The following is a 57671-nucleotide window of genomic DNA, read 5'->3' as shown; positions in this document are numbered from 1 at the left end:
ACCCGAAACGCGCCTCGCCAGGGCTCATACCAACGAGGTCGGGGCGCAGTGTCGGTATGAGGTCATGGCAAAGAAACGCGAGGCCACCGGCGCGCCCGGAGACGGCGACTCGGTCGTCCCCGGTCAGAATGTGATGGCTGATCAGGACAAAGCCGCGTTCAGTCTCGGCCGGTTGGCCTGGAACATCCTGACGCGGGGCCGACCGGACTCGCGCCCGCTGGTACAGACGATAGGCCCGGATCAGCAGCTTCGTCGCCTGATAGGCAATGCCTTTGCGGCCATGGGTCACCGTCTTGGCGAGATGGCGGTCGGCGTCGCGCTTGCCCCATGGCTGCTGCCTCACCGCTTCGAGGGCCTGCGACATCGCCGTGCGCCTCCCAGGCCATCGTTTGAGGCGCCAGGGTGAAATCTCGCCCGTCGCGACATGGTCCTGCTCGAAAGGAGCGAGGGGGCGAAACCGGCCTTCCCACGGTCGGAACGCCACCACCTCCACGCTAGGGTCGGGATCGGCCAGGGCTGCGCTGACGAGAAAGCTTTCCACCCGTGGGATGCCGACAAGTCCCTGGCCGGACGGCCAGAACGTCAGGCCGGTGGCGTCGATGGCCAGCCTGGGAGGCCTTCTTTCCCCTCCATCTTCAATCACGGTTTTACTGTCAGGACTCTCGACTGTCATGTTCTGCTTCTGTCGAAGGCGGTTGCACTCGATGCCTTATGCTTCATTTGCCGCGAAGACGGTAGCCGTGCTGCCCGGTATTGCCCATCGGCTCGGCCCTGTGCCACACCTTTGGCCGGGACGTGGCAAGAGGGTGGCCCATGCGCGGTGAAGTGCTTCACTATGACGGTGACCAGGGGTTCGGCTTCATCACCGGAGCCGACGGGAACCGCTACACCTTCACCCGCGAGAGTTTACGCCGGGAAACCGCCATGCCCAACGGTACCGCCGTCGAGTTCCAGCCAGGCGGCGGCCAGGCGCGCGACGTCTTTTCGATCGCCGCCCCGACCGCCGCTCCGGCCGCCGCTGAGCCCGGCATCAAAGCCGCACCAGTCCAGGCCAGCGTTCCGCCTGCAGCAGCCCCAAGTCCTGCGCAGCATTTCGGCCGGTCTTCCGAGACAGCCGAGCCCAGCGATCTCTGGGGCTATTTCTGGCGTGGCGTGACGCAGAACTATTTCAATTTCGCCGGTCGCGCCCGCCGCAAGGAATATTGGGGTTATTTCCTGTTCTGGGTGGTCTCGCTGCTTGTCATCGGCGGCATCGGTCTTTTCGCCGACAATGAAATGGGCAATTTCGACAGCAGCGTATCGGCGGCGGTAACCGTCGGCCTTTGCGGCACCTTCGTCCTGGCGACACTGCTGCCCAGCCTCGGCATGACCGTTCGCCGCATCCATGACATCGGCCTCTCGGGCTGGCTTTATCTGGTGGTGCTGATCCCGACCATCGGCAGCCTGATCATCCTGGTCTTCGCGCTGATCCCGACGCAGGCCCGCGAAAACCAGTGGGGACCGGTGCCGGCGGGCGTCAGGGTCTAGGGATGATCGCCTTCAGCGCCTCGCCCGAAAGCCTGAGAAAGACCTTCTGGCCGTGGCGTTCTGCGCCAAGCCGGTCGTAGAAGCGCTGCGCGCCTTCGTTCCAGTCCTCGCTGGTCAGGTCGATGCGGCCGATGCCTTCGCGCAGGCAATGATCGGCGAGAAAGCCGATCAGCGCCCGGCCGACACCAGCGTTGCGGGCTTTGTCGCGCACGAACAGGTCCTTGAGGAACAGCAGCCGCTCGAGATCGATACCGGGATGCGCGATCGCCACCGACGCCAGGCCGCTGACCTCGCCCTCGACGAAGGCGAGCGCGAAATGCGGATAGGCCGGGCTTTCCTCGCCAAGCCATTTTCGTGCCGCAGACAGGGCCCGGTCGGCATCGAGAGGCGGTTGCCGATAATGTTCCGCCATCTCGCAAAACATGGTCGCGAGCGTCGTCGCGTCCTCGATCGTCGCCCAGCGGACGCCGACCGTCACGGTATCAGCCCAGGAATTTGGCGATGATCGCGTCGCCCATCTCAACCGTACCGACCTCGGTCATGCCATCGGACATGATGTCTTTCGTCCGCAGGCCCGCGTCGAGCACGGCGGCGATTGCGCCTTCGACGCGGTCGGCTTCATCGACCATGCCGAAGGAATAGCGCAGGCACATGGCGAAGGAGGCGATCATGGCGATCGGGTTGGCAATGCCCTTGCCGGCAATGTCGGGCGCCGAACCGTGCACCGGCTCGTAGAGCGCCTTGCGCTTCTTGGTCTTCACGTCAGGCGCGCCGAGCGAGGCCGACGGCAGCATGCCGATCGAGCCGGTCAGCATAGCGGCGATATCGGACAGCATATCGCCGAACAGATTGTCGGTGACGATGACGTCGAACTGCATTGGCCAGCGCACCAGCTGCATGCCGCCGGCGTCGGCCAGCATGTGGTCGAGCTTGACGTCGGAATAGCGCGCCTTGTGGGTCTGGGTGACGACCTCGTTCCACAACACACCCGACTTCATCACATTGCGCTTTTCCATCGAGGTGACGTGGTTCTTGCGGGTGCGCGCGAGTTCGAAGGCGACGCCCGAAATGCGCTCGATCTCGAACGTGTCGTAGACCTGCGTGTCGATGCCGCGCTTCTGTCCGTTGCCGAGATCGATGATCTGCTTGGGCTCGCCGAAATAGACGCCACCGGTCAGCTCGCGCACGATCAATATGTCGAGACCTTCGACCACCTCCTGCTTGAGCGAGGAGGACGCCGCCAGCGCCGGATAGCAGATGGCCGGGCGCAGATTGGCGAATAGCTCCATGTCCTTGCGCAGGCGCAGCAGGCCGGCTTCCGGGCGCACCTCATAGGGCACCGCATCCCATTTCGGACCGCCGACGGCGCCGAACAGCACCGCGTCGGCCGCCATCGCCTTTTCCATGTCGGCATCGGAGATCGCCGCGCCATGCGCGTCATAGGCGCAGCCGCCGACCAGCCCCTCATCGGTGGCAAAACCGCTGCCGAGCCTGTCGTTCATGACCGCGATCAGTTTCTTGACCTCGGCCATGGCCTCAGGACCGATGCCGTCACCGGGGAGCAGGAAAAGATGCTTCGTTGCCATGGAGAAACCGTCCTGGAAAGATTTGAACCGCGGCCTTGCTAAACGCCAAGCGAGTTGCATGCAAGCAGGAACGCAGCGATCACGGATAACCCGATTCGTTGGTGATCCGTAGCGCCCCCCTCTGCCCTGCCGGGCATCTCCCCCTCAAGGGGGGAGATTGGCAGCATTATCGTTTCGCCTCTTCTTTCTGACGTGGAGATTGGCGAACGCCGAGGCGACATCCAATCTCCCCCCTTGAGGGGGAGATGGCCGGCAGGCCAGAGGGGGGCGCTGTCCCGCCGGCATACGTCATCACTGATGCGAGAGAATGTTGATCAGCCGGCCGAACGGATCGCGCACGTAGAAGCGCCGCACGCCCCAGGGCTCGTCGGCCGGTCCGTATTCGATGGCAAAGCCCGCCGCCTTCATGGCATCGAGCGCTGCATCGACATCGTCGACCTCGATCGAGAGATCCGGCACCGGCGTGCCGGAACCGCCTTGCGCCATGAAGCTGACCTGCACCTGCATCGTTTCATCGGAGCCGTAGGTTGCGATCCAGCCGAGGTCCATCAGCACGTCGAGACCGAGCACATCCTGGTAGAAACGCTTCGCCGCCGCGACATCCGCTGTCTCGATATTGGCAACGATGCGCTGGACTTTCATCGTCGGTCGCCCTTCAGGCCGTGCGCCGCAGCGCCGTCACCTCGATCTCGATCTTCATTTCCGGTTTGTTGAGTTGGCAGACGATCATCGTCGCTGCCGGCCTGATGTCACCGAACGTCTCGCCGAGGATCGGGAAGACTACATCCACGAACGCCTGGTCGGTGATGTAGTAATGCGCCCGCACCACGTCAGCCATCTCGAAGCCGCCGTCCTTCAGCGCCTTGCCGATCGTCGCCAGGCAATTGCGCGTCTGCGCCTCCACCGTCTCCGGCATCGTCATCGTCGCATAGTCGTAGCCGGTGGTGCCGGACACAAAACACCAGTCGCCCTGCACCACGGCGCGCGAATAGCCGGCGGTCTTTTCGAACGGCGAACCGGTGGAGATGAGTTTGCGCATATGAGGGGCCTTGCTTGGGTTGTCGGCCAGCATTAGCAGGCGGAACGGCGCGGGTCGTGGGCCAAGCCAGGCAAACTGTTATCCCGGAAGCGAAGCGCGAACCTCCGAGATTGGTTGAAGCATCCCTTCCGTCGTCATCCTATGGCGGAGCAAGGAGCGTAGCGACGCGGCGCAGACCATAGGATGACGAAAGCGAGGGGGTGCTGCGCAACGCTAAAGCTTTAATTTGCCGCCCCCAGCGCCTTGTCCAACGCCGCCTTCACATCCGCCGGCCATGTCGCCACACCAGGCCACGCCTGCGGCTGGCCATTGTCGCCGCGGCGGGCGAAGTAGAGTTTGTGCTGGGCCGGGTCGACCGCCATGAAGCCGTCATTGCCGCCGCAGTCATGCGGCACGCAGCCGCTGGCGTAGAAGGCGCCCGAAGCGGTCTTTTCGGTGCCGCCGCCGACCAGCAGACTGGTCGCCATGTCGGCCATGTCCTTGCCGAGCAGCTTTTCCGCTTCCTTGTAGACGGCCTCATTGTGGAAGGCGTCGATGATGTTCTGGTACTTTTCCGGATCGATGTCTTTCCAGTCCGTTCCGGGTTCCGGCATGTAGGTAAGATTGCCCGAAATCGTCAGCCCGTCGGTCGGCGACCATTGCAAAGCCGGCTTCTGATCTCCCGGCAACAGGTAGGGCACGAAATAGATGGCGTTGTCGGACACCGCCGAGGGCGGCGCGCCGCACTGGTCCTGCTCGACCGTGGTGCTCTGGATCGTGCCGCCTTCCGGTTTCCAGACGATCACCGTCGCCGGCCCGCATTGGTTGCCGCCGTCGCCGACATCGAACAGCGCCACCTTGACGCCGCCGACCTCGACTGTTTTGTCGAAGAAGACATCGTAATTGCTGGCCAACTGCTTGCCGTCATAGGCAAGCACCTTCTCGCCATACTGTTCCTTCTGGGTGATGGTCAGCGTGCCGCCTTCGAATGGGACGGGAGCTTGCTTGTCGTCATCGGAAGCATCGGCGGCGTTCGTCCCCTGATCGGCGGACGGCTGCTCCGTCGCCGGGGCCGGCTGTGTGGCGGGCGTCTGGGTCTGCGCAGACGCGCTGGCGATTTGCCCCAGCAACAAGGCCAGCCCGCAAAGGCCGGCAAGAAGCGAACGTGTCATGACTGTCCCTCCACTCAGTCGCCGCGAACCGGCCCGAAAGGCCAGATCCATCCGTCCGGAGCGCGCCGCTCAGGCCCAGGGGCGCTGTTCGGCGTTGCGCTTCTCGAACGAAGCGATGGCGCCGGCTTTCTCCATGGTCAGGCCGATATCGTCGAGCCCGTTGAGCAGGCAGTGCCGCTTGAAGTCGTCGAGGTCGAATTTGACCACGCCGCCATCCGGCCCACGGATTTCCTTGGCTTCGAGGTCTACCGACACCGTGGCATTGGAGCCGCGCGAGGCGTCGTCCATCAGCTTCTCGAGATCCTCGGGGCTGACGGTGATCGGCAGGATGCCGTTCTTGAAGCAGTTGTTGTAGAAAATGTCGGCGAACGAGGTCGAGATGACGCAGCGAATACCGAAGTCGAGCAGCGCCCACGGCGCATGCTCTCGGCTGGAGCCGCAGCCGAAATTGTCGCCGGCGACCAGGATCTGCGCCTTGCGGTAGGCCGGCTTGTTGAGCACGAAATCCGGGTTTTCCGAACCGTCGTCCTTGTAGCGCATTTCGGCGAACAGGCCGGTGCCGAGCCCGGTGCGCTTGATCGTCTTGAGGTAATCCTTGGGGATGATCATGTCGGTGTCGACATTGACGATCGGCATCGGAGCGGCGACGCCGGTGAGCTTGGTGAATTTTTCCATGGCTTTTGCCCGTGTTTTCGTTGCGGGGAATTTGCTGAGGCCCGGTTTACACAAAGCCGGCGGCAAATAAAAGGCAACTGTTCGTGCACGGTGGCACAAGCCGGCCCGATGGTGCAATCTGGCGGCCATGGCAGAAAACGCACACGTCCTCTACGAAAGAGAACCCGCGCTCGACATCGCCGAATTCCGTCGCGTGCTGGTCGAATCCGGCCTCGGCGAAACACGGCCGATCGATGATGAAGCGCGGCTGCGGGCGATGCTGTCGGGCGCCAATCTGGTGCTGACCGCGCGCCTTGATATTCAGGGCAAGCCGCTGATCGGCGTCATCAGGGCGATCACCGACTTCTCCTGGGTCTGCTACATCTCCGAACTCGCCGTTTCCCGATCGGCACAGGGGCTCGGCATCGGCAAGGGCCTGATGGACGAGGCGCGCCGGCAGCTTGGACCATCGGTCGCCATCAGCCTGATCTCCATGCCCGATGCCGTAGGCTTCTACGAACGTATCGGCATGAAGCGCATGGCCGACGCCTTCTGGTTCGACCGCAAGGGCTGAGGCTCGCTGGAAATACTGTTCCGCAACCGTAGCGATCCTTCGCGCCAGCGTCAAAAAGGACCTTCCCTTTGCCCGCTCAAATCACATTCAATTCCCGGAACGCCCTTCCCTCCGCCACCCGCTCATACCCGAACGCCGAGCAATCCACCGTGCGATAACCGCCATGCACGATCAGCTCGGCCAGCGCTTTGCCCACTGCTGGCGCCTGCTGCAGGCCGTGGCCGGAAAAGCCGTTGGCGAATAGGAAATTGCCGACGTCGGGATGCGGACCGATCACCGCGTTCTGGTCGAGCGTGTTGTAGTCGTAGTGGCCGGCCCAGGCACGGGTCGGCTTGATCGCCTCGAAGGCGGGAATACGGGTCGCCAGCACCGGCCAGATCACCTCTTCGAACAGTGGCCAGTTTACCTCGAAGTCGCCGGGATCGGGTGCGCAGTCGCCTTCCTCCGGTTCGGCGCCGCCGGTGAGGTAGACCGAGCCTTCCGGACGGACATAGATGCCGGAGGGATCGACCAGCAGCGGCATGTCGGCATATTTCTCGCGTGCCTCGAAGACGAAGACATTGCGCTTGCGCGGCTCGACCGGCAGCTCAAGCCCGGCCATGGCAGCCACCTTGCCGGCGTTCGGGCCGGCGGCGTTGACGACGATGCCAGCCTCCAGCATCTCGCCATTGCCGAGGCTCACTCCCGTGACGCGGTTGCCATCGCGCGCGATGCCGGTGACATCTGCGGTGATGAAATCGACTTTCTTCTGCCGCAGCGCCTTGCGGAACAGCGTCAGCATCGCATGCGCGTCGAACCAGCCTTCGCCGGTGCGGCCATAGGCGCCGGCTGAAATGCCCTCGGGCGACAGCCACGGGAACCGGCGCACCAGCTGATCCGCGTCCTCCAGCACAATGTCGGCGCCCTCGGCCATCTGCGCCTGGTGATTGCTCCTCAGGATCGGCAAGCCGTCCTCGCCGGCAAGGATGAGGTAGCCGCCCTCGCGAAAGCCGATATCGGCGTCATCCCCGAACTCTTCCTTCAGCCGCCGGAACAGCTTCAGCGTGAACTGCGACAGGCGGATGTTTTCCGGGATCGAGAATTGCTGGCGGATCGAGGCCATGGACAGCGTCGTTGACGCATGCGCGAATTGCGGATCACGCTCGACCAGCGCGATCGTGCCGGAAAACCCTTGCTCACGCAGGTAATAGGCGACCGAGGAGCCGACGATGGCTCCGCCGATGATGACGATGTCGTAGCGCATGTTCTCTCCGATCCGGCCGATAGTGTCCTTCACGCCACCGGCAGAATGACCTCGAAGCGCGTGCCGCGCTCGCTGTCAACCAGCGCGATCATACCATCATGCGCTTTCAGGAGGGCCAGCACGATGCCGAGGCCCATGCCGGTGCCGCCCTGTTCGCGCCGCGTGGTGAAGAACGGCTCGAAAATGCGCGCCCGGTTGCTCGGCGAAATGCCGGCACCGTCGTCGCTGACCAGGATGCTCGCCTTGCCGCCGGCGCTCGTAGCGGAGACAGAAACCTGCATCGCGCCATGCCTGGCCGAATTGTCGATGAGATTGGCCAGCACGATAGCCGCGTTCTCGGCCGATATGCGCAAGTCGATGTCGCCGCCGGCCCCGATGCTAACCGCGAGCCTGTTGTCGACGGGCAGCAGCGACAGTGCCGCACCGAGCGATGTGCTTTCGCCGCTCGGCGCCAGGTTTTCGGCGCGTGCCAGGTCGAGCAGGCGCCGCACCAGCAGATTGAGCCGCCCCGCATCGGTGACGATATTGTTGGAGAAACGCCGCCGCTCCGCATCGTCCATCGCGCCACCGGAATCGCGCAGCAATTCGGCCGCGCCTTGGATCGCCGTCAGCGGCGATTTGAGCTCATGCGAGACATGGGTGGCGAAAGTCTGGATTGAGTCCGACCGCGCCTGAAGCTTCTCGGCCATGTCGAGGAAGGCGGCGGACAGCTCCGCCATCTCTCGCGTGCCGTGGTGGTCGAGCGGCCGGATCGCCGTGCGGTCGCCGGCGGCGATGCGCTCGGTGCGGTCGATCAGCGCATAGATCGGCCGGCTGACGGTGCGCAGGAAGATGAGACCGATGAGCAGCGTGCCGCCGAGAATGGCGATCGCCGCCAACGTCACCTTGCCACGTTCGCCATAGAGATGTTTGATGATGTTGTTGGGCGTCCGCGACACATAGACGACGCCGGCGACCTGGCCGTCGACAGCGACCGGCAGGGCGACGAAGACACGCACCTTGGTGCCGCGGCTGACCGAATAGAGCGGTGGCGTCGGCTGGTCGGGAATGCGCAGCCTGAGCGCGCTGGCATAGTGGCCGGCAAGTGCTGTGCGCACCTCTTCGACCGCACTGAGCGACTGGCCGACCTCGCCGCGCCCGGCAATGACGACGCCCCGGGGGTCGAGCAGCCGGAAGCCGGCCAACGTGGTTTTCTGGGTGGCGTCGAGGATGCCGGACAGGCGCGCGCCGATCACCGCGAAGGCGGGATCGACGATCGCCGGCATCGCCGCCGGCCGGGTCGGCAGGACATAATCCGAGGCAAGATCGAGCTGCGGTTCGATTGGCCTGTAGAGCGGGTCCGGATTGACGCTGCGGCTTGAATCCCCACTTGGCTCCGGCATCGGCGCACCGAGCTTTTCCGGTGGGATGCCGGCGTCACGTACATCCCGCGCATAGATGGCGGCGATGGCCGCGCCTTGCGCGATCAGCTCCGCCTCGGTCTGGCGGATCAGCTGGTTCTCGTAGAGGCGGAAGAAGAACAGGCCGACCAGTGGCAAGGCCATCACCATGATCAGGATGGCGACGACGACCGTGGCAAGCCGTGGCCGCCATTTGCGGTCGATCCATTTGCTGGAGGCCGTCAGCCGCATCGGCCAAGCCGGAAGCCGACGCCATGCACCGTCTCGATGACATTTGGGCAACCCACGGCTGCCAGTTTGGCGCGGATGTTGCGGATGTGGCTGTCGACGGTGCGGCCGGCGACGTGGATGTTTGCGGCATAGGCGCTGGCCGTGACCGCGTCGCGGTCGAGCACATGCGCCGGCCGCGCCAGGAACCCCTTCAGGATCGAGAACTCTATTCCTGTCAACGATAACGGCTTGCCGTCGAAGCTGGCGGTATGGCTGGCCGGCGCCAGAGCCAGTTTGCCATGCGAAAACTGCCTGTCGTCGGCCGGTTCGGGCGCCGCCGGGCGGGCGCGCCGCAGGATGACGTTGACGCGGGCAACCAGCTCGCGCGGGCTGAATGGTTTCGTCACATAGTCGTCGCCGCCCATTTCGAGCCCGAGGATGCGGTCGATCTCCTCGTCGCGCGCAGAGAGGAACAGCACCGGCACATCGGATATGTGCCGCAGCCGCCGGCAGACCTCCAGCCCGTCCATTTCCGGCATGCCGATATCGAGCACGACGAGGTCCGGTGCCCGGCGGCCGATTGCCTGCAAGGCGGCGGCACCGTCGGCCACCCCTGTCGTTTTCATGCCGGCCTTCTCCAAGGCAAAGCAGATCACCTCGCGGATGTGCGGGTCATCGTCGGCGACGAGGATGTGATGCGGCATGGATCAGCGGCCCGGCATGGAAGGTTCGATAGCGGAGGGAATCACGAACGGCTCCTTGGTGTCGAGATATCGAAGCAGCCGCCAGTCGCGAAAGCTCCAGGCCCGCCAGTTCTGCTGGATAGTTCGATACCAGATTTCGTCGCTGCCGCGCACGCCGGCCAGTTCGCGGACAGTGCCGGCGGCCGCCGTCTTGCCCTGGTGCTCGAGGAAGCGATCAAGCGCGGGAAACGCGCCCGGACCGAGCGAGTGAAGATACCAGGCGTCTAGGGGAATGCCCTGGCCGGTCATTTCGAGGGAATGGTCGACATTGTAGTTGGCGATCGTTGCTGCGAAATTGATGAAACAGCCGGCATAAAGCGTCAGGGATAACGTCAGAAGATTGGCGGACAGCAGCCATTCGTTGGATTTTCTAAGCGCGATGCGGGCAATGATCAGGGCAAGGCCTGCTGCCACCAGCCCCATCCAGACAAAGGCGGCGACGCGCCAGTAGGTCAATGCATAGATGCCGATATAGAGGTCGAGCCGCAGGATCGACGAGATGACCAGCATGATGTTCTGCGCCACCCAGACATAGACCAGCCGGCGGATCAGCGGATCGGCCGAGGTTTCGCTGCCGGGTCGCAGCGCTGCCAGCACGAAGCCGGCGGCAAGCAGTGCCGTGACGATCAAGGGATAGGCGCCACGATGCGCGTAGGAGGCGTAGCTCAGCCCATCGGGAAGCGCTGCCCCGCCCCACAGATAGGCGGCGTCGAGCGCCGTCTGCAGCGCAAACAGGATGTTGAAGACGATCAGGGCGCGCAGGATGGCGGCCTTGCCGAACAGGATGTCTTCGATGGTGGTGGCGGTTTTGCCGGCTTGAGCGCTGACCGCCGGCAACGCGCGCGGGATGCGGCGAACCAGGCGCGGTCGCAGAAAAGCCCAGACAGCGGCGAGCACGAACAGCCAGAAGGCAATCCGCGCCAGCTGGATAAGATCGAGCAGCCTCACGAGATCGATCAGCGACAGCCAATAGTCGATGACCGGATTGGCGGCACCGAACAGCGCCAGGAAGACCGCGCCCAGCGTCAGCGGCATCACCCAGACGGCGATCGCCGCCAGCCGGATGCGACGCCCACCGAACCGCCGCGCCGTCCTGCGCCAGCGGATGAAATCAATGACGAAGCGGAACGGCGCCGCCAGCCCGAACAGCACGATCTGCCCGGCAATGCGGGCGATGCTGTGCCGCAGCCGGCCGCTCAACGAAAGCGCGAAGACGGTCAGCGCCGCCAGCGCGATCGAGACCGACAGGGTGCTGACGTTTTCAGCCAGCGGCAGCAGCGGGACAAGCAAGGCGATGGGCTTGAGCCAGACCCGGCCGTCGTTGAAGGCGGCCGGGTGCACAGCGACGACCGCCGCGGCAATCAGCAGGGCGAACAGGAAAACCGTGATCCCGGCGGGCTGGCCATAGAACAGAAAATCCGCGAGCGCTGCCAGCAGGATGGCGACACCGAAACGGCTGCAATAGCTCGGCGCGGCGGAGAACAACGCTGTCATGACCTGGCTTTCCTGATGGCTTCCAGCCGAACCGTTGGCGGGCTTCTGCGGACAAAGGGAATGAGGGTTGCGACGGGACACGCGCGCGGCGGATCGGCCAGCCACCAGCCCTCGCTACGCAGTCGGTGAGGCAGGGACCAACGGGGCTTTGCTCGCTTGTGCATGCCGCTTGTCTCGCAAGCGGGCGGGGAAACGGCAGGGCGGATCCGAGGAGGTTTTCCGCAGGCCCGTGCAGTTTTCGTGCAGGGGTAAACGCTGCCAATCTCCCCCCTCGAGGGGGGAGATTGGCAGCTTCATGCCCGAGCTTGCCTCACCCGCCCACAAGCGGCATAGATCAGCCATGGAAACCTACCGTCCGCGCCGCTCCGTGCTCTACATCCCGGCCTCCAGCGACAAGGCCTTGGCCAAGATCGCGCAGCTTGCCTGCGATGCCATCATCATCGACCTGGAAGACGCCGTCGCTCCGGCCGACAAGATCGCCGCCCGCGAAAAACTGGCCGGCATTTTCGCCGGCCATTCCGAGAGACGCTGCGAGATGATCGTGCGCATCAATGCGATATCAGGCGAATGGGGCGCCGACGACCTGCTGGCTGCCGCAAGCTGCGAACCCGACGGCATCCTTCTGCCCAAGGTCGACACGCCGCGCGACCTGCTCGAGGCCGGCGACGTGCTTGACGACAATTTTACCCCCGACAGCGTGAAACTATGGGCGATGATCGAGACGCCCAAGGCGCTGCTCAACATCGGCGCCATCGCCGAACTTGGCCGCGATCCGGCCTCGCGGCTCAATTGTTTCGTTGCCGGAACGAATGATCTGGTCAAGGAGACCGGCATTCTGGCGACGCCTGATAGGCGCTACCTCGTGCCATGGCTGATGCAGATGGTGCTGGCCGCACGCGCCGGCGGCATCGACATGCTCGACGGCGTCTCCAACGATTTTCGCGACCTCGACGCCTTCGCCCATGAATGCGCGGAAGCCGCGGCCATGGGGTTCGACGGCAAGAGCCTCATCCACCCGGCCCAGATCGAAGCCGCGAACCGCGCCTTCGTGCCGTCCACGGAAGCGGTGGCCGAGGCACGCTCGGTGAAGGAAGCCTTCGCGCTCGCCGAGAATGCCGGCAAGGGTGTGATCGCGCTGAACGGCAGGATGGTCGAACGGCTGCACCTGGCGCAGGCCGAAAAACTGCTGGCGAAGGCAGCCGCCATCGGGTCATAAATGCTCGATGGATGCGAGTGGGCTACAGCTACTCACGACAGGAATTGAACAATGAAACTCTACCGCTTTCTGTCCGCTCCGGACGATGCCAGCTTCTGCCACAAGGTGACAGCGGCGCTGAACAAGGGCTGGCATCTGTTCGGCTCGCCGACCTATGCCTACGACAAGAAGGCCAAAGCGATGCGTTGCGGCCAGGCCGTGGTCAAGGATATCGACGGTCAGGAATACGGGCCCGATACCAAGCTGAGTGACTGGTAGATTTGAAAAGCTCCGACGCAGCGTGTGTTGAGATTCAGGTCAGGCCGAGTCGAAAATGGTGGTTTCCGAGAACCGGAGCGGAGCGTACTTTTGGGTACGTGAGCACAGTTCTACCGCGACGCGGTAGAGCGGGGAAGCGCAGGAAGCCATCATTTGCAGGCCGGCATCACCTGAATATCAGCGCACCCTACTCCGCCGCCTCTTCGATCTTCTCCATATCTTCGTCCGACAGGCCGAAATGGTGGCCGATCTCGTGGATCAGCACGTGGGTGACGATGTCGCCCAGCGTCTCTTCGTTCTCGGACCAGTAATCGAGGATGGCGCGGCGGTAGAGCGTGATGCGGTTCGGGCCTTCGCCGGTCTGCGGGTTCCAGCGCTCGGCGATGCCGCGTCCCTCGAACAGGCCGAGCAGGTCGAATGGCGTTTCCAGCGACAGATCGTCCATGATTTCGTCGGTCGGGAACTCGGCGATCTGGATGACGATCTCGCCGGTCAGTTTGCGAAAATCCTCCGGCAGATGGGCGTACGCCTCCAGCGCCAGGAACTCCATTTCGTCCATCGAGGGCGAGAGTTCGTCGTGCCAGGTGCGGGTCTTGTAGATGCGGGCCATGCTTTGTCCTTTGATCCCGGCATATAGGCTTTCGCACCGGAATCGGCAAATGAACGGGCCGATGCGCCTGCGCCATCCCTGCAGAGAGGAATAAATTCCCCATGACTCTGCTTGACTCTTGGGATGCGCTCTGGAATCTATAGGAACATAACAGGAACAATTGTGAGTGGAAGCTGACCGTCATGGCGATGACCGCCGTGGCGCGGGAGACTGTTTTTGCCCTGCGCCGCCAGATCGCGAAAATCGAGGGAACGCTGCCCGAGCGCTTGGCTGCGCCGGCAGCCGCACCCTTTGATGCTGACGTCAACACTGATCTCACAATCGTCCGGCGTGGCATTGCCGCGGCGTTGCCGGATGCGTTCCTGCCTATCGGCGTCGGGCGCCTCGACGCCGCCCTGAGCGGCGGGCTGCCGAAGGCCGCCCTGAGCGAAATCCATGGGCTTGAAACCCGCGATGCCGGGGCCGTCGCCGGCTTCGCTTTGTCGCTCACCAGCCTGATCCTCAAGCAAACGCCGGGGCTGCCGGTGCTGTGGATCGGCACATCGGAGATTTTTCGCGAGGCCGGCTTTCCCTATGCCAGGGGGCTTCACGCCTCGTTCGGCATCGAGCCGGAGCAATTGCTGTTTTCCGAGGCGCCAAGGCTCGTCGATGCACTGTGGGTCGCCGAGGAGGCGGCCCGGATGACGGCGCTCGCCGCCGTCATCCTGGAAATCCGCGGCAATCCGCAGCGGCTTGACCTGACCGCGACACGCCGGCTGCATGCAAGGGCGCAAGCGGCCGGCCGGCCGGTGTTCCTGCTGCGGCAGGCGGCTGGGCCCGAACCGACGGCGGCACCCGTCCGCCTCATCGTCGCCTCGGCGCCGGCGGTGCCGCGCGACACCATCGCCGGGCCGCTGGCCGGCTCGATCGGCCGCCCGGCCTTCACCCTCACCATCGGCAAGAGCCGCACGGCCCTGCCTGGACAATTCACACTGGAGTGGAACCCCGATGAACGCGCATTCGACGAAAGAGCGGGCGAGGCAAGAGACCGGGCAAAGAATCCTGTCCCTGTGGTTTCCCTATCTGGCGGCGGAAAGGATCCTGCGCCAGCGTCTGGGGCGGTCCTGGCGTTCCCGGTCGTCGGATCACCCATCTCACCCGCCGCTCGTGATCAGCCATCGCGACCGCAACGCACAGCGCATCTCGGCCCTCGACGAGCGGGCTGAGGCGCTGCACCTGAAGCGCGACATGGGCATCGCCGATGCGCGCGCCATGCATCCGTCGATCGACGTCGTCGAGGCCGATCCGGAAGCCGATCGCCGCCTGCTCGAAGGCCTCGCCGACTGGTGCGACCGCTACACCCCGCTGGTGGCGCTGGACGGGGCAGACGGCCTGTTTCTCGACGTCACCGGCTGCACCCATCTGTTCGGCGGCGAGCGCGCCATGCTGGACGACATCCTGTCGCGCTTCTTCCATCAGGGTTTCGATGTCCGCGCCGGGCTTGCCGCGACGCCGGGTGCGGCCTGGGCGGCGGCACGCTTTTGCGGCGACCGCATCGTTGTGTCAGGCGAGGAGGAGGCGCTGCTGGCGCCCCTGCCGCTGGCCGCGCTGCGCATAGAACCTTCGACCCGCACCAGCCTGGAAAGTGTGGGCCTGCGCACGGCGGGCGCCGTCATGGCGGCACCGCGCGCGCCGCTCGCCCGCCGCTTCGGCGCCCTGCTGCTCCTGCGCCTCGACCAGGCGCTTGGCCGGCTCGACGAGGCGGTGTCGCCGCGCCTGCCCGTCGCGCCGCTTTCGGTCGAACGCCACCTCGCCGAACCCGTCACCCTGACCGAGGACATCGAACGGCTGGTGGGCATGCTGGCGGCGACCTTGAAGACCGACCTCGAGCGCCGCGGCGAGGGCGCCCGGACGCTGGCGCTGCTGCTCTTTCGCGTCGACGGCGCCGTCAGCCGCATCGCGCTCGGTACCTCGCGGCCGATGCGCGAACCCATGCTGATCCAGAAACTGTTCCATGAAAGGCTGGCCGCGCTCGAACAGGATATCGATGCCGGCTATGGTTTCGATCTGGTGCGGCTCTCGGTGTTGGCATCAGCCACCTTCGACATGCAGCAGGCCGATCTTGCCGGCGAGGTGACCGACGACGGCGCCGATATCGCGCTGTTCGCCGACCGCATCCGCGCCCGGCTCGGCGATGGCGCGGTTCTCCGGCCGGTCGCGGTCGAAAGCCATCTGCCGGAGCGTGCCGTCGCCACCATCCCCTTCACCGACGCGCCGTGCCGGACCACGCCGCCGAAGAAGCCGGACAGGCTGCAGGCACCAAAAACCATATTTCCGCCGGAACGACCGATCCGGCTGTTCCGCTCGCCCGAACCCATCGATGTGCCGGCCACCGAAATGCCGGAAGGACCGCCGCTGAACTTCCGCTGGCGGCGCGCGCTCTACCGGGTCAAGCGCGCCGAAGGGCCGGAACGCATCGCCGCCGAATGGTGGCGGGAAGCGCCAAGCGACGAGGCGGCATCGACGCGCGACTATTTCCGCATCGAGGATGCCGACGGCCGCCGCTACTGGCTCTACCGGCAAGGCCTCTACGGCGGCGCCTCGCAAGTCCCGCCGCGCTGGTTCCTGCATGGAGTCTTCGCATGAACGCGCTGACCGTCATTCCCTATGCCGAGTTCGGCATCCAGTCGAATTTCTCCTTCCTGCGCGGCGCCTCCAAGCCGGAGGAGATGGTGGTCGCGGCCAAGCTCCTGGGCTTCTCGGCGATCGGACTTGCCGACCGCAACACGGTGGCCGGCGTGGTGCGCGCCTGGCAGCAGGCCAAGGTCGAAAAACTCTCCTATCACCCCGGCTGCCGGCTGGTTTTTGACGACGGCACGCCGGACATCCTCGCCTATCCCCAGGACCGCAAGGGCTGGGGGCACCTCTGCCGCATGCTGACGCAAGCCAATCTGCGCGACGAGAACGAAAAAGGCGCCACCCTTCTCCAGCGCGGCGACCTGCTCGAATGGGGTGACCTGATGTCGCTGGCGGTCCTGCCCGGTCTGTCGACGGGGGCGCAAGACAGTCTTGCCTTGCTTGGTGAGCTCAAGGGCCGTTTCGGCAGGAACCTGCGGCTTGGCGTTTCGCCCGACTACGCCGGCAATGACCGTTTCCGCATCGAGCAGGCGGCAGCACTTGCCGAGAGCGCCGGCATTCCGCTGATGGCGACCAACGACGTTCTTTATCACACCGCCGAACGACGCCCGTTGCAGGACGTGCTGACCGCGATCCGCCTCAACACGCCCGTTGCCGAGGTCGGGCTGCAACTCTCCGCCAATGCCGAGCGCCATCTGAAGCCGCCGATGGAGATGGGCCGCCTGTTCCGCCGGCATCCGCAGGCGCTGGCCGAGACGCTGCGGTTTGCGAAAGAGCTGACTTTTTCGCTTGGCGACCTCCAGTACAATTACCCCGACGAGCCGACGGAATCGGGTCTTGGTCCACAGGCTGAGCTGGCGCGACTGGCGCGGGAGGGAGCGGCGAACCGCTATCCGGCTGGTGTGCCGGATTCCGTGACCAAGCGCATCGAGGAAGAGCTCGCTTTGATCGAACGCCTCAACTATGCCCGCTATTTCCTGACTGTCTACGACATCGTCAAGTTCGCGCGCAGCAAGGATATTCTCTGCCAGGGACGTGGATCAGCCGCCAATTCGGTCGTCTGCTTCTGCATCGGCATCACCGAAGTGGGGCCGGAAAAAATCGATTCGCTCTTCGAGCGCTTCATTTCCGAGGAGAGAAACGAGCCGCCGGATATCGACGTCGATTTCGAGCACGAAAAGCGCGAAACTGTAATCCAGTACATCTACGAGAAATACAGCGGCAAGCGCACGGCACTTGCCGCCGCCGTCATCAGCTATCGCGGCCGGTCGGCGCTGCGCGAAGTGTCGAAGGCGATGGGCCTGTCCGAGGATGTCAGGGCATCGCTTTCCGGCTCGATCTGGGGTTGGTCGACATCGGAGCTTGGCGAGAAGGAAGCCCGCGCCGGCGGCCTCGACCGCACCGACCCGGTGTCGAGGCACGTGATGGAGCGTGCCAATGAGATCATGGGCTTCCCCCGCCATCTCTCCCAGCATGTCGGCGGCTTCGTCATCACCAGGGACCGGCTCGACGAGATTGTGCCTATCGTCAAGACGGCGATGGACGAGCGCAAGATGGTCGAATGGGACAAGGACGATCTCGACGCGGTGAAGATCTTGAAAGTCGACGTGCTGGCGCTCGGCATGCTGACCTGCCTGCAACGCGCCTTCACCTTGCTCACGGATCACTATCCTAATGCGCGGGATGAGTATGGGCAGCCCTATGTGTTGGCCACCCTGCCGCCGGAGGACAGGCAGGTCTACAAGATGATCTGCCGCGCCGACACGCTCGGCGTCTTCCAGATCGAATCGCGGGCCCAGATGTCGATGCTGCCGCGTCTCAAGCCAGACAATTTTTACGATCTCGTCATCGAGGTGGCGATCGTTCGGCCGGGCCCGATCCAGGGCGACATGGTTCATCCCTATCTGCGCCGCCGGCAAGGCAAGGAACAGGCCGAGTATCAAAAGCCGGAGCTGGAAGCGATCCTCAAGAAGACGCTTGGCGTACCGCTGTTCCAGGAACAGGCGATGAATATCGCCATCGTCGCCGGCGGTTTCAAACCGGGCGAAGCCGATGAACTGCGCCGCGCCATGGCCACCTTCAAGCGCACCGGCACCATCGGCAATTACCGCGACCGTATGATCAATGGCATGGTCGGCAAGGGCTACACGAAGGACTTCGCCGAGCGCTGCTTCAAGCAGATCGAGGGCTTTGGCGAATACGGCTTTCCCGAAAGCCATGCTGCTTCCTTCGCCCTGCTCGTCTATGCCTCCTGCTGGTTCAAGACCTTCTATCCCGACGTGTTCTGCGCCGCGATCCTGAATTCGCAGCCGATGGGGTTTTACCAGCCGGCCCAACTCGTGCGCGACGCAAGCGACCATGGCGTCGACATCCGCGACGTCGACGTCAATTTTTCGGTGTGGGATTGTACGTTGGAAAAGGCGCCTTTCGATCCGGCCCGCATCCTGCCACGCCATGCCGAAATGCGCGGCGTCATCGAGACGAAGCATGCCGTCCGGCTCGGCTTCAGGCAGATCAAGGGCCTGTCGAAGGAGCGCATGGAGGCTTTCGTCGAGCGGCGCGGCTCAGGCTATGTATCCGTCAGGGATGTCTGGCTGCGCTCCGGCCTCGATGTCGGCGAGATCGAAAAACTGGCGCAGGCCGATGCCTTCCGCTCGCTCGGTCTTGACCGTCGCGAAGCCCTGTGGGCGGTGCGCGCGCTCGACGGCAAGAGCGCCGCCGAAAGGCTGCCGCTGTTCGACCAGCCGGCGCTTCGCCTGCGCGAGCTGGAACCGGAGACGAGGCTGCCGAAAATGCCGCTCGGCGAGCATGTCATCCACGATTACCGCGCGCTCGGCCTGTCGCTGAAGGCGCATCCGGTCGCCTTCCTGCGCGAGCGGCTCGACCGCGCCGGCGTCATCCCGAATGCGAATCTTCCTTCCGTGCGCGACGGCAGGCGCGTCTCGGTCGCCGGCCTCGTGCTGGTGCGGCAGCGCCCCGGCAAGGGCAATGCGATCTTCCTGACGCTGGAGGACGACAAGGCGGTGGCCAACATCATCTTCTGGCAAAGAACCTTCGACCATTACCGGCCCATCGTCATGGGCGCCCGGTTCGTCAAGGTCACCGGGAAATTGCAGTCGGAATCGGATGTGGTCCACATCGTTGCCGAGAGGATCGAGGATCTGACGCCCTGGCTGACCGTGCTCCTGGAGAAGGTCAGCGAGGCCGCACCAGCGGTTCCTCCGAGAGACCTCGCCAAGGACGGTTCGGATCGCTCCAGCCCCGCCAAACAAAGCGCGCCGATCCGGCAGGATCTCGCAACGCTGTCGGAAGAAGCGGAACAGGTCATGCCCAAGGGGCGGAATTTTCAGTAGGCAAGGCCATGCCAAGAACGGAACGAAAGCGGACGTCGGCGATCCTTCGCGCCCCCTCTGTCCTGCCGGCCTATTGGGTACAAGAAACGTGCCCCTCAGCCCGGCCCACCCAAACGTGGCGGTGGCGGGGCCAGCACATCCTCCACCGAAAGCGTCCGCGCCTCGGAAGGCAGCATGATCGGGATGCCGTCACGCACCGGATAGGCAATCTTGGCGACCCTGGAAATCAGTTCGCCGCGCTCCGGATCCCAGGCCAGCGGCCCCTTGGTCAGTGGGCAGGCCAAGAGTTCCAGCAGCTTGGGGTCGACCTTCTTCCCGTCACGTCCGTCCGCCATCGCGCCCTCTTACTGCAAACTCGACCCAAAATCCTCATTCTCGCGCGCCAGCGCCATTTCGGTGATGGCGATCAGCGTCTCGGCCCGGGTCTTCAAATCCGCCGCTTCGAGCAGCGCCTGTTTCTCGGCTGGCCCGTAGGGCGCCATCATCGACAACGCATTGACCAGCATGGCATTTTCGGCCCGGCTGACGCTTTCCCAGTCGGCCTCGAGGTCGTTGGCCTGCAGATAGGCGCGAAATGCCTTGAGCAGCGATGGCCGGTCGATCTCGTTGCCCGCCTGGTCCTCATCGAGATCGGCAAGGAAAGGCGAGGGCTTGCACTGGCGAAACGGCGTCTTGACCGTCAATTCATGGGCGATGCGGAACCGGCACACGCCCTGCAGCGAAATCAGGTAACGGCCGTCGCCGCTCTCGGAAAAGGCGATGATGCGCCCGGTGCAACCGACATTGCAGAGTTCCGGCTCGCCGTCGTCGCGCAAGGCGCCGTCGAGACTGGGCTGGATGACGCCGATGAGCCGCGAGCCGGCGATCGCCTCGTCCACCATCTGCAGATAGCGCGGCTCGAAGATGTTGAGCGGCATGCGGCCTCCCGGCAGCAAAAGCGCCCCCTCGAGCGGAAAGATAGGGATCGTCGACGGCAAATCCTTGGCGAGCCGGTAATGCGCGTTTCCCGCTTGCACCTCGTTCCTCCGATCGCGCCATCAAGAAGCGCGTGAGTTCTTGGCCCTAATCTGGCGCAATCATCGCCGACGCCAAGCCCGTGCGGCAAAACAACCGGCAGCCGGCTCAGGAAAACAGCAGCGCCGACAATTTGCGGCGCGCGGCCAGCGTCGCCTCGTCGGTCATGCCCCAGGCCTCGAACAGCTGCAGCAATTGCGTCCTGGCGCCATCCTCGTTCCAGGCCCGGTCGGCCTTGATGATGGCCAGCAGATTGTCGGCTGCGGCCGTACGGTCGCCGTTGGCGTTCTGGATCATGGCCAGATCGAAACGCGCCTGGTGATCTCCGGGATTTTCCGCAAGGCGCCGCTCGAATTCGGCTGGATTGCCGAGAGCCGCCGCCTGCGCCGCAACCGCCATCCTGGCGCGCAGGGCTGCCAGTGGCGGCGCATCCTTCTTGGCCTCCGGGGCTGTTGCCAAAAGCGCCTCGGCGCCTTCCGTGTCGCCGGCCTCGAACAGCAGCTCTCCCAGTCCGGCGATCGCCTCGATCGTCTCCGGCGCCTGCGCCAGGATGGCGTCATAAATGTCGGCCGCGGTCTGCATGTCGCCGGCGTCGCGCGCTTCGGTGGCCGCTGCCAGAGCTTCGGCCACCGGCGGCGCGCCATTGCCCTTGCCGCCGACCTTGGTGATGAATTCGTTGATCTGGCTCTCCGGGATGGCGCCCATGAAGCCATCGACCGGCTGGCCGTCCTTGAAGGCGATGACCGCCGGGATCGACTGGATGCCGAGCTGGCCGGCGATCGACGGATGGTCGTCGATGTTCATCTTGACCAGCTTGACCCTGCCGCCGGCGGCCTTGACCGCCTTCTCCAGCTGCGGCGTCAGTTGCTTGCAAGGTCCGCACCAGGGCGCCCAGAAATCGACCAGCACCGGCTGACGGCGCGATTCCTGGATGACATCGGCGGCAAAGGCAGCCGTCGTCGTGTCCTTGATCACATCGGCGGGAGCGGCGGGCGTATCGCCAAGCGCGACTTTCGCCGGCGCCGGCGCGGTTCCACCATACTGCACCGAGGTGGTGTACTGGCCGCCATTGCCGCCAAAGGGGCCGCCGAACGGATTGTTGTGGCTCATCTCTTTACCCTTCCGTGGCGCCGCCGGCCGGCAGCCAGGCGCCCTATGCTTCAGACCATCGGTTTTAAGCCATCCATGTGGCGATCACGCGGAGACTTTCAAGATAGCAGCATCGTGCCCGGTTGCCTCGACGAATCTGATCAGGTCGGTCGCTGCGATCGATGTCGTCGCCTCATTGGTCAGCGGATGCCCATTGATCACCGCATGCTCCATCAAATCCTTGTCGAGCACGAGCTTGACCCTGTTTGCCGTGTCGTTGATGATGCCAAAGACCGTGACGGCGCCCGGCGTGACGCCGAGCAGCTCCATCAGCATCTCCGGTTTGCCGAAAGAAACCCGGCTGGCGGCGCCGATCACCTGGTGGATCTGCTTCAGGTCGACGACCGCGTCCTCGCCGACGGTGACCAGGAAGAAATTGTCCTTCTTGTCCTTCAGGAACAGGTTTTTCGTGTGCCCGCCGGCGATCTCGCCGCGCAGCGCCTGCGAATCGGCGACGGTATAGAGCGGTGGATGGCGCTTGGTCGAGGCAGCAATGCCCAGCTCGGCAAGAAAGGCAAAAAGTTCGGCTTCGGTCTTCGGCATCGGTTTCGTCTTCGTCCCGTTTGTGAGCCCATGCCGTTTACGGCCAATGGGGCGGCCGACACAAGACCGTCATGCGACATCACGGTGAGCGGCACCCGCCCTTTGCGGTGGCGCCCCCGCCGCGTGCCACTCGCGCGCCCGCCGGCGGCTTGCCGGCCTCGCTTGCCGGGTCGTAAAAAAGCCTGCGATTTCCCTGTTGCAATCGCCGCGCTCTTCAGCCATATAGGCCCGGCTTGCGGCCAAGACGCCGTGCGAGCGGGTGTAGCTCAGGGGTAGAGCACAACCTTGCCAAGGTTGGGGTCGAGCGTTCGAATCGCTTCACCCGCTCCAATTTCCTCTAAGGAAATCAAGCATCGAAAAGCCGCGGTCCGCCGCGGCTTTTTCGTTTTTGGACATTGTCGAACTGGGAGCTTGGGCCGAACTGCGCTTCGTCCATCCGCCTCTCATGTCACATAAAATTACAGCCAGGAACGCTTCCCGCCTCGCCTCGTTAGCCCTCCATCACCTAACGATGGAGAAAAACCAATGCAGGATATTTCCGGTAAGCGCGTCGCTATCCTTGCGACAAACGGGTTCGAACAATCCGAGCTTGAAGTTCCGCTCAAAAAATTACGCGAGGCGGGCGCCGAGGTCGATGTCGTGTCGCTCGCAAGCGGCAAGATCAAAGGCTGGGACCTCAAGGACTGGGGTCGGGAGATTCCTGTCGACAAGACGTTGGATGAGGCGCGGGCGGACGACTATGACGCGATCGTCCTGCCCGGCGGGGTTATCAATCCGGATCTGCTGCGCGTCGAGCGAAAGGCCCTGGACTTCATCGAATCGTTCTGGTCGGCCAAGAAGGTCGTCGGCGCGATCTGCCATGCGCCCTGGCTTCTCGCCGAGACCGGCATCGTAAGGGGTCGCCGGGTCACGTCTTACAAATCGATCAAGACCGATGTGATCAACGCCGGCGGTCTGTGGGAGGACACCGAAGTCGTCACCGACCAGGGGCTCGTCAGCAGTCGCAATCCCGGCGATCTCGACGCGTTCTGCGACAAGCTCGCCGAGGAGATCAGGGAAGGGCGGCACGACAGAAGGGTTGCTGCCTAGCCGCCTGTCCGCCCAGACGATCGACCGCGCAAGCTTTTCACAGTCAGCCCTTCGCCCCATCCGCCTTCCGCAGCGATGCCTGATGCACCAGCGAGGTCCAGCTGTTGGTCGAGGCGAGGTGGCAATAGAGCAGGCCGAGCGCGCCTGATTTGCGCAGGTCGAGAAACGCCTCGTCGCTCAATTTGTTGAAGGCCGGCTCGTCGATCACCTGGAAGTCGGTGAGGTTGAGCACCTCGCCACCCTCCAGCGTCACCTTGCTCTGGCGCGGCGAAAACAGGCCGTGCGCATCGATCTTTTCGACCATCTCGCGGGTGGCTCGGAAGTCGATCTGGAACTGGTTGCAGAAGGCGAGCGCCTGTCTGGTCGCTTCGGTCGGCTCGTTGCCGGCGAAGAACGGCGCGATCTTGTCGTCGCGCAACGGCGCCAGCAGCTGGTCGACGACACGGTCGCTTGCCCGGTCGGCGCACAGCGTCAGCCGGCCGGCCGATGTCGGGTCTTCGGCCAGGATGAAGGGATAGCGGCGGACATAGGCGGGGATGTAGTGCGGCCCGGTCCATTTGCCGTCGGCATCGACGAACAGATTCTCGTTCTGGCGCACGCCGGTGATGATCACCGGCGACTTGGTCGGGCCGATGAAGACGATCGGGTAGGAGCGCATCGCCGCCGGCATCTCCGACGCGACCACCGGAATGGCGTGCGCCGAGCGGGCGAAGCCGAAGTCACTGCGCGCTGTCAGGCCAAGCGAGCCGTGCCGCGCCGGATTGAGCGCCTCGGGCCTCGAATAGAACAGCGGCAACGCATCGCTCGGCACGTCCGTCTTTGCATCCGCCATCATCCGTCTCCCGCACGCCCATCAGGCTGCCAATGGTCCCGAAGCCGGGATCTATGCTTTGTTTGCGCTGATCTTGGATCGAAAGGAATCCCGCGCAGGACAAAGTACTACAGCGTCTCTTGCGCGCATAAAAGGACAGGCGGTGCTGTATCTTTGGGATTTGCGGCGATCGATTGTCTTGGGGAACACGACCGCCGCCTGCCCGCCTCTGGACAGCTTGCGGCGAAGCGGCGACAGTGCCGCCGCTGGAGCAATTCCGGAAAAGTGTGCAGCGGTTTTCCCCTTGGCAATTGCGGAGAAACAAAAAGCTGGATCGGATCCGAACGCTGAACCGCTCCAGCGCACAGATTGAGGCAAACGGGATGGCGTCGGTGTCGGATTTCGAGCAGGGACAAACCTTCACCATCGAAGTCGGGGGCAAGCAGATCCCGCTCGAACTGAGCGCGGTCAAGCCCATCGCCGCCAGCCCGCGCCTGGGTGGCGGTTTCTCGCTGCTGTTTAGAGGCCCGCGCGACATCGCGCTGCCGCAGGCGACCTACCTTTTCACTGGCACAGGCGGCACCCACGAGATCTTCATCGTACCGGTCGCGGCCGACGCGACGGGGCGGCTCTACGAGGCGGTGTTTAATTGAGCTTAACGCAGCAGACTCATCGAAATCCATGCCGCTGCTGTGCAGAAATTTGCGAAAGGCTGGCGGGACAGCGCCCCCCCTCTGTCCTGCCATCGTCTCACGAACCTGCGCACCGCTGCCGAAGTAACCGATAGCGCCGCCTGCGGTAGGCCTCCAGTCGTCACAAACCGACCCTCCCGCGCCCCGGCGCACATTCCATCAAATCATAAACGCCCTTGTCCTCGACAACCACGAAACCCAGCGCGACATAAAGCCGTCTCGCCGGATTGTGCTTCTCGACGTGGATCGAGGCTGATTTGCCGGCTAACCATGCCTCGTCGATAAGGTCGCAGAGCAGTGCGGTGCCGTGGCCCTTGCGGCGATGATGCGGCAGGAAGGCAATGTCGATGATGCGGTGCTGGCTTGGCCAGCGCTCGATGTAGAGCCGGCCGATGTCTTCGCTACCGCGTTCCACCACCAGCCAGTCGGCCTCGGGATAGTGCTTTCTGTAGTGCGCGTGCTGCGCCTGGAACTGCATGCCGAGGAATTCGGCCTTCTGCGCGTCGCTCCACGACGTCACCGCGAGTTCTTCCATGCGCGTCGAGGCGTAGAGCCGCGACAGGAACGGCAAATCCGCCTCTGTCGCAGGGCGGAAGCCGAGCCCGGCCTTGTCAGACCGGGACCAGGCCGGACGTGCCTGTTTCGTTTCTGCCACGCGACCGGAAATCAACCGTCAGACCGGGGGCGTCAGGTCGCGCACGACGACGATCTGCTTGAGATTGTTGTCGGTCAGCGACGTCCAGTTATACTCCCATTCGGAACTGTCGATGCCCATCTGGTTGATCGTCCACAGGCCGTTGGTGCCGTCCGGCATGCGCGCCAGGCTGAACAGAGCAAGCCGGCCATCGGCATTGTAGTTGAGCGTCAGGCGCGTCGAGCGAAGGGATGCGCCGAAATCGCGCCATCCCGACCAGTTCTGGGTGTAGGCATCCCATTGCGCGTTGAATTGGAGGAAATGCTGGTCGGCGGCGACCAGCACGATATCGCCGTCGCCCTGGATGCCGGCGGCAAGCGCCAGGTTGGACGCCCTGGAGTAGCCAGGTGTCGCCCACTGCGTCCACGTATCCGATCCGGCGGGCATCTGGCGCGTATGCAGCACCTGGCCGCTCTGGGTCAGGGCGAACAGATTGGTGGCGCCGAGCGGGCCGATCACCGGCGCCATCTCGATGAAGCCGCCTGTCTGGGTCGTGTCGATCTGCACCCAACCCGTCCAGTCGGCGGCCTTCAAGGCCCGCGCCTTCGCCTGCTGGCAGCGATAGAGATGCAGGTTCGAATTGATGCCGAACAGCGCGATGCGGCCGTCACCCTGGCGTATCGCCGAAACCGTCACCAGCCCGCCGGGGATCTGGATCCAGTCGCTCCACGGTTTGGCCGGCGGCGCCGGCACCTCGACGGTGACGACGATCGGCGTCGTCGTGCCCGGTGGCGTGATGGTTTTCTGCACCTGCACGATCTGGTCCGGATTCTGGTAGATCCACCAGATGCGGCCCTGATTGTCGGTGACGAAGACTTCGATGCGGCCATCGGCGTCGCGCGCCATCGAAAGCTTCTGGTAGCTGGTGGCGCCGGGCGGCGTGCCGATGCTCATCGGCGCGGTCCATTTCTCGACCGGGCCGATCTGATTGGCGTCCTCGGTGATGAAGGACAGGTTGGTGGTTCCCGATGGCTGCGCGACCACCGCGACGCGGCCGTCCCTGGTCAGCCCCGCCGTCATGATCACCCAGGCGCCGGGCGCGATGAACGACCAGGCCGAAGGCCATGGCCCGTTCGGCGAAAGCTGCGCCTTCTGGATCAACTGCCCCTTGGCGGAATCGATGCCCACCACCATCAGCCGAGACAGTTCGAAGAACGAAGCGCCGGCCGGCTTGTGCTGGTAAATGGGTGGGGGGCTGGACGGCGTCGGGCGGGCCCTGGCCCTGGAGGGCGCTTTCCGCGCCGGCGTCTTCGCCGCGGGGGCCTTCGACTTCGGTTCTGCGTTCTTGGCCATCGTACGATCCTGCCCTTTGGTTCGGAATTCAGCTTCTTGGCGGGAAGACGCCTTGCAGTGCGATGCAGAAATAGCAGGTGAGATAGGGCTGCATATTGTTGTGCGGCTGGTCGCCGCCGGCGGGAGCGAGCATTTGATCACTCATCGGAACCAACGCCGGCTGCGGACTGCCGGCGACATAGGCGAATGCGTTCACCGATCTGCCAAGCGACCGGGCCGGCGACGGAGCCCCCTGATCGGCGGGTATATTCGCCGCCATCATGCCATGCGAATGCATGGGAATTTCAGATTCGAGCAACGTCACCGTCTCCGAACCACCGGTTTCGCCGAGATCGTGCAGCGAAAGGCCGGGGCCATGGCCTGGATGCATCGGCGTCCGGCCCTGGAGGTCGGGCAGCGCAAAATTGGACTTGCCGTCGCCGCCATAGGTCGTGCCGAGCAGCGAAAATAGCGCCGTGTTCTGCGACAGCGGTAATAGCTGGCCGTCGCACCAGGCCCAGCCCTTGGGTGCGAAATTGAACGGAAAGATGCGGATTTCGGCGACGAACGGGTCGGCCATGGCGGTCCCTCTTTAAGTCTGCGACGGAAAGATTCCGAACAGCGAGATGATGAAATCGACGCAGAGATAGGGCTGGAAGTTGCTGTGCGGCTGGCTGCCGCCTATGGAATTGACGGCCACCGCACTCATTGGAATCGTGGGCGGCTGGTCTTTATACAGCAGGATCGCGCCGCTCATCTGGTCGAGCACATTACCTTGCGGATTGGAGCCGGTTCCCGTGTTGCCCGACGCGAGCATCGGGTGGCTGTGTGAAGGGATTTGGCTGATCGTCAGCGTGAGCTCTTCTACACCGCCGGTCTCGGCAAGGATGAAACCGTTGCCCTGATGGATCGGAAGGCGGCCGCGCAGGTCGGGCAGCGCGAATGTGCTCTGGCCATCGCCGCCATAGGTGGTACCGATCAGTTGGAAAAGCGTCTCGTTCTCGGAGATAGGCAGCAGCTGCCCTTCGCAGAACATCCAGCCTGCCGGCGCAAAATTTCCGGCAAACATACGGATCTCACCAACATAAGGCTGTGCCATGATCGCGTTTCCTCAGGTCGGCGACGGGAAAATGCCCTGCAGGGCGATGCAGAAGCTGAGTGTCAGGAAAGGCTGCATGTTGAGATGCGCCTGACTGCCGCCCTGATTTGCAATGGTTCCGGGATTGATGGATGTCAGCTGTGCGGGCTGGGTATAGGCATTGTTCACAGCCCCCAGAAACGCGTTGCCCGGAATCGGAACCGCGCCATTTGTATTCGTAGCCATTCCGAGATGCGTGTGTGTGGGTAGCTCCGAAATGGACAGCGTGTGCGCCTGTTCGCCACCCCGCTCACCGAGCGTATGGCCGCTGCCGACATGGATCGGCATGCGCCCCCGGTAGTCGGGCAAGGCGAAATTGACCCGGCCGTCGCCGCCAAACGTCGTTCCCAGCAACGAAAACAGCGCCTGATTCTGGTTTATGGGAAGGAGTTGCCCGTCGCACAACGCCCAGCCCTTGGGCGGGAAGACAAAGGACATGATCCTGATTTCCGAAAGAAACGGCTCAGCCACGCGTCCCCCCTCTATTTGAGCGCTGAGCCCACTATGGCATATTACATTAGCAAGTCACTACAAATCTTGGTGTGTGCCCGTATAAAATTCAGAATGCGCGACAATGTGTTCTTGTTGCCAAATTGTCTAAAGCTTTAATCTGCGCCGACTACCTATCAGAACTGGGTTGGTCAAAATATCAATATCCGCTAATATACCGGAATCTCCATCGGATACGGCTGTCGCATGAGAGACGGTGACGCCGCTCCTCGGCTGACGTAGTTCGCGATCGCTGTGAAATCGTACGGCGCGCCGGCAAACTATTCTCTCCATCGAATATGTCGACGTGTTGCCCTGGATGACCGAAGCCGAAGCCATGACTAGAACTGCGCGCCTCCGAAGAAACCGAAGCCGGCAGGCGTGTTTGGATCTCCAAAGGCAAAGACGTCTGGTGCATTGCTCCCGGTGACGACGTTCAAATTGGCAATGTAGGTCTGGATTGCCGTGAAGTCATATGGCGCGCCCGCATAATTGGGGCTGCCTATCAGGCCGACGCGCGAATTGCCTTCCTGTTCGATTGTAATGCCGGCGGCGATGGCAAAGCCCGCATTGGCTCCGATATCGACGTGGTTGGCGAGTGCACCGGCGCCGCCGAGGGTGATGTTGGACTTGTTGTTGTCCGGGGTGCCGCTGTTGGTGGTGTTCGAACCGGTCTGCACATAGATGCCCGTAAACGAATTCACCTGATCGAGCGTGTCGATGATGTTGCCCTGGATCACCGCGGTCATTGTTCCGCCAGCGCCGTTTTTCACCTGCGTATAGATGCCACCAACCGTGCCGTGGATCTGGTTGTTGGTGATGGTCGTGTTCGAATTGCCTGCGCCATCGTGGAACACCGCGATGCCAAAGCCCTGAGTCGAGCCGCTGCCGGCCACGTTTTGCGTGCCGATGGTGTTGCTGTTAATCGTGCCGACGAACGAGGCGCCGATGCCGGTACCCTTGGCGACCGCGATCACCGCGCCGTGCGATCCCGAGATCGTGTTGTTCGAGATGTTGTAGGTCAGGCTGACATTGTTGGCCGGGCCGCCGCCGCCGATGGTGAGGCCACCGCCGCCAGAAACAATGTTCTGGTTGGTGTTGTTCATCGTGTTGCCGGTCAACACAAGATCCGACGTCACCGTGCCCAGCAGGTTGAGCTGGACCATATCGCTCCTGGCGGATGTAACGGTCGAATTCTGGACGGTGGCGTTGAATGTGCCGCCGGTCGCCTGGAACACAATCGCGTCGTTTGACGCATTGCCCGCAGCCGCGTTGGTCGCGAATGTCGAGCCGGTGATGGTGAGCCGGTTAAGCGTCTGTGCGCCATCGTTGAAAACGTGGAACGCATCATACGCCGCACCGGTGAAGGTGGAGTTCGAAACCGATGCCGAACCGCTCAGGCCGGTGAAATAGACATTACCTTCGCCGATGCCGCCCACCGACGTTCCGACCGTGCCGTTGATGATCGTGTGGTCCAGCGTGAAGCCGGTGACGTTGGTTCCAGATATGCCGTAGTTCTGGAAATCGTTCATCTGCAGGCCGTTGAGCTGCACATCCTTCGTGTTGTTGAGGTAGATGCCGCTGCCTTGCGTCGTAGAGCCATCGGCGCCGGTCTTGTTGGCGATTACGCCGCCGCCGGTCGCGCCGACGTTGGCGCCATTTCCCGTCACATGCAGGCCGCCATTGCCGGCGGCGGTGCCGGTGTTGCTGAGGATGATGCCGTTGGCGCTGCCGCCATTCGATGTGATGTCGCGGAAGGTAACGTTGCCCGAGCCGATCTGGGTGTTGCTGATATTGAGCGCGGTGCCGTTGCCGCTGCTAATATGGTTGCCGGTGCCCGTCACGCTGACCGTGCCGCCGCCGGTGGCCCTGAAGCCAGCGCCGCCCGTGGTGTCGATGGTGAGATTGCCGCCGGTGAAGTTGAAGGTGCCGGTGCTGGTGCCGCTGAGGCTGATGCCGATGCCAGAGGTGGTGTCGATGTTGAGCACGCCCTGGAAGGCGATGGTGCCGCCGGTCTGGTCGATGATGTCGATGGCGTTCGACGTGCCCGTGGTGAGATTATTGGTTGCACCCGAGAAGGTGAAGCTGCTGGAATTGTCGTCGAGGACGATGGCGCTGCCGCTTGCGCCGCTATGGGTCAGATTGCCCGACAGCGTGACCAGACCGACCGAGTGATCCTGGATGTTGACGGTGTTGAATCCAGCGCCGGCGCTGATCGTGCCGCCATAGCTGATCGTGGCCGTGCCGCCGGTGCCGGCGGTTCCCGAACCGTCGCCAACCAGGAAGGCCACCGCGCCCACGCCTGTCACGCCGCTCAGGGCGCCGGCGCCGAGGTTGACCGAGCCGGTGACGCTGGTCAGCTTCACATTGTTGAAGCCGCCGGTCGAAGTGGTCGAGGTGAAATTGATGCCGGCCGCGACGCCATTGAGGTTAACCGCCTGCGCGCCGGTGGAACTCACCGTGCCCGTCGTCACATTGACCGTGCCGCCATTGATGGCGCTGAAGCCGGTGGTGCTGTTGGTGACGATGCCGATGTTGGCGAAGCTGACAGTCGAAGCCGTGGCGTTGTTGTTGATCGAAACCGCGGTGCCGGTCAGCGTCGAGACCGTGCCGAGACCGACTGCGCCGGTGAAGCTGACCGTGTTGACCGCCGTCGCGCCAGAAACGCTGATGCCGCTCGCCGTGCCATTTGCCGCGACCGACCCGGCAAAGGCGAAGCTGCCGCCACTACGGCCTGTTATCGTGACCGCCGTGCCGCTCGATGTGTCGGGGACGCCGACAAAGCTCGCCGCATCGAAGGTGATGGCCGCGTTGCCGCCGGTGACCTTGATCCCGCCGCCGGCGCCGCCCGTGACATCGACATTGGTGCCGGTGATCGTGCCCTGGGGGCCGGATGCACCGCCGAAGGCGATGCCGGTGCCGGTCGTGTTCGTGGTGATGTTGAGGTTGCTGAGCGTCGTCGTGCCGGTCGCGTTGCGGATGTCGAAGGCGATGCCGGTGGCGCCTGTGCTGCTGACGTTGCTGATGGTGGTGTTGGCCGCGTTGACGATGACGTCGCTGGCATTGCTGGAGAACGTCACATGGTCGATCGTCGTGTTGGCCGACGGCGTGATCTCGACACCGGCGGTCAGGAAATTCTTGATCGTCATGTTGCTGATGATGGTGCCCGTCGTCGTACCACCGCTATTGTCCTTGATACCGCGCGCCGCACCCGTCGGGCTGCCGTCGAGAATGAAGCCATCGATGATGTTACCGCTGGTGCCGAGCGTGATGGCGTTGCTGCCATTGCCGGTCGTCAGCGTCGCCGCGCCGTCCGGCGTCTGGTCGATGATCGAGATGCTGTTGCTGGAAAGCTGAATGGTGGACGGCACCGCCAGCGCCAGATTGATGGCGCCATTGCCGAAGCCACGCACCTGCTCGCCGGCGCCAAGCACCAGTGTGTTGTCGGCATTGGTGCCCGCCGCGCTGATAACGCCGCCATTGTTGACAAGGACGAGGATGTCGCTGGCGACGGACGCCGCTTCGGCCGTCGAAAGCGTCGCCAGATTGCTCTGGTCGCGGCCGGTGCCGTCGCCGCTGGGGCTGGCGCCGACGAAATAGATCTTGCCGACGCCGAAGCCGAGGCCCGGGCTGGTCGTGAGGTTCACATCCTGGAAATTGTAGGTGCCGGCGACCGGCGCGCTGGCCGCATCGATGCCGACATTGGCGCCGAGGGTCGAATTCTTGTCGGTCACCGATTCGCCGTCGCCATAAGTGAAGGCGAGATTGGTCGTGCTGCCGAGGAACACGCCGGTGTTGACGCCGGCAATGCTCGAGATGGCGCCGCCGGCTGCGGCATCGCCGAGGCGCACCACCTGGCCGCCAATGGCGCCGCGCAGGTCGACGCCGATCGAGGCGCCGGCGGCGGACGCGTTGGTGACGTCAAAGTCATTGGCCGTCACCGCCGCGTTGATCGTCGAGCCGTTGAGGTCGAAGGCGACGCCCGTCGTGCTGTTCAGGCCAATGTCGAGGTTGGCGAAGCTCAGCGCCGCACCCAGCGTGCCGCCGACGTCAACGCCGAACGTGGTGATGCCTTGCAGGTCGACCGTGCCCAGCGCGATGGCCCCGCCGCCAGACGAGGCAACGTTGTTCAACCCTATGCCGACGGATGCGCCATTGACCGATACGGAGCTCAGGTTGATGCCGCCCGCACCGACGGTCACGCCGGACAAGTCCAGTGCGGACCCAACGCTCGTGGTGATCGCATTGGACGCGCCGGTGACCGTGACCGTCGCGCCGCCGCTGGCGGCGATGCCAGGGCCGGAGGTCGTGTTGATCACCAGCCCGCCGCCGGTGAAGTCGATCGCCGCGCCAGCGTTGTTGGCCAGATTGACAGCCGCAAAGCCGCCGGTGGAAAGCGTCTTGGCGCCGCTGAAGGTGAACGTGCCGCCGCCATTGTTGCGGACATCGATGCCGTTGTCGAAGCCGCCGCCGGTCGCGCTGAGGTTGCCGGACAGCGTGACACTACCGCCGGTGACGCCGGAAATGTCGACGATCTTGCCCGTCGTCGTCTTGGTGAGCGAAGCGGCGATGTTCAAGGTCGCGGCGCCGCCGACAAGCTGGACGGCGGAGCCGGTCGGATCGTCGGTCGCACCGATCGAGCCGCCATTGATGTTTATCGTGCCGGACGAGCTGTCGACGCGCACGCCCGCGCCGCCCGTATTGTCTATCGTCACCGTGCCGATAGTGACCGGGCCGGTCACGCCGTTGACGACATAGATGCCGTTGGCGCTTGCCGAACTGACGACCACGCTGTTGAAATTGACCGCTGACGACGTGCTGTTCTGAACCACCAGCGCATTGTTGCTTGTGCCGGCGACGGAAAGCGCGCCGCCGTTGAAGTTGCCGCCCGAGACCGTCGCGAGTTGTACGCCGGCGCCGATGCCGACCGTTCCCGTCGCCTTCAGCGTGTCGAATGTCATACCGCCGGCACCGATCACGGCGGTCTGCAGCGACACGATCCGGCCCGTCGCCGTTGTGATCGTGTTGCCGGTTCCGATGACAGTGATCGAGCCGGCGGCGATGCCGAGGAAGCCGTCGCCGCTGGTGGTGTCGATGGTCAGGCCACCGGTAAAGCTGGTCGAGCCCGTGCCTTGCGAGACGCCGGTGCCGCTTGTGGTGTCGATGTTGGCGAGACCGGTGACCTTGAGCGTGCCGCTCGCCACCTGGATGCCGCCGCCACTGCTGCCGGCGTTGTTCACCGTCACCGTGTTGAAATTGAAGGTGCCGGTGTTGGTGTTGATCGCACTGATGCCGTAGTTGGTGGTGCCAGTGATGGTGGTGGCGCCGGTGACGCTGAAAGTGCCGGCGACGCCGTCGAAGATGATGCCATTGGCACCGCCGGTGGCGGTGACGCTGCCGAGCGTCATGTTGACAGTCAATGGGTCGAGATCGAACGCGTTGCCGCCCGTGGTGTCGACCGAACCGCCACTGCTGTTCAGCGTGAAGTTGGTGGTCTTGGCGCTGACCATGACGCCGGTGCCGCCATTGTTGGCGACGCTGAACGTGCCGAGATCGAGCGTACCGCTGGTGTTGTTGAAGCCAAGCCCGTCGCCCTGGACGCGCCCGCCCGCAGCGGTCGTGCCGACGTCGAGCGTGCCGGCACTGACGGTGCCGCCGGTGCCGTTTGAATCGAAACGGACATTGTTGAAGGCGATGCCGCCGCCGGTGCCGCCGGTCACCGTATTGCCGGCAAAGGACCTGATCGCGATCGAGTTCAGGTCGGCATCGATGTTCTGCCCGGTGAAGGACGCCGCCAGTCCGCCGCTCGAATTGAGCGTGTTGCCGTCGATCGAAAGCAGAAGCGTATTGGCCGGAGCTCCCGTGGTGGAGAAATCGAGCGCATTGCCGCCGGCGGTGATGGTGTTGCTCTTGACGAAGAAACTGGAAGCGCCGGTCGCGTTGACGGCAACGCCCGCACCGGAACCGAGATTGCTGACGATCAGGTTCTGGATGCCGCCCGTGAAGATGCCGCTGCCTGATGTCGCCAGGTTGATGACCTGCGTGGCGTTGTTGCTCTGCAGGACCGGCCGCAGCGTGTCGATGCCCGCCGGCGCCGAGACGATCGTCGTGTTCTGTATCGTGGTGAACTGGAACGCCGCCGACGCGCCGCCGGCGGCGCCGACGCCGAGTTGCGAAACATCCACCGCCGCGTCGTTGCTCTTGAAGGCGAGCAACACCTGTCCGTCGTCGAGCTGGAACGTTGTCGCGCCGAGGTCGATCGTCGCCTGGCCGCCGTCGACGGTCTTGTCGATCAGCACCACGACATTGGCCGTGGAAGCCTGCGCTCCGGCATAGCTGCCAGGATTGGCGAGGCTGCCGTCGCCGGTTCCCCCTGCGGTGACATAATAGACGCTGATCGACGCCAGGTTCGCGGTGTCGCCGGTGAAATTGACGTCGTTGAAATTGTAGCTGCCATTGGCCGGCAGGCTGGCGTCGGTGGTGTGGATGACCTGGCCGCCGGTGGTCGAAATCGAGGATTCGGCCGGGCCGGCGCCGTCACCGAACACCAGCTTGGCGTTGGTGGCGCTGGAGAACTGGACGCCATAGCCGACATTGGCGATGGTCGAGGTCTGGCCAGCCGGGTTGTTGTTGATTGAGTCGCCGAGTTGGATCGTGCCGGTACCCGTCGTGCCAGCCATGTCGATGCCGATCGTGCCGGCAAAGCCGCCGCCGTCGACGTCGAAGTCGCTAACCGAGATAACGCTTGTGCCGAGAGCCGCACCATTGAGATCGAGGCCCACGGCGTTAGCGGCACCCAACCCGATGTTGAGGCCGACGGCGCTCAGCGCCATACCGCCCAAAGTGCCAGAAATGTCGACGCCGCGTGAGGTGACGTCGAGCAGGTTGACGACACCGAAATTGATAATGCTTCCACTGACATTGTTGAGCAAAATGCCGGTCGCCGCGCCATTGACTGACACCGAGCTGAAATTGAGACCGCCCGCGCCCACCGTCGCGCCGTCGAGCTTGAGCGCGGTTCCGGTCGTCGTGGCGATGGTGTTGTTGAGGCCGGTGATGCTGACCGTGCCGGGGCCGGAGGTGCTGGCGGTGAAGCCGGCGCCGCTGCTGGTGGTGATGGCAAGGCCGCCATTGGTGAAGGCGAGCGTACCCGTGCCTTCGCCGACCCCGATGCTCGGGGCCTTGACGATGGCGCCGTTGGTGCCGCTGCTGGTGTTGAAAATCTTCGACGTGCCGGAGAAAGTGACCGTTCCCTCGGACGATCCGTCAAACAGCACGCCGACGGCTGTGCCGGTATGATCGATCGTGCTCGAAATATTGTAGAGCCCGTTGGCGTTGCCGCTGAAGACGAAAGCTGCTGCCCCCAGCCCGGATATTGCCGTAGTCGAAACGACCGAACCGCTCATGTTCAGCTCGGTCCAGTCGCCGACGCCAGCTTGCAGCACAGCGCCCGTATCGATCTTGATCGAACCGTTGTAGTTCAGCGTTGCATTGATAAGGTCGTTGCCGCCGGAGAGGCTGATGGCCGAAACACTGGTACTTGTCGTCGCGCCGATGCCGGCGATGCCGCCATTGCCGCCGACATTGACGGTTCCGGTCTGCAGGGCGGCAAACGCGATGCCAACTTGGGCGCCGTCGATGGCCAGGGTGGATCCGGCGACATTGGCGATGTTTATGGCGCCGACCTGACCGCTGATCTCGAACCCTTCGTAGCTGACGTCGAGATCGGTCTTGCCTTCGAAATTGACCTGACCGGCGCCGAACAGGCCGTTCAACGAGGCGCCCGTATATCCCGTATCGGTCAGCCCGCCGATGTCGCCGCTACCGATGTTGACATTGCCGGCGAGATTGAGGCCCGACAGGATCACGCCGGCGCCATCGCTGTTTGAGTCCGCCGCGATGCTCTTGAAGGCGATGCCGCCACTGCCGACATTGCTGAGGAACAGCAGCAGTCCGTTGCCGCCGGACGAGATTGTGTTGTTGGCGCCGGTTACTGTGAGTTTGCCATTACCGGTGCCAGCAACGAGGCCATCGCCGACGCCGAACGCGACGAAGCCCGCCCCGGTCGTCGTCGTTATAGCGAGGTTGCCGCCGGTGAAATTGATCAGGCCGTCGGTGTTGGGGGTCGGAGTGCCCGCCGGGTAGGCGCCGAGGATGCCAAGGCTGACGGCATCCGTCGTGCCCGAGCTGATCACCTGGCTGGCGCCCGAGAAGGTGACGGTCGCCGCCGTGCCGTTATCGATGCCGGCAACGACGATATTGCCGCCGTCCGCGGCGTTGCCGTCGGTCAGGTTGCCCGACAGCGTCACCGAGCCGCCAGTCAGTTCCTGGATCGAGACCGCCGCACCCGTCCCGTTGCTGGCGACGGTGCCGGCATAGGAGAGGACCGCGTTGCCGCCGCTCGCATTGGTGCCCGAGCCGACATCGAAGGCCGCGTCCAGGCCGGTGTTGGTCAACTTGCCGGTGCCGAGAGCGACCGTGCCGCTGAGGTTCTGCAGATCGATGCCGCTGCCGGAGCTGAAGGTCGCACTTGTCGAGGCGAAATGGATACCATCGACATTGGGCGTGACACCGGCTGTGATGCCGTCGAGCGCCACCGCCTGCGCGTTGGTGGCATTGATCGTGCCGGTCACGACATTGACCGTGCCGCCGCCGCTGGCGCTGAACGCCGTCTGGCCGTTCGTGGTGATGTCGACATCGGCGAAGGTGATCGTTGAGCCGGCATTGCCGGTCAGCGAGACGCCGTTGCCGTTGACCGTCACCTTGTCGGTGAAGTTGACCAGGCCGCCGCTGCGGTTGGCGATCGAGATGCCGCCGCCGGTCAGCGTGCCCGCCGGTCCGCTGTTGGGCAAGGTGCCGCGCGTGACCGTGATGTTGCCGGCGCCGCCATCGACATCGAGCAGCGTGCCGGCGACGTTGATGTTGTTGTTGGTGATCGACAAATTGGTGTCGAGGCCGACGACCTTGAACGCTGTCTGGCCCACGGCGACATTGCTGACCGTGACGCCTTCGATGAAGATGCCGCCGGTATTGACGAAGCCAGCCGCGCTCCCGTCGACGAGGAAGACCGAGCCGCTGCCGCCGCTGAAGTCGAAAGCGGTGTCGCGCACCTGGTTGTTGCCGAGCAGATGCAGGGTATCGCTGCCCGTGCTCTTGACCACGCCCTCATCGCCGGTGACGTTGCCGCCAGTAGCGCCGAGATTGCCCTGGACATTGACCGGCTGGACGGTACCGGAGGTGAGGATGGAGGCGCCGTTGCCGAAGCCGATGATCGACTGGCCGGAATCGAGCGTGAACGGGGTGCCGCTGAGATCGACGGTGCCGACAAAGGCGAAGTTCAGCGTGCCGGTCATGGCATCGGCCTCGGCGACCGTGTAGGTGGTCACGTCGGCGCTGAGCCCGTCCGTGTTGGCGTGGACGATGCCACCGCCCTGGGAAATCATGATGGTCCCACCGACCGCGCTGGCCAGATGGGCGGCGCCGGTGAAGTTGACGTCGTCGAAATCATAATTGCCGAGCGTCGGATCGAGCCCGATCGTGTTGACGGTGTAGCCGCCGGCGGCGGCGCTGATGGAGGACTGCAGCCCATCGGCGGACGTGCCGTCGCCGAAGGTGAAGTTGGCGTTGGCCGAGGTCGCGGTGGCGCCGCTCGACGACAATTCGACGCCGACGCCGACATTGGAAATGCTGGAGCCGCGCAGGAAGGTGATGGTCTTGTTGCCGGTCGTCGACGACAGGTCGATGCCGCGCGAGGTCAGGCTGCCGGTGCCGGTGATCGTGGTCAGGCCGAAATCGGCCCTTGTCGAGGAACCGCTCGAGGAACCGCTGAAGTCGATGCCGGTCTGGTTGGCGCCAACCTCGTCGATCGTGGTCGTGCCGAAGCTGATATGTTCGTTGATGTCGAGGAACTCGATGCCGGCGGTGCTTGCCGCTCCCAGCGTAACCTGGGTTGTGCCGAAGGTGACCGTGCCATTGTCGGCAATGAAGATGCCGGTGCCGCCAGGCGTCGTCACGGTGACCTCGCCAAAGCTCGCCGATGCCGTGCTGGCGACATTGGTGACGGACAGGCCGGTGCCCGTGGCATTGGTGATCGACAGCGGCGCGGTCACGTTCAACGTCGCGGTGCCGCCGAGGCTGCTGACAAGCGCCCCGCCGCCACCCGTCGCCGACAAGGTCGGGCCAGTGAAGCTGATGGCGCCGCCGGCCGGGGTCAGCGTCGATCCGACATCGAACAGATCGCCGGTGCCGGTCGAGGTGACCGTACCGCTGAAGGTCACCGAGCCGCCGGTGGTGCCGTCGACCTTGACCGCCGCGCCTGGCGCGGTTGCCGAGCTGGAGACGTTGGCCGCTACGCCGACTGTCGCGCTGCCGCCGGAAACGACGACACCGTCGCCAGCGCCCGAATTGGTGATGGTGCCACCGAGGATCGTGATCGAGCCCGTATTGTTGGTCAGGCTGACATCGGTGCCCGCGACATTGGTCGTCACCAGATTGGTGATGGTGAAAGTCGATGACGAAGCGTTGATTGCAAGGCCGTTGATGCCGGCAGCGGTGCCGCCGACAGTGACATTGCCACCCAGGAACTGGCCGCCCGAGACGGCATTGAAGTTGAGCGCCGTGGCCGTCGCAACGCCTGTCGTGATGCTGTCGAACGCCATGCCGCCGGTGCCGATGGTGATGCCGTCGAGATTGATCGCCCGGCCGGTGCCGGTGGTGATCTGCTCCGTGCCCGCGGCCGCGACTGTGATCGTGCCGCCCCCGGTGGCATCGAAGCCGGTACCGGTCGTCGTGGTCAGGTCCAGCCCGCCGGTGAATTTCACCGTGCCGCCGGTGTTGGCGGACAGGTCGATCGCGTTGGCCGAGCCCGTGCTGGCGGTGATCTTGCCGCCGAAGGTGGCGGTGCCGCCGGTCTGGCCGATGATCCTGACCGCGTTGGCCGCATTGGCCTGGTCGATCGTGCCGTTGTAGGTGACGTTGGGCACCGCACCGTTGATGTTGAAGGCTACATCGTCCGTGTTGGTGATGGAACTCGCGGCCGCGAAAGTCAGCGTGCCGCTCGAGCCGCTCCAAATGGCCACGCCCCTGCCGCCGCCACTGATGTCGAGATCGTCGAAGGTGGCGATGCCGTCGAAATTGTTGGCGAACAGCCCGACGTTGGCGGCACTGGTAATCTTGGTGTTGCCGGTGAAATCGACGGTCGCGCTCGAATCGACAAGCACGATGCCGGTTTGAGATGCGGTCTGGACGGTCAGGTCGTCGACCGAGACCGTGCCGGTCACACCATTGAGGTAGAGGCCGGACCCGACATTGCTGGCCGTCACGCCCTGGACGGTCAGGCCGTTGATGCCCAGGCCGTAGATCGCCGAGCCGGAACCCCCGGAAACGTTGAAATCGAGCAGCGTGTTGCCGTTGCCCAGCGTCACGACATTACCGCCGCCGGAACTGGTCAGCGTCGCCGCACCCGCTGAATCCGATATGGATTCGTCATGATGGATGTTGGTGCCGGTGACATTCAACGGCACCCCGCCGAGCGAGAACGCGCGGTCATTGCCGAACGAGGCCAGTTCCTGTCCGTCGCTCAGCGAGAAGCCGGTGGCGTCGTCGATTGTCCCGCGGTTGACCAGGACAATGATGGCGTCGCTGGCGGTAATGTTGTCGGCATATTCGATCGAGGCGAGGTCGGTGATCGACGTGCCGCCGCCCGAAGCCCCGGCCGCAACGAAGATGTAATTGCGCAGATCGTAAAGTTGCGGGCCGGTAAACGCGGTCGTGCCGAAAGCGTAGTGGCCGCTGCCCTCATTGAGCCCGCGCGCATCGAGCGAGGCGGTGATGCCCGAGATGGAGCTGGAATTGCCGCCGAAGGTAAATTCGGCGTTGGCCGTGGCGCCCGGCGTGCCGGCAATGCCCAGCCGCACGCCGGTATCGACATTGGTGATGACGCCGCCATCGGTGATGATGATCACCGCGCCGCCAACGCTCGGCGACGTCAGATCGATGCCGATCGAGCCGGCAGCACCGGTGCCGGTGATGCTGAGCGACTGCGCGGTGAAATTGGTCTTGGATCCGGAGAAGTCGAGGCCGGTGCCGACACCCAGTCCGGAGATGACGATGTTGCCGGCGACCACCGCCGCATTGACGCCGGCAAACGAGATGCCGTCGGCGCCGGGGTTGGTGATGCTGATGTCGCCGAAGCGGATCGTCGCCGGCGAATCCGAAATGGCGATCGCCGGTCCGGTCGTGTTGGAGATCGTCGTCGCACCGTTGACGGTGAAGCTGCCCGCGACATTCTCCAGCACGACACCCGACGTGCCGCCGCTCTGGCTGATCGAGTCCAGCACCACATGGGCAGTGATCGGATCGATGAAGACGGCGGTGCCGCCATTGCCTGACACGGTGCCGCCGGTGGTGGTGAACGTGCCTCCGGTCGACGTGCCCTGCACGGTGATGCCGCGGTCGGTATTGTCCTGCGCATTGACGGTGGCGAAGGTGTAGGTGCCCTTGCCGGTGATATCGAGACCGTCGTCGAGATTGCCCTGCAGCAGCGTCGTGCCGGTGAAATTGTAGGTGCCGTCGCCGTCGATGTGCAGGCCGTCGAGGCCGTTGCCGGTGGCGGTGAAGTTGGAGCCGGTGATGCCGGTCGAACTGCCCGTGAAGTCGGCGCCGTTGCCGCCCGCACCGGTGACCGTCACATTGGTCAGCGTCGCGCCGGTGATGTTGTTGCCGAAGATGCCGTCGCCGCCGCCGGTGATGGTGATGCCGCTGAGCGTGTTGCCGTTGCCGAGCGTAAAGACGGGGTTGGCGACGTTGGTGCCCTGGATCGTGCCGTCGCTGCCGCCCAGGTTGAAGGTGCTGGTGCCGCCGCCGAAAAGCCTTGCGGTGACGCTTTCGCCGCCGCCGATGACGGTCTGTCCATTGGCAAGCGTCACCCCGCCAGTCGTCAGATTGCCGTTGCCGCCAAGCGCGACGACAAAACCGTTCGCACCCGACTTGGTCACGGCGTCGTCCAGCGTCGTCGGGTCGGCCAGCGTGCCGGCGCCGGCGAGGCCGCCATCGGCGTAGTAGAACTTGCCGAAGGCGGCATTGGTGGCGGCGTTGATGGCGACACGCGTCGTCGAGCCGCCGGTCAGCGTCTGCGACTGGACGCGGACGCCGATATCGCCACGCACGCGCTCGTTGACGCGCTTGCGCAGGCCTTCGCTGACCGGATAGACCGGCTCCGGCCCGCTGTCGGCCCCATTGTCCGAGCCGCTGCCGGGATTGAACGGGATGTTCAGCCGCACACTGCCGGCGAACTGGGTGTCGTCGCGATTGTCGTTGCGGACCTCGCCGGCGAAGACCAGTTCCGTGTTGCTGCCTAAGACATCGCCGATCGTATACTCGAAGCCGGCCTTGGCGCCGGTGACGCTGCCGTCGTCGCCATGCGGATCCTCGAAATGATAGCCGCCAATGTCGAGCCGCAGCGAATGCTTGTCGGGCAGGTTGACCGGCACCTGCGCGCCGATCTCGGCCTCGATGCCCCATGCCGCGTAATCGCGGTGGTCGAGGACCGAGATCTGCTCGATCAGCTGGTTGCTGACCATCGACAGGGTTGAACTGGTCGAGTGATCCGTCGAATCACCCTTGATCGGCAGATAGACGTTCACATGCGCATCGAAATGAGGCGTGATCGCCTCGGCGCCCAGCGTGGCGGCGGTGAACTGGGTGGAGTTGTAGTTCTCGAGATTGAGATAGGCGTAGCCGCCGATCATCAGGTCCGGGTTGACGATGCGGCGAATGCCGAGGCCGACATCCTGGCCGGAACCGTCCTTGAAATCGTGTTTGGCCCGGACATCCAGGAACAGCACGGATTCGGCCGTCTGCTTGAGCGGGATGAAACCTTCGAGCGCGCCGTTGCCGCCATTGTTGTCGGCGCCGATGATGGCGCGGATCTGCGGCTGCCATAGCCCGTTGGGATCGCCATAGGCGGCCATGCCTGAAAGGCCGAGCGCCAGCGTCGTCAGTGCCGTCGTCTTCCAGAGATGCCTGGCGATTCGCGAACGGCGATAGCCGGCGTGCACGCGGAAATCCTCCCCACGCGCCGCCATCTCACCAACTTGCCGAGGCGTCTCGGTAGTTCCCATCCCTGGCGAGTCCTTCGGGGACTGCACGCACCCCGTGTAAAATCTTACTCGAATTCTATTGTATAGCGAGTCTCCGGCGCTTCGATTTCTGAGGGCCTCCTGCAATATTGTTCGTTGTATCCGAAAAGCCACAGTAATTTCGCCGGCTTGCTTGCCTACTGCTCGGCTTCCGGAACAGTCGCGGGTGTTGTATCAAGCCATGCTCGGGAGAATACCGGGCGCGGCGAGGAAACATGCAAGGCATCCGGCAAAACAACATGACATTTACTTTAGCTAGATCTAATTTACTTGGCATGGCCGCGGGGCTGGCCGCCCTGTGGCTTGCTCTGGCCACCGGCCCAGCCCTTGCCGAAGATGCCAAGCCGGCCCAGCCAAAGCCGGCTGAAAGCAATGCAAAACCGGCCGATGCCAATCCGTGGGCGGTGAACTGCTCCAGCGGTTCGGCGACCACCGAGCTTCAGTGCCAGCTTTCGCAGAACCTGACCGAGGCCAAGACCGGGCAGCGCGTGCTGACCGTGACCGTGCGCCGCGACAACGCCAATGGCAGTCTCGCCATGCTGCTTGCCCTGCCGCACGGCCTGTTCCTGCCGTCCGGCGCCTCCTTCCAGATCGATCAGGGCCAGAAGACGACGATTGCCATCCAGACCAGCGACCAGAACGGCGCCTATGCCGCCACGCCGCTGTCGGCGGATCTCATCAAGGCCATGAAGTCGGGGACCAATCTGAACATCGGCATGGAATCGGTCACCCGCAAGCCGGTCACCATCCCGGTGTCGCTGGCTGGCTTCACCGCCGCCGTCGCCAAGCTGGAATCGATCAAGTAGCTGTTGTCAGCGGCTTGATTGTACGCACCCGGAATGCTCCGTTGCCGCTTCGGACAGTGGAGAAACCCATGACAGGCTTTGTCGACCGCCAGCGCGCTGCGCAACTGATGGACCGCGCCGGCATCGAGGCGCTGGTGCTGTGCGCGCCCGAGGCCTTCCACTATGCGACCGGAGCCTCGATCGGCCCGGCGGGACTGTTCCGGCGCGCCGGCGCCGGCTTTGTCGTCATCCGGCTGGCCGAGACCTGCCGATCGGCGTCGTGGTGGCGGACTTCAATGCGGGACAATTGCAGCGGGTTCTGCCGGACGCTGTTATCCGCAGCCACCCGATCTGGATCGAAGCCGCCACGCTGGACGCCTCGACGTCAGGGCAAGGGTTGCCGCAACGCATCGAGGCCGGCCTTGCCGGCCGGGCGCCGGGTTTTTCTCGGCCCGCCACATTCGAACTCGCCCGTGCCGTCGACGAGCTGAAGCAGATCCTGACCGGGTTTGGGCTCGGGCGCGCAAGGGTCGGCGTCGACCTCGATTTTGTTCCCGCCGCCGATTTCTCGGTCATGCAGGCGCTGCTGCCGGCCTGCACGATGGTCGACGGCTCGGCCGTGCTCGACAGGTTGCGGGCCATCAAGTCGCCGCGCGAGATCGACCTGCTGCAGCAAGGCATCATCCTGTCGGAAGTCGGGCTGGAGCGGCTGCAGGTCGATGCGATGGCCGGCATGCGCCAGGCCGATCTCATTGCCCTCTACCGGCAAGGTGTCGCCACGGCCGCGTCCGGCCTGTCTCATACGGTCCAAACTGCCGAATATGTGACGCTGGGCGCTCGGGCCAAAGATGCCGATGCGAAAGCGATGCCTGGCGATCCGCTGAAGTGCGACATGGTCTGCACGGTCGGCGGCTACGCCTCCGACATGTCGCGCAACTTCACCTTCGGGCCGCCATCCGCCGAGCAGGCCGAACTGCACGCCATCGCCGAGCGGGCCTTTGACGACGGCCTGGCGTCCCTTGATGCGGGAACCACGCTCGCCCACGTGCATCGCGTCGCCACCGACAGCCTGGCGCGGCAAGGGCTGCGCACCTACCGCCGCGGCCATTTGAGTCGGTGTTTTCCGAACAATGGCCGTTCATCGCCGCCGACAGCGATGTCGTGATCGAAGCCGGCATGGTGCTGGCCTTCGAGATCCCGCTCTACATAGACGGCCTCGCTAGCTTCAATCTCGAGGACCAGTTCCTGATCACGCCGGACGGGCCCAAGCCGATGAACCGACTGCCGAGGCGGCTGGAGAGGATTGGATAGCGAGCGCGGGTCACTGCAGGGGCAGCGCTCTACGCCCCCCTCTGTCCTGCCGGACATCTCCCCCTCAAGGGGGGAGATTGGCAGCTTCGCCGTCTCGCCCACCTTACCGTGTAGATGATTTGGCGAAGGCTGTTGAGCGCGTAATCTCCCCCCTTGAGGGGGAGATGTCCGGCAGGACAGAGGGGGGCGCCACGGAACTCGGCGGTGGGCTGCCAAGCACCTAACCACTCACCGCCGGCCTTCTCCCCCTCCACGGCATCTCTTGCTCCAGCTGCGCCGACGCGGCCAGCACCGTTGCCTCGTCGCCGTAGCGGCCGACCAGCTGCACGCCGATCGGGACGCCGTCTTTCGACCAGCCGAGCGGCAGCGAGATCGCCGGCTGGCCGGAGATGTTGAAGGGAAAGGCAAACACCGCGTCCGTCCATTCGGCATTGTAGCGGTCGATATCCGTCTCCGACATGTCGTAATAGCCGAGCGGGCGCGGCAGCTGCGTCAGCGTCGGGGTGATGAAGAGGTCGTAGGCGCCAAGGTCGCCGACGATGTCGCGGCCGACCTGCCTGAGCTGCTCGACGTCGGAGATGTGCCTGGTGCCGCTGGTCGCACGGCCGCGCTCGATGATCGCGAAGGTCACCGCCTCGACATCACCCGGTGTCACCGGCCGCCCCATCACCGTTTCAAGGTAGTCGAAGGTCGCCGCCGTCTGCACGCAGGTCATGTTGGTGTAGGTCTTCCACACAGCATTGGCGTCGAGCGGCATGTCATGCTCCTCGACATGGTGGCCGAGCCGCTCGAGTACCGCCACGGTCTCCAGCACCGCCGCCTTCACCTCCGGATCGGTCGCAGTGCCGTTGGGCGGCGTGACGGAAAAGCCGATGCGCAGCTTCGTTGGCGCCCGCGCCGACAGGCTGAGCCAGGTGCCATCAGGAACCGGCGGCGTGTAGGGCTCGCCCGGCAGCGCGCCGGCGACCGCGTCGAGATAGGCCGCCGTGTCACGCACCGTGCGCGAGCAGCAAAGAAAATAGGCGCCGCCATACCAATAGTCGCCGAACGGCGCGAGGCTGACGCGGCCGCGCGACGGCTTCAGGCCGACGATGCCGCAGCAGGAGGCCGGGATGCGGATCGAGCCGGCGCCATCGCTGGCTTCGGCGATCGGCACCATGCGCGAAGCAATCGCCGCGGCCGCTCCGCCGCTGGAGCCGCCGGGCGTGATGCCTTCCTTCCACGGGTTCTTCGTCGCGCCGTAGAGCTTTGGCTCGGTGGTGATCGACCAGCCATTTTCTGGGGCGTTCGACTTGCCGACCAGCACCAGCCCGGCCGCCTTCATGCGGCGAACCACTTCGGTGTCGAAATCGGCGACGACATCTTTCAGGTAGAATGAGGAGTTGGTGTTCGGCGCCCCGGTCCAGGACGAGGCCAGCTCCTTGAGCAGGAATGGCACGCCGGCGAAGGGCGCTGATGTGTCGACCGTCTGCGCCTGGCCGCGCGCCATGTCGTAGAGGCGATGGATGACCGCATTGAGCGTCGGGTTGAGCCGATCGACCAGCGTGATCGCCGCTTCCACCAGCTCCGCCGGGGTAACGTCGCCGCGCTTCACCAGCGCCGCAAGGTCCAGCGCGTCGGACTCGGCATAGGTTTTCAGCAGACTGTCGGTGACCATGTCTCTCTCCCAATTCTTCAACGTCGTTCGTTGATCTTGCCAACGTTTGGCGCCGCCTCCCGGCACCTTCTGTCGAGAGGGACCAAGGCACTCAAGAAACCAGGCTTTTCGCCCTACGAATACCCCCGCCCCTAACCCCACCCCACAAGGGGGAGGGGGATTCTGTAGGCGCTGAACTCGGCAAATCACAGACCTTTAACGCCGAGGATGAAGAGCGCGGCAGCTTCCCTCCCCCTTGTGGGGAGGGTTAGGGTGGGGGTCCTTCTTCGCAAGAATCCATATGCGACAGCCTCGGAGGGGGAGACGGGAATTTGCGTCAGGCCAGGTCGATGGTCCGCCCCATTGCGATGCTCTGTTCGGCGGCCAGCACGATGCGCAGGCTGTTGACCGCCGCGTCCATCTGCTCGGTGAGGTCGAGATCCTCGCGGATGGCGCGCAGGAAGAAGGCCTGCTCGCGGTCGCACAGTTCCTGGTGGCCGGGTTCGTCCTCCATGCTGACGATCTCGTCGGGTTTGGAGAAATTCTTGTCGCCGTCGACAGCGGCATAATGGATCTTCAGCGCATCGGTCTTGGTGTGGCGGTCGATGTCGGCGGAATTCGAAACCTCTGCCAGCTCGGCAACACTGCTTGCCTGCTGGCCGGCGACGATCGACACCGCGCCCTTGGGGCCGACGACGTCCTTCACGAAATAGGCCGTCTCGCTCATCATCGGGCCCCAGCCCGCCTCGTACCAGCCGACCGAACCGTCATCGAAGGTGACGTGCAGATGGCCGTAATTCTGCTTGTCGGCTTCCGCCCAGAGCTTGGCGCCGATGCCGTGCACGCGCACCGGCTTGGCGCCGGTCAGCTGGCACATGACGTCGACATAGTGGACGCCGCAATCGACGATCGGGATCAGCGAATCGATCAGGTTCTTGTGCCAGTGCCAGGCGCTGCCGCTGCTCTGCTGGTTGAGGTTGAGCCGCATCACCAGCGGCTTGCCGAGCGTCTTGCCGACCTCGATGAACTTGATCCATGACGGATGCACGCGCAGAATATAGCCGAGCACCAGCTTGCGGTTCTTCGCGCGTGCCGCCGCGACGACCTTCTCGGCATCCTCGTTGTTGGTGGCGAGCGGCTTTTCCATGAACACATGGCAGTTGGCGGCGATTGCCTTCAGCGCGTATTCGGCGTGGGTGTTCGGCCAGCTGTTGATCGAGACGGCGTCCGGTTTTGTTTCCTTCAGCGCCTGGTCGAAATCCTCGTAGAGGGGGTAGCCGGCTAATTCTTCCGGAATCTTCGTGTTGCTCCTGATCGACCGGCTCATGATGCCGACGATCTCGAAACCGTCGAGCCGGTGATAGGCGCTGGCATGCGACGCACCCATATTGCCGAGACCCACCACCAGCACTTTCACCTTGTCGGACACCGCTACCTCCCAAATTCTTGATTGAATAATATGCGGCGATCGGTTGCCGCTCGCATGTCTATCCGGGACAACCACCTCGGGTCAGCGCCGCCGCTCATTGCCTGCCCTTTCCTCTCCCCGTCGATCGGGGGAGAGGTGTCGAGCGAAGCTCGACGGAGTGGGGGTCGACCCTCGCGCCCGCTTGAGGTCTCTTGCTCGTCAGATTGTGCCTGTCTTGCGGCGACTGCTCGTTTGACGAACGCCTTCCCCCACTCCGTCGCCGCTTCGCGGCGCCACCTCTCCCCCCTCCGGAGGGAGAGGAAAGGAGCCAAGGCAGGGTAATGGAGGGCGGCGCCGACATGACCCGTTGCGCAGCCCTACTTCACCGCCGAATCGAACAGATGCGCCTTGATCTTCTCGACATCGAGCGCGGCAAAACCTTCCGACAGTTTGACGCCGTCGGCATCGGCCTTGACCTTGGCCTTGTCGAAATCATTGGCCGGGCCGATCAGATCGTTGGTGCAGACATCCTCGGCCTTCACCGGGGCGGTGATCTGGCCGATCTTGTGGATTTCGTCGAAGAAGCCCTGCCAGCTCGCCATGTCGTGCGAGCCCCAGCCGCCGCGCTTGTCCATGTCGCCGCGGAAAACGTTGATCTGCTGCAGGATCGAGGTGGTGCCGAGCTCCGGCCCGAGATTCTTGGCCAGCGTCGGGAACTGCTCGAACACCGCTTCGACCGCCGCGCGTGGATTCTGGTAGCCGAATTCGAGGCCCATCGCCCAGCCGCGCAGGTACTTTTCCAAAAACGCCTTGCGGTCGGGATCCTCGAGATCGGCGGCACGCACGACGAAGGTGTTGGCCGGCAGCTTCGAATTCTGCACGCCGAGCCAGTATTCGAAGTCGAGCCCCTTGGCGATCCATTCGGCGCGCAGCCCTTCCCACGACAGGGCGGCGTCGCCCTGGCCGCCGGCCAGCGCCGTTCCCCAGGTCGGCCAACCGGCCTCGACATATTTCACCTTCTTGATGTCGACGCCCTGCGCGGCCAGCAGCGGGTCGGTGATCGACTGCCAGGCGGCGGAGCCGAGCAGGATGGTCTTGCCTTCCAGCTTCTTCAGGTCGTTCGATCCCTCGCCCTTGCGGAAGGCGATGCTGAACGTGTCGCGCGCGCCCATATGGAACACCGACTTCAGCTTCATGCCGTTCTGGATGGCGAAGGAGAACACGCCGGGCGACGGGAAGCCCATATCGGCCTGGCCGACATCGACGAACTTCACCGTCGCGGTGCCGTCCGATGGTCCCGGCTGCATGTCGGTGTCCAGCCCGTCGAAATAGCCGGCCTTCTTGGCCGCCCAGTAGGGATAGTCGTCGAGCACTTCGAGCGTGCCGCGCGGCGAGATCCAGGTGAATTTTCCGTAGGGTTCGGCCCTGGCCTTCAGGCCGGTGGCGCCAAGCGCCGTCGCCGTCACCAGCCCGGCGCCGGTGACCTGCAGGAAGTAGCGGCGGCTGATCCCCGCCGGGTTGATCGAGTTCTCTTTGGTCATGGCATTCCCCTTTTTTGTTTGATGTCAGTCTCTTGCCGCCCGCCTCCCGGGCGCCGTCATATCCCTGCGTTCAAGCCTCCCAGCTCGCCCATTTCTTGCCGATCAGGAAAAACAGCACGTAGATCAGGATGCCGAGCGTCGACAGGATCAGCACCACCGCGAAGAACTGCGGCATCTGGATCATCGACGAATAGGTGGTCAGCCGGTTGCCGAGGCCGAAACCGCCGCCGACCATTTCCGCGCCGACCGCGGTCAGCAGGCCGAAGATGGCGCCGATCATCAGCCCGACCAGGATCATCGGCAGCGCCATCGGCGCGCGGATCTTCCAGAAGATCTGCAGGGTGCTGGCGCCATAGGAACGCGCCAGCGCGATCTTGGCGCTGTCGACGCGGCGAAAGCCTGTCGCCGCATTGATCATCACCATCGGCCCAGCGGCCAGCGCCACCGCGATGATGCGCGGCGTGTAGCCGAAGCCGAAGCGCAGGATCAGAAGCGGCACCAGCGCCAGCATCGGCGTGGTGACCAGAAGCAGGATGTAAGGCGCGACGATCTTCTCTGCGAACGGGAATTGGGTGATGACGGCGGCCAGCACCAGGCCGATGATGGCGCCGATGGTGAAGCCGGACACCAGCTCGACCAGCGTGTAGCCGAGATGCGGCGCGATCAGCGGAAACTCGTCGAACAGCGCATAAGCGATCGAGCTCGGCGGCGGCATGATATAGAGCGGCACGTGGAACAGCCGCAGCGCCAGTTCGATGCCGCCGATGATGATCACCGCCACGGCAAGAATGGCCGCCACCTCCTTGCCCGACTTGATGCCGGGGCCGCTGGCGAAGGCCGACAGGTTGGTCAGGCTGACCTCGTGGCCATCGCCCGCCTTGGCGCCCGACTTGGACTTCGAGAATTCCGGAATGGCATCGCCCCCGCTCACGGCCTGATCCTCACGATTTCGGCGCTCGGGCGCTCCGGCGCTTTTGGCCGCGTGCGTTCGCCGACAATGTCCATCTTGATCCGGTTGGTGAGGTCGAAGACCTCCTTCGTCGCCATGATCTCCAGCGAACGCGGCCGTGGGAACGGCACGCGGTATTCCTTGGCGACCCGTCCTGGCCGTGCGCTCAGCACCACCACCCGGTCCGAGAGAAAAATCGCTTCCTCAATCGAGTGGGTGATGAAGACGATGGTTGTCTTGGTGTCGAGCCAGATCTCCTCGACCAGCCGGTTCATCTCCTCGCGGGTGAAACTGTCGAGCGCGCCGAACGGCTCGTCCATCAAAAGCACCGAGGGCTTTAGCGCCAGCGCCCGCACGATCGCCGCGCGCTGCTGCATGCCGCCCGACAGCTCGCGCGGAAACTTGCCGCCGAAGCCATCAAGCCCGACCCGGTTGAGCAGATGCGCGATCCACGCCCGGTCCGGCTTCTCGCCCTTGATCTCGAAGGGGAAGCGGATGTTGGCGTCGAGGTTGCGCCACGGCAGGAGGTTCGCCTCCTGGAAGACGATGCCGATATCGGGATGCGGACCGGTGATGGCCTTGCCGTCGAGCCGGATCTCGCCACTGGTCAGGCTGTGCAGGCCCGACATCGACCACAAAAGCGTGGTCTTGCCGCAGCCGGAAGGGCCGACGATCGAGACGATTTCATTGACGCTGACATCGAGGCTGCAGCGGTCCAGCGCCAGCAGGTCGCCGGAGGCCGTGTGATAGATCTTGGTCGCTGCCTGCACGCCAAGCTTCGGCTTTTTTGCATCGCCCGTGTTCATCTGCCCCCCGGGAAGATTGCGCGATGATCCATTGGCTCATCCCCAGCGAAAATCAGTCTGTAACTATCCTACTTTCCTGTCAAGCGCCGACGATAGCGGCCGTATCACGAAAATCGATTAGTATACCTATCATGTTGTTTTAATGTCTGTTTTACGGCCTTGAAATGCATGTTGCTTTCCTACATACTTCGGAACTGACACGGACCGGAGAGGAACGGAGGAAGGTGAGCTTTCCCCAACGACACGCTGCGGTTGCGATCCGGTCGGGCACGTGGAGCCAGGGCGTGCAAACATGCTAAGACGACAGCCTCGCAACCCAGGGAAAGACCAGGACCCCATGACCGACGCTGGCAGCCAGGACGAGCCTGTTCCAGGCCCCGATACCGAGGGACGCGATCCTGTCCGGCGCATCCCCGACATCATCTCGCTGGTCAAGGATTCCTACAGCGAATTGCGCCCGGCCGAACGGCGTGTCGCCGATGTCGTTCTCGACGACGTCAAATATGCCGTCGACGCCTCCAACGCCGCCCTTGCCCAGCGCGCCGGGGTCAGCGAACCGACGGTGACCCGGTTCTGCCGCGCCATCGGCTGCGAGGGCGTGCGCGATTTCAAGCTGAAGCTGGCGCAGAGCCTCGTCGTCGGCGCGCTCTACCTGGCCAAGTCGCCTTCCGTCAGCAATGACAATGGCATGCCGTTCTGGAACGCCGTGTTCGGCGAGGCGCGCCGGGCGCTGCAGGAGGCCGAGCGGCAGCTCGACCCGGCCCAGCTGCAGAAAGCCGCCGAGCTGATCGCCAAGGCGCGCCAGGTCACGGTCTTCGGCCTCGGCGGCAGCTCCTCGGCGCTGGCGCAGGAAACCCAATACCGGCTGTTCCGCTACGGCATCACGGTCAGCGCCCAGTGCGATCCCTATCTGATGCGCATGACCGCCTCGACGCTCAAGCCCGGCGATCTGGTGATCGCCATTTCGGCGACGGGACGCACCCGCGAGGTGATCGAGGCCGTCGAGCTTGCCAAGCATTACCGCGCCAATGCGATCGCCGTGACCGCGCCCGACACCGAGCTCGCCCGCACCTGCGACGTCAGGCTGACGGTGGCGGTGCCGGAATATCCCGACACGCTGAAGCCGACGGCATCGCGCTTCGCCTTTCTGGCGGCGATCGACCTGCTGGCGGTGGCCTCCGCCTACAAGCTCGACGGCTCGGCCCGCGAGACGGTGCGCCGCATCAAATACAACGCCCAGATCCACCGCACCGGCAAGGAGATGGAGCCGCTCGGAGACTAGGGCTGCGCTTTTCCTTCTCCCCTTGTGGGAGAAGGTGGATCGGCGCGTAGCGCCGAGACGGTTGAGGGGTGGGTGACGGAGTGCCGTCGGCGCCAAGCTGGAGCACCCCTCATCCGACCTCACTTCGTGAGGCCACCTTCTCCCACAGGGGGAGAAGGGAAGCCGGACATGAAACGAAAGAGGGAAAGAGATGCTCGAAATAGCACCGACGAAACAGGCGGCCGCATGGCTCGAATCCCTGGCGCAGGCGCTCGCAGCCGGCGACGCTGCGGCGGCGAGCAACCTGTTCGTCGACGATTGCTACTGGCGCGATCTCCTGACCTTCACCTGGAACATCACGACCATGGAAGGCCGCGCGGCGATCGCCGACATGCTGGCGACGACGCTGGCGACGGCCAAGCCGAGCGCGTGGCGGCTGACCGGCGAGGCGACCTCGGACGACGGCACCATCGAGGCCTGGTTCAGCTTCGAAACCGTGGTGGCCAGGGGGGAGGGCATCATGCGGCTGCGCGACGGCCGCTGCCGGACATTGTTCACGGCGATGGCCGACCTCAAGGGCTTCGAGGAGCGCAAGGGCGCGGCGCGGCCGCTCGGCGTGCGCCACAAGGCCGATCCCCAGCGCGAGACCTGGTCGGAGGCGCGGGCGCGCGAGACGCGCGAACTCGGCACTGATGAACAGCCCTATTGCCTGGTCATCGGCGGCGGCCAGGGCGGCATCATGCTGGGGGCGCGACTGCGCCAGCTCGGCGTGCCGGCCATCGTCATCGAGAAGAATGCCAGGCCGGGTGACTCCTGGCGCAACCGCTACCGCACGCTCGTGCTGCACGATCCGGTCTGGTACGACCATCTGCCCTACATTCCCTTCCCCGAAAACTGGCCGGTGTTCACGCCCAAGGACAAGATGGGCGACTGGCTGGAAATGTATACGCGCGTCATGGAGCTCAACTACTGGGTCGCCACCAAATGCCTCAGCGCCAGCTATGACGAGGCCGAAAAAGTCTGGACCGTGGTCGTCGACCGCGTCGGCCGGCAGATCACGCTGAAGCCCAAGCACATCGTCTTCGCCACCGGCGCCTACGGCCCGCCACGGCGGATCGATCTGCCGGGTGCCGGCCGGTTCAAGGGCGAGTTGCTGCACTCCAGCCAGTATGCCAGCGGCGACAAATTCCGCGGCAGGAAAGTCGCCGTCATTGGCGCTGCAAGCTCCGGCCACGATGTCTGCGTCGACCTCTGGGAGAGCGGCGCCGAGGTCACCATGATCCAGCGTTCGCCGACGACAGTGGTCAAGTCGGACACGCTGATGGAAGTCGGCTTCGAGATCTTCTCGGAAGACGCACTGGCGCGCGGCATCACCACCGAGAAGGCCGACATGATCGTCGCCTCGACGCCGTTCGCGCTGGTGCCCAAGGGCCAGCAGGCGCTTTACGAGGTGATCAAGGCGCGCGACGCGGCCTTCTACGACCGCTTGCGCGCCGCCGGCTTCGCCATCGATTTCGGCGACGACGAGACCGGCCTTCTGATGAAGGCCTACCGCACCGGCTCCGGCTACTACATCGATGTCGGCGCCTCCGACCTGATCATCGACGGCAAGATCGGCATCCGCAGCGGCGTCGCCATCAAGTCGCTGACCCCGAGCGGCATCCTGTTCGAGGACGGCAGTGAACTCGTCGCCGACGCCATCATCGCCTGCACCGGCTATCAGTCGATGAACGAGAATGTCGCCGCGATCGTTTCGCGCGAAGTCGCCGACAAGGTCGGCCCGTGCTGGGGCCTTGGCTCCGGCGTCAAGGGCGACCCCGGCCCCTGGCAAGGCGAGCTGCGCAACATGTGGAAGCCGACCGCCCAGGAAGCGCTCTGGTTCCACGGCGGCAATCTGGCGCTGTCGCGCTTCTATTCGAAATATGTGGCGCTGCAGATCAAGGCGCGGATGGAAGGCATTGAGACGCCGGTTTACGGGGCGGTGAGCAACGCCGGGTAAAGTCGACCCCCACTCCGTCGAGCTTCGCTCGCCGGAGTGGGGGAAGCCATTCGCCAAGCGCACAGTCCCAAGACAGGCACAAGCTGCCGAGATCAGCTAGTCGTGCCGATGCCCAAAGTGCCTCGCCGCAACCTCGACATGGGTATGCGCGGCATGCGCCACAAACCGCTCAGTCTCGCTGACATCGTTGACCGCTTCGTTCGGCCACCAGGTGCCGCCGATAACGATGCCTTCGCACACCAGTCTCTGATCGGCGACCAATGACGCGCCGACCGCGTCGACGAAGGTGAAGCGGCCCGGGCGCTGACGGAGCACGGCGACGTCGCCGACCGTGCCGATGGCCAGTGTGCCCAGGTCAGGCCGCGCGATCGCCTGCGCCGGCGCTTGCGTGGCGGCGCGCAGGACCTCGACCAGCGGCATGCCGAGCGCCAGGAGCTTCGACATGCAGACGAGGATGTCGAAGGCGGGACCGTCGACGCAGTAGAGATGCACGTCGCTCGAGATCACGTCGGGCGCCAGCCCTTCTTCGAGCATGGCGCGGGCGACGGCGAAATCGAACGAGCCCATGCCGTGGCCGATGTCGAAGATGACGCCGCGCTCGCGCGCCAGCCGCATGTCGGGCCGCACCGCGCCGGAAGCGAACACCGGCGCATTCGGGAAAGGCCGGAAGCAATGGGTGAGAATGTCGCCCTTGCGCAGGCGCGGCAGCACTTCCGAGCGGCCGGGCGGCGGTTCGTCGATATGCGCCATCAGCGGCAGGCCGGCCTGGTCGGCGGCCTCCAGCGCCAGATCCACCGGCGCGATGCCGCTGGTGCCGCCGGCATGCTTGCCCGAGCGAACCTTTACGCCGACCACGACATCGCGGTGCTCGCGCACCGCAGCCACAACCTCGCGCGGTTCGCAGAGCCTGAGATCGCTGCACTCGCCCACCGACACCGTCTGCGAGAAGCCGAAAATGCCGGCAAAGGAAATGTTGACATAGGCCAGGATGCGAACCTTCGAGCGCTCCATGACATGGCGGCGGAAGCCGAGGAAATTGCCGGCGCCCGCACTGCCGGCATCGATGAAGGTGGTGGTGCCGCTCTTGGCGGCCAGCCGGTCGGCATCGACGCCAAGCGACGTGCCGCCCCAATAGACGTGGCTGTGCAGGTCGACCAGGCCCGGCGTGACGATGCAGCCGGCGGCATCGACGATCTGCGCGGCGCTGTCCGCCGGGATATCGGCGTCGACCGCGGCAACGCGGCCATTGGCGATGGCGACATCGCGCAGCGCGTCGAGGCCAGCGGCCGGATCGATCAGCCGTCCGCCCTTCAGCAGGAGGTCGAATTGCATGGGGTAACCTCCGCTCGTTGCTTTGCTTACAGAGGCAGATAGGCGACCGCCTCGACCTCGATCTTGATATCGATCATCAGCCGCGATTCGACCGTGGTGCGGGCCGGCGGGTTCTTCGGAAAGTGCCTGGCATAGACCGCGTTGAAGGCGCCGAAATCGCGCGCGTCTTCCAGCCACACGGTGGTCTTCACCACATCGTCCATGGTGCAGCCGGCCAGCGCCAGCGCGGCCTTGACGTTGGCGAGCACCTGCTCGGTCTGTTCCGATATGCCGCCCTTGACCACGATGCCGTCGCTGCCGACGGGAACCTGGCCCGAGACATAGACGAGATCGCCTGCCCGCACGGCGGGCGACAGCGGCACATGCGACGTTCCAAAACACTGTTTCGGCAAGGGACAAGCCTCCTCTGATGACAGGACGGGGTGCCATTGCGGCGCCCGCTTCGATCGACATTTACGCCGATCCGGCCGATCCTCATAGGGGCCTTGTTGGAAAGCAACATTCTTGGAAATCTGCGTTGCTTTATTACAAGAGCCCTTGCATCGTACGCGCTGACGGGCGGCTTGGAAGCCGCACCGCACAGACGCATTTGCCAGAGCGGAGACAGCAGCAATGACCTACGACAAGAACCCGTTTCCATCAGGCGATGCCGATCGCCACGCGCTCTGGGAAATGCTGGTGCGGCGCGACATCGACGCTTTCATCGGCCAGGACTGGGCCATGGTCGAGGATGATTTCGTCGCCGAGAGCTTCTTCGGCATGCATGCGCATTTCCTGCACAACGCCGACGCCTGGCGGCTGCAGTTTCCAAGGCTCGACGTCTATCGCGACGAATGGCTGCGCCAGGCCAAAGAGACGGCGGCGACCAAATTCGCCGAGCCGCTGCGCGAGGCGCTGTTTCGCGTCACCAACATGCGAGACATCGACGTCGACGGCGACCGCGCCGTGCTGCACAAGAAGTTCGACGGCTCGGTCGCCAAGGCGGACGGCAGCGTCGACCGGCTGAAATGGCAGACGCTGTATTTCTGCAGCAAGGTCGGCGGAAGCTGGAAGATATCAGGCTTCGTCGGCTATATGCCGCATCCGCTCGGCAGCTAGAGCCAGCTGATCAGTAGAGCGTGACGAAGGCCGGAAACAGCATGCCGGTCGCCCGGAAATGCTCGACCAGTTCGATGGCCGGGAAGATGGCGAGGAAATAGAGCCCGTCGAAAAACGTGCGCTTCAAAGCCCGCGTCGAGAACTGCAGTTCGTCATCGTCGCGGTAGAGCAGCGGGTTTGGCCAGAACCGGGGCGTGCTCTTGGTGTAGGCAAGATAGGCTGGGCCGAACTTGCCGAGCAGAAATTCGGCTTCCTTGCGCGCCGTGACGCGAAAGATGAAAAAGCTGGCAAGGCCCAGCGCCACGGCCGCCATCAGCGAGCCGTAGAGCAATCCAATGCCGACCGCGCCGACCGTCGAGAAGAAATAGAGCGGGTTCTGCGTGGTCGAGAACGGTCCCGTCGAGACCAGTTCCTCGTTCTTCTTGCCGCCGACATAGAGAATGCTCCACAGCCGCCCGACGACACAGACGAGCACCAGGCAAAAGCCGAAGAATTCGATCGTTTCGTGCCCGTCGGAGCCCTCGCTCAGCCCCGGCTTGGTGAGAAACAGCAGCAACACCGCCAGCGCCGCCGCAACTCGCACGAAGATCAGGCGCTTGCGCTGGTCGAAGGCCTGGGAAACCGGCTTGAGGGTAGCGTAGGTCATTTGGTGTTTCCTGGGGCACTGACGAGTGCCCGTGAGCAATGGGCATGACATTGATGGCGGATGAAAGGCGCACGCCCTCTATCGGCGCAGCGCCGGGCATTCGTAAAGGACCTTTGCGCGGCCCACGACCATTCTTACGAATTTGTATGCCGCCGGACAGGCCGGCGTGAACTCGTTTACTTACGCTGCGGGGATC

Annotated in this window: 46 protein-coding genes and 1 tRNA gene (1 of these 47 running past the window's edge); 16 read left to right on the top strand and 31 right to left on the bottom strand. The window is 64.2% G+C overall.

The genetic code is table 11. The features are described 5' to 3' along the window. Positions 1–673 carry the 5' portion of a glycosyltransferase gene (locus EN955_RS05060; RefSeq protein ID WP_024504039.1) on the bottom strand. 746 nt of this gene lie to the left of the window's left edge, so the window shows 673 of its 1419 coding nt (coding positions 1–673); the start codon lies at positions 671–673; the stop codon falls past the left edge of the window. A gap of 140 nt (positions 674–813) precedes the next feature. Between EN955_RS05060 and EN955_RS05055 the strand changes: the two genes are divergently transcribed. After that, positions 814–1527 carry a DUF805 domain-containing protein gene (locus EN955_RS05055; RefSeq protein WP_024504040.1) on the top strand — a complete coding sequence of 238 codons (714 nt, stop codon included), beginning with the start codon at positions 814–816 and terminating at the stop codon, positions 1525–1527. Here the strand turns inward: EN955_RS05055 and EN955_RS05050 are convergent. The 6 genes from EN955_RS05050 to leuD form a co-directional block, all read right to left on the bottom strand. Continuing rightward, positions 1517–2005, bottom strand: a complete 489-nt coding sequence (locus tag EN955_RS05050; protein ID WP_024504041.1) for a GNAT family N-acetyltransferase — start codon at positions 2003–2005, stop codon at positions 1517–1519. The genes EN955_RS05055 and EN955_RS05050 overlap by 11 nt on opposite strands. Positions 2006–2009: 4 nt before the next feature. Beyond that, entirely contained in the window at positions 2010–3113 is a 1104-nt protein-coding gene (gene leuB, locus EN955_RS05045) for a 3-isopropylmalate dehydrogenase (RefSeq protein WP_024504042.1), read from the bottom strand. A 291-nt stretch (positions 3114–3404) separates the two neighbouring features. Beyond that, positions 3405–3755 carry a VOC family protein gene (locus tag EN955_RS05035; protein WP_024504043.1) on the bottom strand — a complete coding sequence of 117 codons (351 nt, stop codon included), beginning with the start codon at positions 3753–3755 and terminating at the stop codon, positions 3405–3407. Between the two features lie 13 nt (positions 3756–3768). Then, positions 3769–4152: a RidA family protein gene (locus tag EN955_RS05030; protein WP_024504044.1), complete on the bottom strand. Its 384-nt coding sequence runs from the start codon at positions 4150–4152 to the stop codon at positions 3769–3771. A 221-nt stretch (positions 4153–4373) separates the two neighbouring features. After that, positions 4374–5303 carry a hypothetical protein gene (locus EN955_RS05025; protein WP_024504045.1) on the bottom strand — a complete coding sequence of 310 codons (930 nt, stop codon included), beginning with the start codon at positions 5301–5303 and terminating at the stop codon, positions 4374–4376. Between the two features lie 69 nt (positions 5304–5372). Next, a complete protein-coding gene (gene leuD / locus EN955_RS05020; RefSeq protein WP_013528787.1) occupies positions 5373–5978 on the bottom strand; it encodes a 3-isopropylmalate dehydratase small subunit in 606 nt (201 codons plus the stop codon). A gap of 127 nt (positions 5979–6105) precedes the next feature. On the opposite strand from leuD, the gene EN955_RS05015 reads away from it, so the two are divergent. Further along, positions 6106–6531 (top strand): GNAT family N-acetyltransferase, encoded by a 426-nt coding sequence (locus tag EN955_RS05015; protein ID WP_013528786.1) that lies wholly within the window; start codon positions 6106–6108, stop codon positions 6529–6531. 76 nt (positions 6532–6607) lie between these two features. Here EN955_RS05015 and EN955_RS05010 read toward each other — a convergent pair whose 3' ends face one another. Genes EN955_RS05010 through EN955_RS04995 form a run of 4 tightly spaced genes read right to left on the bottom strand, consistent with a single transcriptional unit; the run spans position 6608 to position 11621 of the window. Continuing rightward, positions 6608–7774, bottom strand: a complete 1167-nt coding sequence (locus tag EN955_RS05010; RefSeq protein WP_024504046.1) for an FAD-binding oxidoreductase — start codon at positions 7772–7774, stop codon at positions 6608–6610. 29 nt (positions 7775–7803) lie between these two features. Then, positions 7804–9405 carry an ATP-binding protein gene (locus EN955_RS05005; RefSeq protein WP_024504047.1) on the bottom strand — a complete coding sequence of 534 codons (1602 nt, stop codon included), beginning with the start codon at positions 9403–9405 and terminating at the stop codon, positions 7804–7806. Next, positions 9396–10088: a response regulator transcription factor gene (locus EN955_RS05000; protein WP_024504048.1), complete on the bottom strand. Its 693-nt coding sequence runs from the start codon at positions 10086–10088 to the stop codon at positions 9396–9398. The genes EN955_RS05005 and EN955_RS05000 overlap by 10 nt, the downstream gene beginning before the upstream one ends. A 3-nt stretch (positions 10089–10091) precedes the next feature. Further along, complete coding sequence (locus EN955_RS04995; RefSeq protein WP_024504049.1) at positions 10092–11621, bottom strand: DUF4173 domain-containing protein; 1530 nt, start codon at positions 11619–11621, stop codon at positions 10092–10094. Between the two features lie 340 nt (positions 11622–11961). Between EN955_RS04995 and EN955_RS04990 the strand changes: the two genes are divergently transcribed. Both EN955_RS04990 and EN955_RS04985 read left to right on the top strand, forming a co-directional pair. Beyond that, positions 11962–12837 (top strand): CoA ester lyase, encoded by an 876-nt coding sequence (locus EN955_RS04990; protein WP_024504050.1) that lies wholly within the window; start codon positions 11962–11964, stop codon positions 12835–12837. Between the two features lie 51 nt (positions 12838–12888). Then, the gene (locus EN955_RS04985; protein ID WP_013528780.1) at positions 12889–13095 is read left to right on the top strand and encodes a DUF1737 domain-containing protein; all 207 of its coding nucleotides are present in this window, start codon (positions 12889–12891) and stop codon (positions 13093–13095) included. A gap of 187 nt (positions 13096–13282) precedes the next feature. Here the strand turns inward: EN955_RS04985 and EN955_RS04980 are convergent, their stop codons facing one another. Then, the gene (locus tag EN955_RS04980) at positions 13283–13705 is read right to left on the bottom strand and encodes a metallopeptidase family protein (RefSeq protein ID WP_013528779.1); all 423 of its coding nucleotides are present in this window, start codon (positions 13703–13705) and stop codon (positions 13283–13285) included. A gap of 182 nt (positions 13706–13887) precedes the next feature. Between EN955_RS04980 and EN955_RS04975 the strand changes: the two genes are divergently transcribed. From EN955_RS04975 to EN955_RS04965, 3 genes are read left to right on the top strand one after another with little or no spacing between them, the layout of a single operon-like run. Then, positions 13888–14910: a hypothetical protein gene (locus EN955_RS04975; RefSeq protein WP_024504051.1), complete on the top strand. Its 1023-nt coding sequence runs from the start codon at positions 13888–13890 to the stop codon at positions 14908–14910. Continuing rightward, on the top strand, positions 14852–16330 hold the full coding sequence (locus EN955_RS04970) for a DUF6504 family protein (RefSeq protein WP_027162864.1): 1479 nt from the start codon (positions 14852–14854) through the stop codon (positions 16328–16330). Before EN955_RS04975 ends, EN955_RS04970 begins: the two co-directional genes overlap by 59 nt. After that, positions 16327–19674: an error-prone DNA polymerase gene (locus EN955_RS04965; RefSeq protein ID WP_024504053.1), complete on the top strand. Its 3348-nt coding sequence runs from the start codon at positions 16327–16329 to the stop codon at positions 19672–19674. Before EN955_RS04970 ends, EN955_RS04965 begins: the two co-directional genes overlap by 4 nt. A gap of 95 nt (positions 19675–19769) precedes the next feature. Here EN955_RS04965 and EN955_RS04960 read toward each other — a convergent pair whose 3' ends face one another. The 4 genes from EN955_RS04960 to EN955_RS04945 all read right to left on the bottom strand — a co-directional run bounded on the left by EN955_RS04960 (position 19770) and on the right by EN955_RS04945 (position 22380). Continuing rightward, entirely contained in the window at positions 19770–20009 is a 240-nt protein-coding gene (locus EN955_RS04960) for a Trm112 family protein (protein WP_013528775.1), read from the bottom strand. Between the two features lie 9 nt (positions 20010–20018). Then, positions 20019–20690: an LON peptidase substrate-binding domain-containing protein gene (locus tag EN955_RS04955; RefSeq protein WP_024504054.1), complete on the bottom strand. Its 672-nt coding sequence runs from the start codon at positions 20688–20690 to the stop codon at positions 20019–20021. Positions 20691–20796: 106 nt separating this feature from the next. Beyond that, entirely contained in the window at positions 20797–21798 is a 1002-nt protein-coding gene (gene trxA / locus EN955_RS04950) for a thioredoxin (protein ID WP_024504055.1), read from the bottom strand. A gap of 84 nt (positions 21799–21882) precedes the next feature. After that, complete coding sequence (locus EN955_RS04945; protein WP_024504056.1) at positions 21883–22380, bottom strand: prolyl-tRNA synthetase associated domain-containing protein; 498 nt, start codon at positions 22378–22380, stop codon at positions 21883–21885. A 255-nt stretch (positions 22381–22635) separates the two neighbouring features. Between EN955_RS04945 and EN955_RS04940 the strand changes: the two genes are divergently transcribed. Together EN955_RS04940 and EN955_RS04935 are read left to right on the top strand one after the other, a co-directional pair. Then, positions 22636–22710: transfer RNA gene (locus EN955_RS04940), tRNA-Gly, on the top strand. Positions 22711–22905: 195 nt separating this feature from the next. Next, entirely contained in the window at positions 22906–23469 is a 564-nt protein-coding gene (locus EN955_RS04935) for a type 1 glutamine amidotransferase domain-containing protein (RefSeq protein WP_024504057.1), read from the top strand. A 43-nt stretch (positions 23470–23512) separates the two neighbouring features. On the opposite strand, the gene EN955_RS04930 is transcribed toward EN955_RS04935, so the two are convergent. After that, a complete protein-coding gene (locus EN955_RS04930) occupies positions 23513–24301 on the bottom strand; it encodes a SapC family protein (RefSeq protein WP_024504058.1) in 789 nt (262 codons plus the stop codon). 236 nt (positions 24302–24537) lie between these two features. Between EN955_RS04930 and EN955_RS04925 the strand changes: the two genes are divergently transcribed. After that, positions 24538–24933: a hypothetical protein gene (locus EN955_RS04925; protein WP_245265344.1), complete on the top strand. Its 396-nt coding sequence runs from the start codon at positions 24538–24540 to the stop codon at positions 24931–24933. 160 nt (positions 24934–25093) lie between these two features. Here the strand turns inward: EN955_RS04925 and EN955_RS04920 are convergent, their stop codons facing one another. The 6 genes from EN955_RS04920 to EN955_RS04895 form a co-directional block, all read right to left on the bottom strand. Next, positions 25094–25627, bottom strand: coding sequence for a GNAT family N-acetyltransferase (locus tag EN955_RS04920; RefSeq protein WP_245265345.1), 534 nt, complete (start codon positions 25625–25627; stop codon positions 25094–25096). A gap of 18 nt (positions 25628–25645) precedes the next feature. Continuing rightward, positions 25646–26959 carry a hypothetical protein gene (locus EN955_RS04915; protein ID WP_024504060.1) on the bottom strand — a complete coding sequence of 438 codons (1314 nt, stop codon included), beginning with the start codon at positions 26957–26959 and terminating at the stop codon, positions 25646–25648. Between the two features lie 28 nt (positions 26960–26987). Then, a complete protein-coding gene (locus EN955_RS04910) occupies positions 26988–27518 on the bottom strand; it encodes a tail fiber protein (RefSeq protein WP_024504061.1) in 531 nt (176 codons plus the stop codon). A 12-nt stretch (positions 27519–27530) separates the two neighbouring features. Further along, positions 27531–28037: a tail fiber protein gene (locus EN955_RS04905; protein WP_024504062.1), complete on the bottom strand. Its 507-nt coding sequence runs from the start codon at positions 28035–28037 to the stop codon at positions 27531–27533. A 12-nt stretch (positions 28038–28049) separates the two neighbouring features. Next, entirely contained in the window at positions 28050–28547 is a 498-nt protein-coding gene (locus EN955_RS04900) for a tail fiber protein (RefSeq protein WP_024504063.1), read from the bottom strand. A 359-nt stretch (positions 28548–28906) separates the two neighbouring features. Then, on the bottom strand, positions 28907–42649 hold the full coding sequence (locus EN955_RS04895; protein WP_024504064.1) for a hypothetical protein: 13743 nt from the start codon (positions 42647–42649) through the stop codon (positions 28907–28909). A 329-nt stretch (positions 42650–42978) separates the two neighbouring features. On the opposite strand from EN955_RS04895, the gene EN955_RS04890 reads away from it, so the two are divergent. The 3 genes from EN955_RS04890 (at position 42979) to EN955_RS35275 (ending at position 44799) form a co-directional block, all read left to right on the top strand. After that, a complete protein-coding gene (locus EN955_RS04890) occupies positions 42979–43509 on the top strand; it encodes an invasion associated locus B family protein (protein ID WP_245265346.1) in 531 nt (176 codons plus the stop codon). A 262-nt stretch (positions 43510–43771) separates the two neighbouring features. Beyond that, positions 43772–44653: a M24 family metallopeptidase gene (locus EN955_RS04885; protein ID WP_245265347.1), complete on the top strand. Its 882-nt coding sequence runs from the start codon at positions 43772–43774 to the stop codon at positions 44651–44653. Then, the gene (locus EN955_RS35275; RefSeq protein WP_245265348.1) at positions 44650–44799 is read left to right on the top strand and encodes a hypothetical protein; all 150 of its coding nucleotides are present in this window, start codon (positions 44650–44652) and stop codon (positions 44797–44799) included. The genes EN955_RS04885 and EN955_RS35275 overlap by 4 nt, the downstream gene beginning before the upstream one ends. 220 nt (positions 44800–45019) lie before the next feature. On the opposite strand, the gene EN955_RS04875 is transcribed toward EN955_RS35275, so the two are convergent. The 5 genes from EN955_RS04875 to EN955_RS04850 all read right to left on the bottom strand — a co-directional run bounded on the left by EN955_RS04875 (position 45020) and on the right by EN955_RS04850 (position 51139). Continuing rightward, positions 45020–46456, bottom strand: a complete 1437-nt coding sequence (locus EN955_RS04875; protein ID WP_024504066.1) for an amidase — start codon at positions 46454–46456, stop codon at positions 45020–45022. A gap of 316 nt (positions 46457–46772) precedes the next feature. Further along, positions 46773–47864: a Gfo/Idh/MocA family oxidoreductase gene (locus EN955_RS04870; protein WP_024504067.1), complete on the bottom strand. Its 1092-nt coding sequence runs from the start codon at positions 47862–47864 to the stop codon at positions 46773–46775. A gap of 356 nt (positions 47865–48220) precedes the next feature. Continuing rightward, complete coding sequence (locus EN955_RS04860) at positions 48221–49384, bottom strand: ABC transporter substrate-binding protein (RefSeq protein ID WP_013528758.1); 1164 nt, start codon at positions 49382–49384, stop codon at positions 48221–48223. Between the two features lie 70 nt (positions 49385–49454). After that, a complete protein-coding gene (locus EN955_RS04855; RefSeq protein WP_013528757.1) occupies positions 49455–50315 on the bottom strand; it encodes an ABC transporter permease in 861 nt (286 codons plus the stop codon). After that, a complete protein-coding gene (locus tag EN955_RS04850) occupies positions 50312–51139 on the bottom strand; it encodes an ABC transporter ATP-binding protein (RefSeq protein ID WP_024504068.1) in 828 nt (275 codons plus the stop codon). Before EN955_RS04850 ends, EN955_RS04855 begins: the two co-directional genes overlap by 4 nt. A gap of 337 nt (positions 51140–51476) precedes the next feature. Between EN955_RS04850 and EN955_RS04845 the strand changes: the two genes are divergently transcribed. Continuing rightward, positions 51477–52421 (top strand): MurR/RpiR family transcriptional regulator, encoded by a 945-nt coding sequence (locus EN955_RS04845; protein WP_024504069.1) that lies wholly within the window; start codon positions 51477–51479, stop codon positions 52419–52421. A 190-nt stretch (positions 52422–52611) separates the two neighbouring features. After that, positions 52612–54399 carry an NAD(P)/FAD-dependent oxidoreductase gene (locus EN955_RS04840; protein ID WP_024504070.1) on the top strand — a complete coding sequence of 596 codons (1788 nt, stop codon included), beginning with the start codon at positions 52612–52614 and terminating at the stop codon, positions 54397–54399. A 96-nt stretch (positions 54400–54495) separates the two neighbouring features. Here the strand turns inward: EN955_RS04840 and EN955_RS04835 are convergent, their stop codons facing one another. After that, positions 54496–55731: an amidohydrolase/deacetylase family metallohydrolase gene (locus EN955_RS04835; RefSeq protein WP_024504071.1), complete on the bottom strand. Its 1236-nt coding sequence runs from the start codon at positions 55729–55731 to the stop codon at positions 54496–54498. Positions 55732–55757: 26 nt separating this feature from the next. Next, entirely contained in the window at positions 55758–56123 is a 366-nt protein-coding gene (locus tag EN955_RS04830; RefSeq protein ID WP_024504072.1) for a RidA family protein, read from the bottom strand. 220 nt (positions 56124–56343) lie between these two features. Here EN955_RS04830 and EN955_RS04825 point away from each other — a divergent pair, with 220 nt between their 5' ends. Further along, a complete protein-coding gene (locus EN955_RS04825) occupies positions 56344–56829 on the top strand; it encodes a hypothetical protein (RefSeq protein ID WP_024504073.1) in 486 nt (161 codons plus the stop codon). Positions 56830–56839: 10 nt separating this feature from the next. Here EN955_RS04825 and EN955_RS04820 read toward each other — a convergent pair whose 3' ends face one another. Beyond that, a complete protein-coding gene (locus EN955_RS04820; protein ID WP_024504074.1) occupies positions 56840–57475 on the bottom strand; it encodes an isoprenylcysteine carboxylmethyltransferase family protein in 636 nt (211 codons plus the stop codon). Positions 57476–57671: the final 196 nt, after the last annotated feature.

The organism is Mesorhizobium sp. M7A.F.Ca.CA.001.04.2.1 (assembly GCF_003998485.1).
Taxonomy (GTDB): domain Bacteria; phylum Pseudomonadota; class Alphaproteobacteria; order Rhizobiales; family Rhizobiaceae; genus Mesorhizobium; species Mesorhizobium ciceri.
The sequence above is the reverse complement of the archived record's forward strand: the minus strand, read 5'-3'. Positions and strand labels throughout refer to the sequence as shown.

Excerpts from the sequence above, each read along its gene's own strand:
- EN955_RS05055 (WP_024504040.1), top strand. The coding sequence starts at position 814 with ATGCGCGGTGAAGTGCTTCACTATGACGGTGACCAGGGGTTCGGCTTC.
- leuB (WP_024504042.1), bottom strand. The coding sequence starts at position 3,113 with ATGGCAACGAAGCATCTTTTCCTGCTCCCCGGTGACGGCATCGGTCCT.
- EN955_RS05035 (WP_024504043.1), bottom strand. The coding sequence starts at position 3,755 with ATGAAAGTCCAGCGCATCGTTGCCAATATCGAGACAGCGGATGTCGCG.
- EN955_RS05030 (WP_024504044.1), bottom strand. The coding sequence starts at position 4,152 with ATGCGCAAACTCATCTCCACCGGTTCGCCGTTCGAAAAGACCGCCGGC.
- EN955_RS05025 (WP_024504045.1), bottom strand. The coding sequence starts at position 5,303 with ATGACACGTTCGCTTCTTGCCGGCCTTTGCGGGCTGGCCTTGTTGCTG.
- leuD (WP_013528787.1), bottom strand. The coding sequence starts at position 5,978 with ATGGAAAAATTCACCAAGCTCACCGGCGTCGCCGCTCCGATGCCGATC.
- EN955_RS05015 (WP_013528786.1), top strand. The coding sequence starts at position 6,106 with ATGGCAGAAAACGCACACGTCCTCTACGAAAGAGAACCCGCGCTCGAC.
- EN955_RS05010 (WP_024504046.1), bottom strand. The coding sequence starts at position 7,774 with ATGCGCTACGACATCGTCATCATCGGCGGAGCCATCGTCGGCTCCTCG.
- EN955_RS05005 (WP_024504047.1), bottom strand. The coding sequence starts at position 9,405 with ATGCGGCTGACGGCCTCCAGCAAATGGATCGACCGCAAATGGCGGCCA.
- EN955_RS05000 (WP_024504048.1), bottom strand. The coding sequence starts at position 10,088 with ATGCCGCATCACATCCTCGTCGCCGACGATGACCCGCACATCCGCGAG.
- EN955_RS04995 (WP_024504049.1), bottom strand. The coding sequence starts at position 11,621 with ATGACAGCGTTGTTCTCCGCCGCGCCGAGCTATTGCAGCCGTTTCGGT.
- EN955_RS04990 (WP_024504050.1), top strand. The coding sequence starts at position 11,962 with ATGGAAACCTACCGTCCGCGCCGCTCCGTGCTCTACATCCCGGCCTCC.
- EN955_RS04985 (WP_013528780.1), top strand. The coding sequence starts at position 12,889 with ATGAAACTCTACCGCTTTCTGTCCGCTCCGGACGATGCCAGCTTCTGC.
- EN955_RS04980 (WP_013528779.1), bottom strand. The coding sequence starts at position 13,705 with ATGGCCCGCATCTACAAGACCCGCACCTGGCACGACGAACTCTCGCCC.
- EN955_RS04975 (WP_024504051.1), top strand. The coding sequence starts at position 13,888 with ATGGCGATGACCGCCGTGGCGCGGGAGACTGTTTTTGCCCTGCGCCGC.
- EN955_RS04965 (WP_024504053.1), top strand. The coding sequence starts at position 16,327 with ATGAACGCGCTGACCGTCATTCCCTATGCCGAGTTCGGCATCCAGTCG.
- EN955_RS04960 (WP_013528775.1), bottom strand. The coding sequence starts at position 20,009 with ATGGCGGACGGACGTGACGGGAAGAAGGTCGACCCCAAGCTGCTGGAA.
- trxA (WP_024504055.1), bottom strand. The coding sequence starts at position 21,798 with ATGAGCCACAACAATCCGTTCGGCGGCCCCTTTGGCGGCAATGGCGGC.
- EN955_RS04945 (WP_024504056.1), bottom strand. The coding sequence starts at position 22,380 with ATGCCGAAGACCGAAGCCGAACTTTTTGCCTTTCTTGCCGAGCTGGGC.
- EN955_RS04935 (WP_024504057.1), top strand. The coding sequence starts at position 22,906 with ATGCAGGATATTTCCGGTAAGCGCGTCGCTATCCTTGCGACAAACGGG.
- EN955_RS04930 (WP_024504058.1), bottom strand. The coding sequence starts at position 24,301 with ATGGCGGATGCAAAGACGGACGTGCCGAGCGATGCGTTGCCGCTGTTC.
- EN955_RS04915 (WP_024504060.1), bottom strand. The coding sequence starts at position 26,959 with ATGGCCAAGAACGCAGAACCGAAGTCGAAGGCCCCCGCGGCGAAGACG.
- EN955_RS04910 (WP_024504061.1), bottom strand. The coding sequence starts at position 27,518 with ATGGCCGACCCGTTCGTCGCCGAAATCCGCATCTTTCCGTTCAATTTC.
- EN955_RS04905 (WP_024504062.1), bottom strand. The coding sequence starts at position 28,037 with ATGGCACAGCCTTATGTTGGTGAGATCCGTATGTTTGCCGGAAATTTT.
- EN955_RS04895 (WP_024504064.1), bottom strand. The coding sequence starts at position 42,649 with ATGGCGGCGCGTGGGGAGGATTTCCGCGTGCACGCCGGCTATCGCCGT.
- EN955_RS04890 (WP_245265346.1), top strand. The coding sequence starts at position 42,979 with ATGGCCGCGGGGCTGGCCGCCCTGTGGCTTGCTCTGGCCACCGGCCCA.
- EN955_RS04875 (WP_024504066.1), bottom strand. The coding sequence starts at position 46,456 with ATGGTCACCGACAGTCTGCTGAAAACCTATGCCGAGTCCGACGCGCTG.
- EN955_RS04860 (WP_013528758.1), bottom strand. The coding sequence starts at position 49,384 with ATGACCAAAGAGAACTCGATCAACCCGGCGGGGATCAGCCGCCGCTAC.
- EN955_RS04850 (WP_024504068.1), bottom strand. The coding sequence starts at position 51,139 with ATGAACACGGGCGATGCAAAAAAGCCGAAGCTTGGCGTGCAGGCAGCG.
- EN955_RS04845 (WP_024504069.1), top strand. The coding sequence starts at position 51,477 with ATGACCGACGCTGGCAGCCAGGACGAGCCTGTTCCAGGCCCCGATACC.
- EN955_RS04840 (WP_024504070.1), top strand. The coding sequence starts at position 52,612 with ATGCTCGAAATAGCACCGACGAAACAGGCGGCCGCATGGCTCGAATCC.
- EN955_RS04835 (WP_024504071.1), bottom strand. The coding sequence starts at position 55,731 with ATGCAATTCGACCTCCTGCTGAAGGGCGGACGGCTGATCGATCCGGCC.
- EN955_RS04825 (WP_024504073.1), top strand. The coding sequence starts at position 56,344 with ATGACCTACGACAAGAACCCGTTTCCATCAGGCGATGCCGATCGCCAC.
- EN955_RS04820 (WP_024504074.1), bottom strand. The coding sequence starts at position 57,475 with ATGACCTACGCTACCCTCAAGCCGGTTTCCCAGGCCTTCGACCAGCGC.